Here is a 54,434-nt window from a genome sequence, read left to right as displayed (position 1 = left end):
CGCACAAAGGACGCTCTAACTCCTTGAATCTACGCATCAGGCTTTCCGAAAATCGATTCCGATTTTCGGGCCGATGCTGTAGCGCATACCAGCACCAAGCAGTCATCGCAACTAAACGACATCACAAGCTTGCTCTCGGCCGCCGTAGTCAACAGGCCGGATAGAGTAGCGAGAGATCCGGCGTCGGTCTCGTATGTCCGCCGGCCGGACCTCCCGGCATTCGCAGTGGGGTGCCTGCAAATGCCGGGCAATACCACCGGTCATGCCCGAGTCGATCCATTCACAGAGCCAAAGATGGTTTGCGCGCGGTTAATATCCACATGCCCTGTCCCGTGTTGGGATGGACGGAGCTGCCTCAAGGCCTGCGGCAATTTGGAGATCCGGCCGACTGCGCTCAGCGCAAAAAGGTGATTGGCAATCACCCCTTTGCGGCGCTAGGAACATCGCTCAGACTGCTGCCGGAGAGAATGCGTGTCGATTGCCGATATTTCCCTTTGGAGCGCGCTGCTTGCCGGAGCGCTTTCCTTCCTGTCGCCTTGCGTGCTTCCACTCGTTCCGCCTTATCTCTGTTATATGGCGGGCATTTCGGTCGAGCAGTTCCGCGGCGGCGGCACGGTTGCTGCGGCACCGGATGTGCGGCGCGGCGTGCTTTTCTCGGCGCTTTTCTTCACGCTTGGCTTTGCGACCGTCTTCGTGGCGCTCGGCGCCGGTGCCTCAACCATCGGCATGGTGCTGCGCCAGCACCTCGATCTGCTCTCCAAGATCGGCGGCCTGATCATCATCGTTATGGGGCTGAATTTTCTCGGGCTTTTCCGAATCGGCCTGCTGGCGCGGGAAGCGCGCTTTCAAGGCAACGGCAAGCCGGCGACGCTGACGGGCGCCTATATCATGGGACTTGCCTTCGCGTTCGGCTGGACGCCCTGCATCGGGCCGGTGCTCGGGGCAATCCTCGGCGTTGCCGCATCGCGTGAAACGGTCGGCTCAGGTGCGGGTCTGCTTGCCGTCTATTCGCTCGGCCTTGCCGTGCCCTTCTGGATCGCTGCCGGCTTTTCCGGGGCCTTCATGCGCTTCCTGTCGCGCTTCCGCCGGCATCTCGGCACAGTGGAGAAGATCATGGGCGTCTTCCTTGTGCTGACGGGGCTTGCCTTCCTGCTTGGCTGGGTCAGCAATGTCGCGATCTGGTTCCAGCAGACCTTTCCGATCCTTATGCAAATCGGCTGAGCGCCAGGCTCAGCCGATTTATTGCAACAAATCAGGCTTTCTTCCGGCTCAGCCGTTCCTTGATCGCATCCGGAATATCGCGGAGGCCGCGCCCCGGTTCGATGCCTTCGCGCATGACGATATTGCGCAGCGGCGGAATGGCTGAGAGGACATGCAGGCCTGCGGCGCGTAGAACCTGTACCGGCAAGAAATCGGAGAGCAGCGAACGATTCAGAAGATCGACGCTTGCGGTGCGCGTCATGATATCGGCGCGGCGCTTGCGGTCGAAGCTTGTGCCGGCATCGGCGGCGACAGGCAATTCCGCGCGCGCGCAGAGAAGATCGGTCAGCGCCATGATATCGCGAAGGCTGAGGTTCAGGCCTTGGGCGCCGATCGGCGGGAAGACGTGTGCGGCCTCGCCGATCAGTGCGATCCGGTCTTTGCCAAAGCGATGCGCCATCATGCCCGACAGCGGCCAGATCTGCACGCCCTCCTCGACAATGACTTTGCCGAGCAGGGACTGCATGCGCTCTTCCACGACATTGCCGAGTTCGGCGAGCGACAGTTCGACGCGGGCTGCGGCATCCGAGGGATTTTGTACCCAAACGAGGCTGGAGCGGTTGCCCGGCAGCGGTACCTGGGTGAAGGGGCCGTGCTCGGTGTGGAACTCTGTGGAGATGTTCTGGTGCGGCAGCGTGTGGGCGAAGTTCAGCACCATGGCCGATTGTGGGTAAGACCAAGTGCGCACATCGATGCCGGCCGTCTCCCGCAGCTTCGATTTGCGGCCATCAGCGCCAATGGCGAAATCGGCAGTAATCTCTTCGCCGCCTGCGAGTGTGATCGTGACAGATTCCGGAGCGATACCGATCGTCTCGGCCATGTCGGTGAAACGGGTGATATTGCCCTCAGCGGCCACGGCAGCTTCGAGCACATCCATCAATGCCTTGTTGGGGAAATTATAGCCGAAGGAATCCAGCCCGACTTCGGCGGAGCGGAAGGTCGTCGTCGGCGCACGCAGCAGGCGGTTGGTGCCGTCGATGATGCGCATGCAGGTGAGTGGTGCGGCTGCCGGGCGAAGCCTTTCCCAAAGTGTCAGGCGATCCAGAAAGCGAATCGACTGGTCCATCAACGCCGTCGTGCGGCGATCTTCCCTAGGGGATGGAGGGGCGACCAGCGCCACGTTGCGACCGCCGCGCGCCAAGGCGACTGCGGCGATCATGCCGGCGAGACCGCCGCCGATCACCGCCACTTCGAATTTGCTCATGCTATCGTTCCGTCATCAAAAAGACGGCAGATCCGGCAGCCTCAGGCGGCCGGCTTTGCCTGACGGCGCCAACTATAGCCCTTGCCGGCTTCGGCGTCACGCACCGCCGGCTGATAATGATGCGGAATGGACGGCAGGCGCTTTTCCGACAGGCGGCGGATCGCCGTCTCATTGGTGACCGCAAAACTGTCGATGCCGACGCGCAGCATCAGCGGCACCTGATCGATCAAAACGTCACCAACGGCGCGCAGCTCGTTGGTGTAACCGAGGCGCTGACGCAGCAGCGAGGCATGGCTAAAAGCACGGCCATCGTTAAAGGCCGGGAATGCGACAGCCACGATCTCCAGACGATAAAGATAGGGCTCGAGCTTCAAGACATCGTCCGCCGGCCTGATGACCACGCCCAAGCCGACATCATTGCTCTCATCCGCCTTGGCGATCAGCTCGTCGAGCGTCAGCAGCGGCTTCTGATCGCCCGTCGCCTTCACCTCGTCGGTCTCGATCACCCAGGGATCATTCTCGATAAAACCGGTTTCTCTCCAGATCTTCGTCATCATCCCCTCCTTATGCCGCTTCCGCTGCCGAGCCGTAGAGCGCTTCCTTGAAAGGCTGCGGGCCGACGCGGCGGTAGGCGGCGAGGAAGATTTCCGAGGGATCGAGACGCAGGCGCAGATAGGTGTCGACGATCGTTTCGATCGCATCCGTCACCTTGTCCGGCTCGAAGCCGCGGCCGATGATTTCGCCGATTGAGGTGTGCTCGTCGCCGGAACCGCCCAGCGTGATCTGGTAGAGTTCGGCACCCTTCTTTTCCACGCCCAGAAGGCCGATGTGGCCGACATGGTGGTGGCCGCAGGCATTGATGCAGCCGGAGATCTTGATCTTCAGCTCGCCGATCTCAGCCTGACGCGCCGCATCGCCGAAGCGGCGGGAGATTTCCTGGGCGAGCGGAATGGAGCGCGCATTGGCGAGCGCGCAATAGTCCAGCCCCGGACAGGCAATGATATCGGTGATCAGGCCGGCATTGGCTTCCGCCAGATTAATCGCCACGAGCCCACGATAGACGGCTTCGAGGTCGGCGAGAGCGACATGCGGCAGGATGAGGTTCTGCTCGTGGCTGACGCGGATCTCGTCGAAGGCATATTCTTCGGCGATATCGGCGATCGCATCCATCTGCGAGTCCGACGCATCACCCGGAATGCCACCGATCGGCTTCAGCGAGATCGTCACCATGCCGTAATCGGGGTTCTTATGCGGCTGGACATTCTGCTGCACCCAACGCGAGAAGGCTGAATCGGCCTTCTTCCACCGGGCAAGGTTTTCCCAGCCCTCGGCACGTTCCGGCAGGGCCGGCGGCGCGAAGTAGGCGGTGATTGCCTGCACGTCCTGTTCCGGCAACTTCAGTTCGGAATCCTTCAGCTGCGCGAATTCGACCTCCACCTGACGGGCGAGCTCTTCGGCACCGGTCTCGTGGACCAGGATCTTGATGCGGGCCTTGTACTTGTTATCGCGGCGGCCATGCAGGTTATACACGCGCATGACGGCGGTCGTGTAGGACAGAAGATCTTCTTCCGGCAGGAAGTCGCGGATCAGCTTGGCAACCATCGGCGTGCGGCCCTGACCGCCGCCGACATAGACGGCAAAGCCGATCTCGCCCCTGTCGTTTTTCTTCAGATGCAGACCGATATCGTGGACCTGGATGGCGGCGCGGTCGCGCTCGGCGCCGGTCACGGCAATCTTGAACTTGCGCGGCAGGAAGGAGAATTCCGGGTGGACGGAAGACCACTGGCGCAGGATTTCGGCATAGGGACGCGGATCGGCAACCTCATCGGCAGCAGCACCGGCGAAATGGTCAGCCGTCACGTTGCGGATGCAGTTGCCCGAGGTCTGCATGGCGTGCATCTCGACCGTTGCCAATTCGGCAAGCACATCCGGCATGTCCGACAGCTTCGGCCAGTTGAACTGCAGGTTCTGGCGCGTGGTAAAGTGGCCATAGCCGCGGTCATAGGTGCGGGCAATATGAGCGAGCATGCGCAGCTGGCGTGAGCTCAGCGTGCCGTAGGGAATAGCGATGCGCAGCATGTAGGCATGAAGCTGGAGATAAACACCATTCATCAGGCGCAGCGGCTTGAATGCGTCCTCGGCCAGCTCGCCGGAAAGGCGGCGCTGAACCTGATCGCGGAACTGCTCGACGCGCTCAGCGACAAAGGCGTGGTCAAATTCGTCGTAACGGTACATCGTCTTCCTCAGACTGCAATGAATTCTGGATCGGCCGGCTTGTAGCCAGGCGCATATTCCATGGTCGGGCCTTGGGCGCGAATGCGCTCGCGCAGACGCAGCGGCCAGAGCTGGCCGTTGGTTTCCTGAACTTCGACGACAGCAACGTCAACGACCTTGTTGTCGGCATAGGATTTCTTGCCGATCTCCTCGAGGGCAGCGACGGCTTCGGCATGGCGGGCGACGAGCGCCTCCTGCAACGAGGTCACCCATTCGCCATTTGCGTTCAGCCAGACGGCAACGCCGTCCGTCAGGCGGTTGGCGGTCAGAACCTTGTCTACCATGTCAGCTCCTTGCAAGTTCATCGAACCGGATGCGTTCACGCACCAGCGGTTCGGACAGTTCGAAATTGGCGCCTGCGACCGCATCGCCGATAATGACCATGACCGGTCCCGTCAACTCGTTACGATGCTGCAGGTCTGGAAGATCGCGCAGGATTCCGTGCAACAGGCGGCGGTCGGCGCGGCTGGCATTTTCGATGACAGCGACTGTGGTTTCCGACGGAATGCCGGCCTGCATCAGACGTTCGGCAACAGAGGCCGCGACGGTACGGCCCATATAGACAGCGATCGTGGCGCCCGACACGGCAAGGCTCGCCCAATCCGGCAGAACGTCGCCGGTCAGATCATGTCCGGTTGTAAAGACCAGCGATGAGGCAACGCCGCGCAGCGTCAGCGGCAACTCGAAATCGGCAGCGGCGGCAAAGGCGGAGGTGATGCCGGGCACGATCTCATAGGAAATGCCGGCGGCGCGTAGCGCTGCCATCTCTTCCCCTGCCCGGCCATAGACCAGGGGATCGCCGCTCTTCAGGCGCACGACGCGTTTTCCCTGGCGGCCGAGATCGACCAAGAGATCGTTGATCTCCTCCTGAGACTTCGAATGGCAGCCCTTGCGCTTGCCGACCGAAAGACGCTCGGCATCGCGGCGGCCCATATCGACGATTGCCTGCGGCACGAGCGCGTCATAGACGATGACATCGGCCTCCATCATCACGCGCTGGGCGCGCAAGGTCAGGAGATCTTCGGCACCGGGACCGGCGCCGACCAGCCAAACATGGCCTTCAACGCGATCCAGCGAGCGCAACAGACCATTGGCGGCGCGGCGAGCCTGCGGCAGGTTGCCGTTAGCGACAGCATCGGCGACTGGGCCGGAAAAGAAACTGCGCCAGAAGATGCGGCGGGAAACGCCACGGGGAACGATGTGTTCGACGGCCTTGCGATAGCTGGTCGCCAGCGCCGCCAGACGGCCAAGCGAGGGTGACAGGAGCTGATCGATCTGGGCGCGCATCATCTGCGCGAGCACCGGCCCTGCCCCTTCGGTGCCGATCGCAACGGCAACGGGCGCACGATTGACGAGAGCCGGCGTGTAGAAATCGCAATAATCGGGCTGGTCGACGGCATTGGCCGGGATCTTCGCGGCCCGGGCTGCGTCAACTATACGGCGATCCTGTTCGGCGTCACCGGTTGCCGCAAACACCAGTACGGCACCCTCGACCTGTTCGGGCGCAAAAGCTTCGCGAACAGTCTCGATGCGATTGGCAATCAGAAAAGCGTGGTAATCGGCTTCCGGGTGATCGGCATGCGCGATAATGCGCGCCTGCGTGTTCAAAAGCAGGCGGACCTTGGCGAACGCTTCATCGCCATTGCCGAAAACGGCCGCAGTCCGACCTTCCACGCGAAAGAAGGCGGGAAATACCGAAAGCTGTTCAGTCCTGGGAGGCATTCTCAATCCACTTCGAAGTTCTCCGAATATGCATTCTCCGGACAGGCGAATGAAGAAACAGAATTCCAAAGGCCGGCCAGTCGCGTATTCTTTTACCCGGTTGATCAATGATTTGAGAAAACTGACCCGTGCGGCGCAAAAACCACATATCTTGAGCCGTTATCGCAGCTTTTTGCCCAAAGGATGAAGCGATAAAGCTTGTGGCAAAGTCCCCGGCGCTGGACTTATGCGTTCCGCTTCATTCCGTCGGGCGATAAGATAGGTGAAACAGGAGAATTTCATGCAGGAAAAGACAATCACCTCCCGCCTTCTGCAGGTCATGGAGGATAACATCCTGCCGATGACTGAACTTGGGGTCGCTTCTGGCAACAAGGTGTTCGGGGCAGCGATCCTGCGCAAATCCGATCTTGCGCTTGTCGTCGCAGAAACCAATAACGAGCTCGAAAACCCGCTCTGGCACGGCGAAGTGCATACGCTGAAGCGCTTCTACGAGCTCAACGACAAGCCGGCGACGAAAGACCTGATCTTTCTCTCCACGCATGAACCCTGCACCATGTGCATGTCGGCGATCACCTGGGCCGGCTTCGATAATTTCTATTATTTCTTCAGCCACGAAGATTCGCGCGACAGCTTTGCGATCCCGCACGATCTGAAGATTCTGAAGGAAGTCTTCGGGCTCGAGCCCGGCGGCTACAGGCGGCAGAACGTCTTCTGGAAGAGCTTTGCGATCGCCGATCTCGTCGAGACCGAGGATGCTGCGCTGAAGGCTGAACTCAAGGCGCAGACAGCGCGGATCAAGTCGCGCTATGCCGCGCTCTCCGATACCTATCAGGCCACCAAGAGCGCCAATGACATTCCGCTGAGCTGAGAGACCATGGAACCTTCGAAAGACATTTCGCGGCTGATCGAGATCATGGCCGCGCTTCGCGATCCCGAGACCGGCTGCCCGTGGGACATCGAGCAGAATTTCGAGACCATCAAGCCCTATACGGTCGAGGAAGCCTACGAGGTTGCCGACGCGATCGAGCGCAAGGATATGGACGATCTCTGCGATGAACTCGGCGACCTGCTGCTGCAAGTGGTCTTTCATGCACGCATGGCCGAAGAAGCCGGCGAGTTTTCCTTCGGCGATGTGGTGGAAGCCATTACCCGCAAGATGATCCGTCGCCATCCGCATGTCTTTGCCCGTTCGGATGCGGATACGCCCGACGCCGTGAAGAAGCAGTGGGACGAGATCAAGCAGGCAGAAAAGCGCGAGCGCATGGAGCGCCGAGCGCTACGTGGCATCACGGAAGATTTCAAGACGGGCTTCCTCGGCTCGGTGCAACGCAGCTTTCCGGCGCTGACAGAAGCGTTGAAGCTTCAGGAACGTGCCGCCAAGGTCGGCTTCGACTGGTCAGCACCCGAACCGATTCTCGACAAGATCGAGGAAGAGGTCGACGAGCTGCGTATTGCGCTGCGTGAGGGCGATAAATCAAAGGTCAGCGACGAACTCGGCGACCTAATCTTCGCCGTCGTCAATATCGGCAGGCATGTGAAGGCCGATCCGGAGCAGGCGCTTCGTGGTACGAATACGAAGTTCCGGCGCCGATTCAATCATATCGAGACGGTTCTTGATGCAGAAGGTGAGAGCCTGGAGGCAGCTAGTCTGGAACGGATGGAAGAGATCTGGCAGGCGGCCAAGGCGATCGAGCGGGCTGTCGTAGCCGGGGCGGAGTGAAACTCCGCCCGAACGGGATTACCGCTCCCAGTCTTCCTTTGCAGGCTTCGGACCATTGCCGATCCGGCGCTCGAGCTCGGTAGCCTCCGTCTCAGATAGACGCAGGTCCAATGTCACGGAGCCATCCTCATTATCCTCGCGGCTGCCGACGACGGCATGGTCGTAGAGCCAGGGCAGCAGCGCCAGCTTGTCGACCGGCAGTGTGACAGTCGTTTCCGTCATGACGCCGGACAAACGGCGGCTGATTTCATCCATCAGCCTGTCCACGCCCTCGCCGCTGATGGCGGAAACGGCAATGACATTCTTCATGCCGGAGGACTTCTGCACCATGGCGTCATGGGCTTCGGGTTCCAGCCGGTCGATCTTGTTCCAGACTTCGAGAATGCGGCGCTCGCCTTCGGCCTCATCGATGCCGAGATCGTTGAGGATGCGCAGCACGTCGGCGCTCTGGGCCTGATTGTCCACATCAGACATGTCGCGGACATGCAGGACAAGATCGGCTTCCAGCACCTCTTCCAAGGTCGCGCGGAAGGCGGCGACCAGATGGGTCGGCAGGTCGGAGATGAAACCGACGGTATCGGACAGGATGACGGTGCGGCCATGCGGCAGCTTCATTCGGCGCAGTGTCGGATCCAGCGTCGCGAAGAGCATGTCTTCGGCCAGAACCCCTGCCCCGGTGATGCGGTTGAACAGCGTCGATTTGCCGGCGTTGGTATAGCCGACGAGCGCCACGATCGGATGCGGCACCTTCCTGCGCTTGGCGCGGTGCAGTTGGCGAGTGCGCACCACCTGCTCCAACTCGCGCTCGAGCTTGATGATGCGGTCCTGCAGCAGGCGTCGGTCGGCTTCGATCTGGGTTTCACCCGGACCACCCATGAAGCCGCCACCGCCGCGCTGGCGTTCAAGGTGGGTCCAGCTCCGGACCAGCCGGCCCTTCTGATAGTTCAGATGCGCAAGATCGACCTGCAGCGTGCCTTCCTTGGTCGAGGCGCGGCGGCCGAAGATTTCGAGGATCAGGCCCGTCCGGTCGATGACCTTGGCGTTCCATTCCTTTTCGAGATTGCGCTGTTGCACCGGCGTAAGCGGATGGTCGACAATGACCAGTCCGGAATCGCGCTCGTCAAGCAGATGCTTGATTTCCTCGATCTTGCCGGTGCCGAGCAAAGTTGCCGGGCGCGGATCGCTGACCGACACGATGGAAGCGTTGACGACATCGAGGTCGATCGCCTGGGCGAGGCCCGTCGCTTCGTCGAGACGGCTTTCGGGAGTGCGGGTCGATGTCGATTCGGTCTGCCCACCACGCGAGCGCGACTTGAGCACGGGGACGACGACGGTCGCGCGCATATCATCCCTGTGCTTGGCTGCCTCAGGGATGATGGAATCGTTCTTTGTATCGCGTGTCGAAATGACGGCTGGCCTTGGTTAGGAAGCTGCTTCTTCGCTTTCGAACATCTGCATTGGCTGACCAGGCATGATGGTCGAGATCGCGTGTTTATACACGAGCTGCGAATGGCCGTCACGGCGAAGCAAAACACAGAAATTGTCAAAGGAAGTGACAACGCCCGTGAGTTTGACGCCGTTAATCAGAAAGATTGTCAGGGAAATCTTTTGCTTGCGTACAGTATTGAGAAATAAGTCCTGCAGATTCTGAGAACGTTCCGCCATCGCGCCGCTTCTTTCTTTATTGCCGACCTGATCAAGCCGGTAGAATATCAATCAACCTCACCAGCAAGGCAGGCGGCACCCTCATTCCACCTGTCCAGCAAATCTTGGTATCAAATCGTAATCTTTTCCGCAACGTCGAAAAAGGCTTCCCGAATATTCTGCGAGAGGCTTCCGGGATGACCATTCGCAATTGCGTGTCCATCAATGGAAACCACTGGAAAACAAATGCTTGTGGCTGCGGTAATGAAGACCTCGCGAGCGGCCATCATCTCCGAAACGGAGAATTTCCGCTCGACGATATCAACCCCCAATTTGGCCGCGACATCGATCAGAGTCGTGCGAGTGATGCCACGCAGGATGCCGTGTTCGGCAGGCCGCGTTACCAGCGTACCGTTGGCATCGACGATCCAGACATTGGTCGCAGCCCCTTCCTTCACCATGCCATCGGCATCGACGTAAATCGCTTCCTGGGCACCGGCTTCCTTAGCCTGCTGGCGCGCAAGCGCATTCGACAGCAGCCCGACCGTCTTGATGTCGACGCGATCCCAGCGATTGTCGGGAACGGTGATCGCCTTGATGCCAGTGGCATTCTTCTTGGCAATGACAGACGGATCGGTGCTCTTGGCCGTCACGACGATCGATGGCGGCGTGCTTTCGGCGGGGAACACATGATCCCGGCGGGCAACGCCGCGCGTCACCTGCAGGTAGAAAAGGCCGTTGCGGACGTGGTTGCGGCGCAGCGTCTCGCGAATCACCTGCGTCAGCGCCGCACGGCTCATCGGCCAGGCGATCCGCAGTTCACTGAGCGAACGGTCAAGACGGTTCAGATGCCGGGTCAGGTCAACGATCAGGCCGTGACGGACCTCACAAACCTCATAGACGCCATCCGCGAACTGATAGCCACGATCCTCTATATGCACCATGGCGTTGGAATGCGGCACGTAGCGTCCATTCACATAGGCAATTCTTGGCATCGAAAACCTGCTTGGGAAAACCTGCTTGGGGCAAAAGGAGGGAACCGGCGCGACTTGAGCCCGCGCCGGATAAAAATCAGACGCCGAGCGACTTCAGTTTGCGGTGCAGTGCGGAGCGCTCCATGCCGACGAATTCGGCCGTGCGTGAGATGTTGCCGCCGAAGCGGTTGATCTGGGCGATCAGGTAATCTTTCTCGAACATCTCGCGGGCTTCGCGCAGCGGCAGCGTCATGATGTGGTAGTCATTCTTGGCCGAGACCTTCGGCAGCATGTCACCGAGATCGGTCGGCAGCATATCCGCGGTGATCGGCGCGTCCGGGCCGTCGGTGCGGGCAAGGATCATCAGCCGCTCGATATTGTTGCGCAGCTGGCGGATATTGCCCGGCCAGTCATGGGCCTGCAACACGGCCATGGCGTCGTCGCCGATGCGGCGCGGCCGGATACCGGCCTGTTCGGAAATCTGGCGCATGAGCTGGTCGACGAGGAATGGAATGTCCTCGCGGCGCTCGGCAAGCTGCGGCACGCGCACCGGCACCACGGCCAGGCGATGATAGAGATCCTCGCGAAACCAGCCCTCGGCGATGCGGCTTTCCAGATTGTAGGCGGTCGAGGAAATGATGCGCACATCGACCTTCACGCGCTTGGAGCCGCCGACACGCTCGAACTGCTGATCGACCAGCACGCGCAGGATCTTGTTCTGCGTTTCGCGCGGCATTTCGCCGACTTCGTCGAGATAGAGAATGCCGCGATGAGCCTCTTCCAGCGCGCCGATCTTGCGCGCCTGCCCCGGCGCGCCCTCGGTGCCGAACAGCGCCACTTCCATGCGGTCCGGCGTAATGTTGGCGGCGTTGAGCGCCACGAAGGGGCCGTTGGCGCGCGTCGACTTCTTGTGGATCATGCGCGCCACCAATTCCTTGCCGGAACCGGATGCGCCGAAGATCATGATACGGCTATTGGTGGGCGCGACCTTTTCGATCGTCTGGCGCAGCTGCGAAACGGCGACCGAGGTGCCGATCAGCTCCAGTGCATCACCGGCGCGGCGCTTCAGCTCGACGTTTTCGCGCTTCAGCTTGGAATTTTCCAGCGCGCGCTCGGCGATCAGGATCAGGCGGTCGGCCTTGAACGGCTTCTCGATGAAGTCGAAGGCGCCGCGCTTAATGGCGGAGACAGCCGTCTCGATATTGCCGTGGCCGGAAATCATCACCACGGGAAGCTCGGGATGGCGCGTCCTGATCTCGTCGAGAAGCGAGAGACCGTCGAGCTTGCTGCCCTGCATCCAGATATCGAGGAAGACGAGACGCGGCACGCGATCGGAAATTGCCGCCAGCGCGCTGTCGCTGTCATGCGCCATGCGGGTTTCGTGACCCTCATCCGACAGGATACCGGCAACGATCTCGCGGATGTCATGCTCATCGTCGACGACGAGAATATCAGAGGCCATAAACGCTTTCCTTGTCACTGGCTGACGGGGCAGCGGCCACATCCCGGCGTGGCAGATGCACGCGGATCATGGCCCCTCTTCCCTGGTCAAAATCTGCGGGTGCATCGTGCAGTTCGAGCTGCCCGCCATGTTCTTCGATGATCTTTTTGACGATGGCGAGGCCGAGGCCGGTGCCCTTCTCGCGCATCGTCATATAGGGCTCCAGAATGCTGTGGCGGTTCTCGACAGGCAGGCCGCGGCCATTGTCGATGATATCGACGGTGAAGCGGTCGCGCGCTTCATCCAGAGAGGCGCGGACGAGGATCTTGCGCGCTTCGCGTTCCTCGCTCGGCACGGCCTCGATCGCTTCCACAGCGTTCTTGATGAGATTACCGAAGGCCTGACCCAGCATGCGGCTGTCGAACATGCCTTCCAGCCGCTCCTCGCCGAGTTCCTGCTGGAAGGCGATGTGGTTGTTGCCCATCTCGCGCAGGAAAATCGCATCGTGAAGAATAGCGCGCAGATCGCTCGGTTCCTTGGTCGGCTTCGGCATGCGGGCAAAGGCGGAGAATTCATCGACCATACGACCGATATCGCCGACCTGGCGGATGATCGTGTCCGTGCACTGGTCGAAAATGGCGCGATCATTCTCGTCGATCTGCTTGCCGTAACGACGTTGGATACGCTCGGCCGACAGCTGGATCGGCGTCAGCGGATTTTTGATTTCGTGAGCGATGCGGCGGGCGACATCGCCCCAGGCGGTGGAGCGTTGGGCGATGACGAGATCGGTGATGTCATCGAGCGTGATGACGTAGGATTCACTCAGATCGCGCACTTCCTCGCGCGTCACCTGAACGCTCAGCGTGCGCACTGTACCGCCGCGCACCAGCGCGATCTGCTTGCGGAAATCGCCACGATAGCGAGAAGCGGCTTCCGTCAGCACCTGATCCACTTCGGGTGCTACTTCCGACAGCTGCTTGCCAAGCAATTCATCAGCATGCAGCGCCATCAGCGCCTCGGCTGAACTATTGACGATGGTAATGCGCCGGTCCTGTTCGACACCGATGACGGCCGCAGTGACACCCGACAGCACCGCCTCGATGAAGCGGCGACGATCGTCCACCTCGTCCTTCGCTTCGAGGATCTCGTCGCGCTGGGTGCGGATCTCCGAGATCATCTTGTTGAAGGTGCGCGACAGGCTGGCAACGTCGCCATCGACAGCGTGGACAGGCACGACGATATCCATATTGCCGGACGCGACGCTATCGGCGGCGGTAATGAGCAGGCGGATCGGCCGCACGATGCGGTCGGCCACTGCAATTGCGGTCCAGATCGCCGCGAGCAGCACGATCAGAGCAAAGCCGATGTAGAGCACTGCAAAGGCGATCTGCAGGGAAACGCGGCCAGCTTCCATCGAACGGTATTCGGTGGCGTTCTCCTCCATCATGCGCATGGCATTCATGACCTTGGGGTCAACTGCGCGCACCGTGTAGAGGAAGGTTCCGGAGATCGACTCGAGCCGGATGATGGCGCCGACAAGATTGGTGACGCCGGGCGGGATCAGCGTCGGCTGGCCGGCGGCCGCCTTTTCCAGCGCATCCTGCGGGATGGCGGGCAGCGGCTTTTCCGTGGTGATATCGGCCTGGACGATGACCGAGCCATCGCGCTCGACAAGGAAGGCGCCGAGCAGGCCGCGGCCCCTTGCCTGACGGGTCATCAACTCGCCGAAGCCGGTCTTGTCCAGGCTGTAGAGCGCGCGGTTACGCTCGAGATCGTTTGCCATCGAAACCGTCTGGCCCTGCAGATAGCTGGCGTTTTCCAGCATGTAGGCCTGGCCGATATTGCGGGACGAGCTGACGATCGCCTGGGTTCTCAGAGCAAACCAGCGGTCGAGGCCGGCATTCAGCGTGATACTGGCAAAGATCGCAACAAGGATCGCCGGCGTGATCGCGACGATCGAGAAGAGCACGACGATCCGGATATGCAGGCGTGCAGCGGCGCGGCCGCGCGTGCGCGCCTTGAAAAGCCGCGCAACTTCGCGACCGATCAGCGCGATCAGGCCGAGGACGAAAAAGGAATTGATGACGACGGAGCCGATGACGACATGTGAGGTCGGCGCAATCGGCGTCACGCCGAGCAGCACGAAGAGCGTGACGGTTGCGCACACCAACGCACCGCCGGCAAGCACCAGACCGGGTACGGCAAACAGGGCACGACGATCGGTCACCGTAGTCACCGCCTCGTTCGCCGTTTCCGGCGATGCCCCTTCTTCGTCCATTCAGCCTCTCTTCGGACGGCAGTGCCGTCGCGCCCAACGAGAAGCCCAACCAACGCCGGTTTGCGAAAAACCGGCGTTCAAACGACTCGATCGTGGGCGAATGTCCAAACCCTATGCGTGACCTTTAAGCAACGCATTGTGGCGAAAATGCAACGCACTTTGCCACAATGTCAAGTTCGAAGGTCAGGCGGTACGCGAGCTTCTGTAGACGGAAACGCCGAGTTCACGGATCTTTTTGCGAAGCGTATTGCGGTTTAGCCCCAGCAAATCGGCAGCCTTGATCTGGTTGCCGCGGGTAGCCGTCAATGCCGCAAGTATTAACGGATATTCCATTTCCGTCAGTACGCGGTCATACAGGCCGGGCGGCGGCAGGTTTTCGCCGAAACTGGCGAAATAGCTGCGCATATTCTCTTCGACCGCCTGGGCAATCGTCATCGAACCGCTGCGGATCGGACCCTTGTCGATCGGGCTATCGGGAACATCGGAGCGAAGCTCGGCGTCGATGATTTCGCGGGTGATGACATCCTGTGGATAAAGCGCCATCAGGCGACGGATGAGGTTTTCCAGCTCGCGCACGTTGCCGGGCCAGGCATAGGCCTTCATCAGTTCCAGCGCTTCCTGATCGAAACGCTTGGAGCCGAGGCCTTCCTTTTCGGCCTGCTGGACGAAATGGCGGACGAGATCGGGAATATCCTCCGCACGGTCGCGCAGCGGCGGCAGGCGCAGCGGCACGACATTGAGGCGGTAGTAGAGGTCTTCGCGGAAGAGGCCCTGATTGATCGCCTGCTTCAGATCCTTGTTGGTCGCAGCAACGATTCGCACATCGGTGCGGATCGGCGTGCGGCCGCCGACGGTCGTATATTCGCCCTGCTGCAGAACGCGCAGAAGACGCGTCTGGGCATCCATCGGCATGTCACCGATTTCATCGAGGAAAAGCGTGCCGCCTTCGGCCTGTTCGAAACGTCCGGTAGAGCGGGTCTGTGCGCCAGTGAAGGCGCCCTTCTCGTGGCCGAAGAGCTCGGACTCGATAAGGTCACGCGGAATGGCCGCCATGTTGATGGCCACGAAGGGGCCGTTGCGGCGCTTGCCGTAATCATGCAGCGCGCGAGCGACGAGCTCCTTGCCGGTACCGGATTCGCCGGTGATCATCAGCGTCAGGTCCGTCAGCATGAGACGAGCGAGAACGCGGTAGATTTCCTGCATCGCCGCCGAGCGGCCGACGAGCGGCATGCCGTCCTGTGTGTCGTCGTCGAGCTTGGCCGGCTTTCTCTTCGGTTCGGCGAGCGCCCGGCTGATGATACCGATCAGTTCCGTCAGGTCGAAGGGCTTGGGCAGGTAGTCATAAGCGCCCTTTTCCGACGCCTTGATCGCCGTCATGAAGGTGTTCTGCGCGCTCATGACGAGAACCGGCAGGTCCGGTCGCGCCTTCTTGATGCGGGGCAGAAGATCGAAGGCATTCTCATCCGGCATGACGACGTCGGTCACGACGAGATCGCCCTCACCGGCCGAAACCCAGCGCCACAGCGTCGCGGCATTAGAAGTAATGCGCACATCATAACCGGCGCGGCTCAAGGCCTGATTGAGCACCGTGCGGATGGCCGCATCATCATCGGCAACGAGGATCGTGGCTGTCATCGATTGGGTCCTGTCGAGCTTGCAATAGCGGCGTCATCAAGCGAGGCATCCTTTGAGGCCGGCATGAGGACGCGGAAAATCGTGCGGTTGTTCTGGGTGTCGCATTCGATGATGCCGCCATGATCGCCGATGATCTTGGCAACCAGGGCGAGGCCGAGACCGCTGCCATTCGGCTTGGTGGTGATGAAGGGATCGAAGAGATGCGGCAAGAGGTCCGTCGGCACGCCGGGACCATTGTCGATGACGCAGAATTCCAGCGGCAGCGAGATTTTCTCACGCGTGCCGGCGACCGAAAGACGGATACCGGGGCGATAGGCCGTGGTCAGGATGATCTCGCCATCCGGCCGGTCGCCGACCGCTTCGGCAGCGTTCTTCACCAGGTTGAGGAAGACCTGCACGAGCTGGTCGCGATTGGCGTAGACGGCCGGCAGCGACGGGTCGTAATTCTCGGTCACGCGGATATTGCGGGCGAAGCCTGCCTTGGCAACGGCCTTCACATGATCGAGCACGGAATGGATATTGACCGGTACGCGGTCAACAGGGCGCTCGTCGGAAAAAACTTCCATGCGGTCGACCAGCGAGACGATGCGATCCGTCTCGTCGCAGATCAGCCGCGTCAAGGCACGGTCGTCATCGATGACGGACTGTTCGAGAAGCTGGGCAGCGCCGCGGATACCGGAGAGTGGGTTCTTGATCTCATGTGCGAGCATGGAGGCAAGACCCGTGACCGAGCGGGCGGCCGCGCGATGTGTCAGCTGCCGGTCGATCTTGTCTGCCATCGACCGCTCCTGGAAGACGACAACGACCGAGCCCGGCTCCGCAATGACAGGCGCAACATAGAGATCGACGAGCTTGTCCTGGCCGAGGCGCGGCGAGCTCAAATCGACGCGGTATTCGTTGACCGGCGCCTTGCGTTCGCGCACCTGATCGATCAGCGCCAGAAGCGGGCTGCCGAAGGGAATAAAGGTCGAGATGCGGTAGCGGGAGAGATGCGCAGCGCTGGCGCCAAAGAAGGCCTCGGCTTCCCAGTTCGCAAAAGCGATGAAACCGCCCTCATCCACCATGACGACGGGGTTCTGGATGGCGTTCAGCACCGCCATTGCCATAGCGTTGACTGGATTCTCGGAAGAAGCTGTGCCGTCCGTGCTCATGCCGCCTCCCGCCGCTCTACTGCACCTGCCGCTATCGCATCGCCGAAGCGGGCAATCACATCATCAGGATCGCGCGATGTCATGATCGCAGCCTTTTGCTCGCCCGGAAGACCCGGCGCAAAGCGCTCCAGATACCATCCGAGATGTTTGCGGGCGTGCCTGACGGCAACGGCCTCGCCATAAAATTCCAGCATCATGCGATAGTGCTCGACGGCAATGGCAGCGATCTCCTCACGCGCGGGTTCGCGAGCACCTGCCAGAACACCGGCGTGCCACGGCCTGCCCTGGCTGCCGCGGCCGATCATGACAGCATCGGCGCCCGAGCGGCGCAGGATCTCCTGCGCATCCTCAGCCGTTTCAACATCGCCATTGGCGATCAGCGGCACGGAGATGACATCGCGCACGGGACGGATGGCATCCCAATCCGCCCTGCCTTCATAGAACTGCATGCGGGTGCGGCCGTGGATGGTGATGAGCTGAATGCCAGTCTCTTCGGCGCGCTTGGCGATATGTGGTGCGTTGATGGAATTCTCGTCCCAGCCGAGGCGCATCTTCAGCGTGACGGGGATATCGACTGCCTTGACGGTCGCCTCGATGAGTTCAAGCGCATGATCCGGATCGCGCATCAGCGCCGAACCGGAATAACCGCCGATGACCTTCTTGGCCGGGCAGCCCATGTTGATGTCGATGATATCGGCGCCATGATCGGCCGCGATCTTGGATGCTTCAGCCATCCAGTGCGCCTCACGACCGGCGAGCTGCACCATATGCGGACGGAAACCGGCGGCCCGCAGGCGCGCCCAGGATTCGGCGGTATCATTCACCAGTTCCCGGCTTGCTACCATTTCGGTGACAACGAGGCCTGCGCCATGGCGCCAGGCAAGTTCGCGGAACGGCATGTCCGTGACACCCGACATCGGCGCAAGCACAACGCGGTTCCGCACGGACACGGGTCCGATTCGGAAAGGCGCTGCGAGGTCCTTGGAAATCAAATGATTATCTTTCAGGCACACCATGTAACTGCATTATTTTTAGCCATAGTTCTACGGCTTGCCAAGAGGGTCGAGACCGAATTGATATTTTTTGGGCAAATGCTGGAAAAGGTCCGAGCAAGACGATAGAGCAACTGACATCCATTCCGCATATTTCAGGGATTTATGCTGCAAATGCATACTAAGCAACCGATATCGGCTGGAATTGTCGTCGTTGCGGCGGGCCGCGGTGAACGCGCCGGATCACACGAGGAAGGCCCCAAGCAGTACCGGATGGTCGGCGGCAAGCCGGTTATCGTTCATACGCTTGAAAACTTCATGACATGGGAAGCGGCAACGCACATCGTCGTCGTCATCCACCCCGATGACGAAGCGCTTTTTGCCAGAGCATCCCGACACGTCATCTCCGCAACGCCGATCGAGACGGTTCATGGTGGCGCGACCCGACAGCAGTCGGTGCTGGCGGGCCTGCGACATCTTAGGGATAAGGGCATCAGCCACGTGCTGATCCACGACGCGGTGCGCCCTTTCGTCGATCACCAGCTTCTCGACCGGATCGCCGATACGCTTTCGGCCGGCGCGCCCGCGGTTCTTCCAGCAACGCCGGTCGCTGACACGCTGAAGCAGGCCGGCAGCGACGGGATCGTGGTCAAGACCATCCCGCGCGATCAGCTCTATGCGGCCCAGACGCCGCAATCCTTCGATTTCGCCACCATTCTCGAGGCGCATGAGAAGGCAGCCGCCAGCGGCAGGACGGATTTCACCGACGACGCATCAATTGCCGAGTGGCTCGATATTCCTGTAACCATCGTCGAGGGCGCACCGACCAACGTCAAGCTGACAGTCAGAAGCGATATAGCCATGGCCGACGACAAGCTCTCAAACGCCCGTATCCCGGATGTGCGCACTGGCAACGGTTATGACGTGCATCAGCTCGAGCCCGGCGACGGTGTAACGCTCTGCGGCGTCTTCATTCCGCATGACCAGAAGCTCAAGGGCCATTCGGATGCCGATGTGGCGCTGCATGCCCTGACGGATGCGCTGCTTGCCACCTGCGGCGCCGGCGATATCGGCGATCATTTCCCTCCATCCGATCCGCAATGGAAAGGTGCCCCTTCCCGCATCTTCATCGAACATGCAGCAAAGATCGTGCGCGATCATGGCGGTACCATCACCAATGCAGACGTCTCGCTGATTGCGGAGGCGCCGAAGGTCGGTCCGCATCGCGAAGCCATGCGCGCCAATCTTTCGGAATTCCTCGGTATCGACATCGAGCGCTGCTCGGTGAAAGCCACCACCAACGAGACGATCGGTTTCGTCGGCCGCCGCGAGGGGATCGCCGCTATCGCAACGGCAACCGTCGTCTATGGAGGCAGGAAGCGATGAGCCTGTTTCCCGCAGATATCACTTCGATGGCGGAAAACATCATCCACAATTTCACGGCTGCGGGTCTGATGGTATCGACGGCAGAGTCCTGCACCGGCGGACTGATTGCCGGCGCGCTCACGGAAATTTCGGGATCGTCTGCTGTCGTCGACCGTGGCTTCGTGACCTATACGAACGTGGCCAAGATGCAGATGCTCGGCGTGCAGGAAGAGACGCTCATCCGTTTCGGCGCGGTTTCAGAGGAGACGGCCCGGCAGATGGTGCATGGCGCCCTCTTTCGCTCGCGCGCCGACCTTGCGGTCGCTGTGACAGGCATCGCCGGCCCTGGCGGCGGATCGCCGGAAAAGCCCGTCGGGCTGGTGCATCTTGCGGCGAAATCACGTTCGGGTAAGCTCGTCCATCGTAAGATGCTTTACGGCGACATTGGCCGCACGGAAATCCGCCTGGCAACAATCCGGACGGCACTTCAAATGGTTATTGAAATTGCGTGATACTGAGTGAAGGAACAAAACGCAGGAATTTCAGTTTCTGCCGCGTGTAGGCAAAAACCGGTTTTGAAGGAACGGTCAAATGAGATACTTGGCATGCATCGGTGTCGTCTTGAGCCTCGCCTGCGTTTCGGCGGCTGAAGCACCGTCCAACTATCAGGTTTATGGTGGCGTGCGGGTGGATTCCGATCCCATTCTGCTGCGCAAATACGACCATGCGCTCCGCCGCTGCCAGCCGGAAGCGCTGGGCTATCGCGGATCGCCTGATACCACCAGCCTGATCTACAACGCGGCGCTCAGGGGCTGCCTCTATCGCTACAGCTTCATCGACCGTGGCTCCTACGCCTATCCCGCGACACAGATCTTCGACCATTTCTTCGATCGCTGACCAAGAGCCTTTCCTGGTTAGATTGAAGCATTCTGCCGGAGCAGGTTTTCGTCAGGATCAGAAGCGGGCGAAGGGCATACCTCGTGGTACGTCCGAGCCGGTCGCTTCTGATCCTGGCGGAAAGATGCCCGGCCCTTGCTGGTTTGCAGGCAAACCACCGGGGTTGGCTGAAACGGGCCGCCTGATCGACCGGCCGACTCCGTTTGAGCCAACAGAATGCTTCAATCTAACCAGGAAAGGCTCTATCAGCCGTAGATCGTTGCTGCCCGTTTTTCGAAGGCGTCCGTGAACATGCGGAAGGCCCTGTCGAACATTGACCCCATGAGCGCGCCGAGAATGCGGCTCTTGAACTCATAGTCGATGAAAAAATCGACCGTACAGCCGCCGCCTTCCGCCTCGACGAACCGCCAGCGGTTGTCGAGGTAGCGGAACGGGCCGTCGATATATTTGACGTCGATGACGCGCTCGGCCCTGTTGAGCAGGACCTGGGTCGTGAAGGTTTCGCGGATCGCCTTGTAACCGACCGTCATGTCGGCGATCAGCAGTTCCTTGCCGTCGCGCTCCTTGCGGTTCTTCACCGACAGGGCTTCGCAGAGCGGCAGAAATTCCGGATAATGTTCGACATCTGACACCAGGTCGAACATCTGGTCGGGCGTGTGCGGGACAGGGCGATGCGTTTCGAATTGCGGCATGAAGCGCAGTTAAGCCGGGACACCGAGAAGATCAAGAAGCGCTCGCATCTGGCGGCGGGATTTCACCTGCAAAACGGGCACATGCGGTCCGTGGGCCGCAATGGCTGATGTCACGCGCGGCGAGAATTTCTTCTCGAAGGTCCAGATGAACTCCAGAAACTGCCAATCGACCTTCTCGATGCAGCCGGGTGCCATTTCCGGGCGTGTGCGGCCGATGTGCTTCAGCCAGCGGGTCACGACTCCCCAGACGCAAAGCAGGCGCGGCATCCGCACCCAGATGACGATATCGGTGCGCGGCAAGCGGATATCGAAAGTGGACGGATTGGTGCCATCCATGATCCAGCGCTCGCCGGCAATCCTTTCGACGATCCGCTGGCGCTGTTCTTCCTTGCCGCGTTCCACCCAGCCTGGCAGCCAGAGGATATCACTGTCGATCGACAGATAGGTCAGGTCGAAATGGCGCGCCAGTTTCTGAGCAAGCGTCGACTTGCCGCCGCCCGAGCAGCCGATGACCAAGATGCGTCTCGCGTCACGAATCTGCCCGGCGGCAAAGGCGTCGACATAGTTGATCGTTGCGTCGGTCTGCCGCTCCATCCCTCCGCTCCTCTAGTCGTTTCCAGCCGGCAACAGGGAAAGAAGTTCATCGCTCTCCTGAAAAGACCTGAGTGTCAGCACCGGGATGCCGCGGCCGTGGCTTGCCAGTATCGCCTCGAATTGCGGAGCCTCCCGCTTTTCGAAGGTCCAGATATATTGCAGGAATTTCAGGTCGATCTTCTCAGGGCATCCCGGCGCCATTTCCGGCCGGGTCTGGCCGTAATATTTCCACCAGCGCCGGAGCACACTGCTGACGGCGACGCTGCGCGGCGGACGGCGCCAAAGCACGATATCGGTACGCGCCAAGCGAATAGGCAGTGTGCCGGGGCTGTTGCCGTCCATGATCCAGCGTTCGCCGGCAACGGCATCGCGGATGCGCTGGACAAATTCTTCGCGCGGACGCAGCTTCCAGCCGGGCAGCCAGAAGATATCACGGTCCATGGATACATAAGTGAGGTGAAAACGGCGCGCGAGCGCCTGGGCAAGTGTCGACTTGCCGGTACCGGAGCAGCCGAAAATCAGAATGCGCTCGGCATTGGGAATTATATCGGCTGCCTCCGCAACAGAGACCGCGCGAATGGGTTCAGGCGACGTCGTCACTTGATGCATGGCAGACTCGCTTTCGAAAGAACGCCTTCGCGGACAGGTGTACGTGCGAAGAGCGGCGTGCTGGCTAACTGCTTCGTGTGACCTGATGATGACAGCGAACCGCACAAAGAAAAACCGCGGCGAAAATCGCCGCGGTCCCATCAAAAACAAGGGGTAAGCTCTTACTCCGCTGCCATCAGCAGCTTCTTCTCGCGCGCAGCCTTGAGTCGGGCGAAGTCGTCGCCGGCATGGTGCGAGGAGCGGGTCAGCGGGCTCGAAGCCACCATCAGGAAGCCTTTGGTGTAGGCGACCGTCTCATAGGACTTGAATTCTTCCGGCGTGACGAAGCTCATGACCGCGTGATGCTTGCGGGTCGGCTGCAGATACTGGCCGATTGTCAGGAAGTCGACATCCGCGGTCCGCAGGTCGTCCATCAGCTGAAGCACTTCATTGCGCTCCTCGCCGAGCCCGACCATGATGCCCGACTTGGTGAACATGGTGGGGTCCAGTTCCTTCACGCGCTGCAGCAGGCGGATGGAATGGAAGTAACGGGCACCCGGGCGAACCGTCAGATAGTTGCCGGCGACCGTTTCCATATTGTGGTTGAAAACGTCGGGCTTGGCAGCGACGACCCGCTCCAGGGCACCGGGCTTCTTCAGGAAGTCGGGTGTCAGGATCTCGATCGTCGTCAGCGGCGAAGCGGCGCGAATTGCCCAGATGACCTTTTCGAAATGCTCGGCGCCGCCATCTTCCAGATCGTCACGGTCGACCGAGGTAATGACGACGTGGCTGAGGCCCATCTGCTTGACTGCCTTCGCGACGTTTTCCGGCTCGGCCATGTCGAGTGCGTTCGGCTTGCCGGTCGCGACGTTGCAGAAGGCGCAGGCGCGCGTACAGATCTCGCCCATGATCATGAAGGTAGCGTGCTTCTTGTCCCAGCACTCACCGATATTGGGGCAGCCCGCCTCTTCGCAGACGGTGACGAGCTTGTGCTCCTTCACGATCGAGCGGGTCTCGGCGTAGCCCTTCGAGTTCGGCGCCTTCACACGAATCCATTCAGGCTTGCGCAGAACCTCCGTATCCGGGCGATGCGCCTTTTCCGGATGCCGTACGCGCTTTGCGTCTGGATTGATCGTGTCGAGAATGGTCACCATGTCAGTTCAACTTTCCGCCGCCCATGCGGCCCGGATTGTCATATTGCGCATCATTCCTTTGTTCAAATCTTTCGATCTCAACGTGATGCGCTCTATCTTCGCGCTTTATCTTCGTACCAGACGCGCGAGGAATATCAGCAGGCAGGCGCCGATAAAACCCGTCACGAAATAGCCGAGCCTGCCGCCGACAACCTCGATATGGAACTGCGCCAGGACGGCGGTCGCGACAACCGAGCCGACAATGCCGAGCACGATGTTCAGCAGGATGCCATAACGCGCCTCCATCAGCTTTCCCGCGAGCCAGCCCGCAAGTCCGCCGATGATGATTGCCGAAATCCAGCCGATGCTTTCCATCCGTCCGTTACCCTACGCTATCGCCCTTGCGATCAGCACCACGACAATGGCGCCGACAGTGGCGTGGATGATTTGAACCACCAATGCATTTTCAATGCCCAGAGAAATCCCCAATGCATTGAACAAAAACCCGCCCACGAACGCGCCGATGATGCCGCTGAGCAGGCACCGTATCAACCCACCACCGCCGACGACCAGGCTTGCGAGAAAGCCCGCGACCAGGCCGATCAGCAGAAAGATGAGAAGCGACTGCGTACCCATAGACATGATGATTTCCTTTCGTTTTTTCCACCCCGGAGCAGGTTGGATTTTTCACTCCGGGGATAGAGGGCGCACCAGGAAATTATCAAGCGTTCAGAACGCGGCCGTAAGCATCGAGCACGCTTTCCTTCATCGTCTCCGAAATGGTCGGATGCGGGAAGATCGTGTGCATCAGTTCTTCTTCCGTCGTCTCCAGGTTCATGGCGACGACGAAGCCCTGAATGAGTTCGGTGACTTCAGCGCCGACCATGTGGGCGCCGAGCAGTTCGCCGGTCTTCTTGTCGAAGATCGTCTTGACCAGCCCCTGGTCTTCGCCGAGCGCCACGGCTTTGCCGTTGGCACTGAAGGGGAAGCGACCGACGCGGATATCGCGGCCCTGCTCCTTGGCCTTTGCTTCTGTGAGACCAACAGATGCGACCTGCGGGTTGCAATAGGTGCAGCCCGGGATCTTAAGCTTGTCCATCGGATGAACGTTCGGCAGGCCGGCAATCTTTTCGACACAGACGACGCCTTCATGCTCAGCCTTGTGGGCCAGCAGCGGCGGGCCGGCAACGTCGCCGATCGCGTAGATGCCGGGCACGTTGGTCTTGCCGTAGCCATCGATGGCGATGAAGCCGCGATCGGTCTTCACACCGATAGCCTCTAGGCCGATGCCTTCGACATTGGCCTGCACGCCGACGGCCGAAATCATACGGTCTGCGGTGATCGTTTCCGTCGTGCCATCCTTCTTCTCGATGGTGGCAGTGATCGAGTTTGCGCCCTTCTCCACCTTGGTGACCTTGGCCTCCAGATGGATCTTCATGCCCTGACGCTCGAACTGCTTCTTGGCGAGAGCGGAGATTTCCGCATCCTCGACCGGCATGACCTGGCTCATGATTTCGACGACGGTGACGTCGACGCCCAGGGTGCGGTAGAAGCTTGCAAATTCGATGCCGATGGCGCCCGAGCCCATGACGAGCAGGGACTTCGGCAATTCATCGGCCTTCATCGCTTCGAAATATGTCCAGATCAGCTTGCCATCCGGCTCGATGCCCGGCAGCGCACGCGGACGGGCGCCGGTCGCAACGATGATGTGCTTGGCCGTATAGGTGCCTTCGCCGAGCGCATTCTTCGGCACCGGGCCCATCGGCTCCATCGGCTTCTTCGTCGTCTTGGAAACCACGATCTCGCCGGGTTTGGTGATCTTTGCCTCACCCCAGATGACATCGACCTTGTTCTTCTTGAACAGGAAGCCGACGCCGTTGTTCATGCGATGCGCAATACCACGCGAACGGGTGACGATCGCCTTGATATCGGGCTTGATCGTGCCTTCAAGCACCAGGCCGTAATCCTTGCCGTGCTGGGCGGTATGCAGGACGTCAGCCGAGCGCAGTAGCGCCTTGGTCGGAATGCAACCCCAGTTGGAGCAAATGCCGGCGAGATGTTCGCGCTCGACGCAGGCGACCTTGAGGCCGAGCTGTGCGGCGCGGATGGCGGCAATATAACCGCCGGGACCGGAACCGATGACGATGACGTCGTAGGATTGAGCCATTGCTTTCCTGCCTTTGTTACGCTCCCGCACGGGTCATGAGAACCCATGCGTGCTTTTTGCTGTTATCGAAGAGCGGCACGGCATTCATGCGCACCTCTTCCGAAAATCCGTTTCTTCCGTAAAGCGACAGAGCCGCTTCGTTACTATCCGACGTGATCAGGCTGACCGGCAGCCCGTCTGCCCTCGCGAGCTGATCTTCCAGCAGCCTCTTGCCGATGCCGATACCGCGCATATGGCGATAGACCGCGAGACTGCCAATGAACCAGTTTCCGATCACCGATCTCTGCATCGCCAGCATCGGCTCTATGGCCGGATGCCGCGCTTCGAGATCGCGTATACCTTCATCCACTTCGTAACCGATCGCCATTCCGGCGATCTCGTCATAGGCCTCGCCGATGACGGCGTTCTTCCAGCCGCCGAGCGCCTCGTCGCTCATCTTCAGCCGGCCCCGCTCCAGCGGTGTATCGCTCATGCCGCTTGCGACATCGGCAAACCAGAGCCATGAGGCAAAGCCGTGAGAAGCAATATCCGCCAGGATCGCCAGTTCCGAAGCATCCCGGCGGGAGGCCTGTCGGAGAGCGAGAAAGGCAGTCATCGTCAGAGGCCCAGCATCATCCGCACGATGGGCTCAAGGCCACGACCGAGCGCACGCGTATTCTCCGCATCGAGGTGAATACCGTCGATCGGCGTCGTCTTGGCGACGGAATTGCCGTCGAAGAAGCCGCAGCCGAGTTCATCAGCGAGATCACGGTAAAGCGTCGGAAGCTTTGCCGATTCCTCGATACCACCGGGGAACGATGCCGCGAAGGGCACGTTGCCCGTCGCGCAGATTGCCGGCGGCGCCACGATCAGGATCTCCGGGCCATCGAATTCGAAGGGCCAGGCATGATTGCGGATCAGCCGCACCAGGCGACCGATGCCCTGGCATGCCGCAAAGGCCGAGCCGGCAACAACCGGCTTCATGTCATTGGTGCCGAGCAGTAGGATAACGAGGTCGAGCGGCGCATGCGTCTGCAGAACAGTCGGCAGAATGCGTGCGCCGTTGCGATCGCAATCGGCAAGATGGTCGTCAAAGGCGGTGGTGCGGCCGTTCAGGCCTTCCGCGATGACGCGCGCGCCGCTTCCGAGCGTTGCCTGAAGCACGCTCGGCCAGCGGTTCTCATAGGCATGACGGCCGATCGTGTCGGCGTCATAGCCCCAGGTCAGCGAGTCACCATAGCAAAGAACAGTCTTCGTCATGTTCGCCCTCCCGCGTCCTGCTTAGACCAGCATGCCCATCGGATTTTCGATGTAGCCCTTGAAGGCCTGCAGCAGTTCAGCACCGAGAGCACCGTCAACGCAGCGATGGTCAGTCGAGAGCGTCACGGTCATGACCGTCGCAATCGCCATTTCGCCCTTCTTGACGATGACGCGCTGTTCACCCGCGCCGACAGCGAGGATCGTCGCATGCGGCGGGTTGATGACGGCTGCGAAATTCTTCACGCCCATCATGCCCATGTTGGAGACCGATGTCGTACCGCCCTGATATTCCTCAGGCTTCAGCTTGCGGTCCTTGGCACGCTTGCCGAGATCGCGCATCTCGGTGGAGATGGTCGACAGCGTCTTCTCCTCGGCCTTGCGGACGATCGGGGTGATCAGGCCGCCAGGGATCGAGACAGCCACGCCGACATCGGCGTGCTTGTGCTTAACCATGGCATTTTCGGTCCAGGAGACGTTGGCATCCGGAATGTCGCGCAGCGCCAAAGCCATAGCCTTGATGACCATGTCGTTGACCGAAAGCTTGTAGGCCGGAGCGCCGTCCTTGCGGGGGGCCGCGTCGTTCAGCTGGGCACGCAGCGCCATCAACGCGTCGAGTTCGCAATCGACCGAAACGTAGAAATGCGGAACGGTCTGCTTGGATTCGACGAGGCGACGGGCAATCGTCTTGCGCATGCCATCATGCGGCACGAGCTCGTAGGAGCCCGGCTCGAAGAGCTTGAGCACGGCTTCGTCCGAAGCGCCCTTCGGAGCGGCAGCGGCCGGAGCCGGTGCAGCAGCCTGCGGGGCAGCTGCAGCAGCAGCCGGGGCCGCCTTGGCGCCACCACCTGCAGCGGCAGCCTCAATATCGCTCTTGACGACACGGCCATGCGGACCGGTGCCGGCAACGGCGGAAATATCGATACCGGCTTCCTTCGCAAGACGGCGGGCAAGCGGAGAGGAGAAGGTGCGTGCGCCGTTCGAAGAGACTGCAGCCGACGCCGGAGCCGACGGTGCCGGAGCAGGTGCGGCCTCAGCCTTTGTTTCGGCCTGCGCCGGAGCAGCGGCAGCCTTCGGTGCCGGAGCGGCAGAGCCGGCGCCGCTTGCAGCAGCGGCGACATCTTCGCCATCAGCGGCGAGAACGGCGATCAGGGCATTGACCTTGACGCCTTCGGTGCCGGCCGCGACGACGATCTTGGCGACCGTTCCTTCGTCGACGGCTTCGACTTCCATCGTCGCCTTGTCGGTTTCGATCTCGGCGATCACATCGCCGGACTTGACCTTATCGCCTTCCTTGACCAGCCATTTGGCCAGATTGCCTTCTTCCATGGTCGGAGAGAGGGCGGGCATCGTGATATTGATCGGCATCGAAAGGCCCTCCCCTTATTTGTAGCAAACGGCTTTCACCGCATCGACCACTTCGCCGACATTCGGAAGCGCGAGCTTCTCGAGGTTGGCAGCGTAAGGCATCGGTACGTCCTTGCCGGCAATCGTCAGGATCGGCGCATCGAGGTAATCGAAGGCCTGCTGCATGACGCGCGTGGCGATTTCCGTGCCGACGGAGTTCTGCGGGTAACCTTCCTCGACGGTGACCAGACGACCGGTCTTCTTGACCGATTCGATGACCGTCGGAAGATCCATCGGACGAAGGGTGCGCAGGTCGATCAGTTCGACATCGATACCGATCTTTTCGAGTTCGGCAACCGCCTTCGTGGCATAGGTCATGCCGATACCGAAGGAGACGACCGTGACATCCTTGCCCGGACGGTGGATGCGGGCCTTGCCGATCGGCAGCACGAAATTGTCGAGCTTCGGCACATCGAAGTGCTGGCCGTAGAGAATTTCGTTTTCGAGGAAGACAACCGGGTTCGGATCGCGGATCGCGGCCTTCAGCAGGCCCTTGGCGTCGGATGCCGTGTAGGGCATGACGACTTTGAGGCCGGGGATCGCGCTGTACCAGGCGGCATAATCCTGGCTGTGCTGGGCGCCGACGCGAGCAGCAGCGCCGTTCGGGCCGCGGAAGACGATCGGAGCGCCCATCTGGCCGCCCGACATATAGAGCGTCTTGGCAGCCGAGTTGATGATCTGGTCGATCGCCTGCATGGCGAAGTTGAAGGTCATGAACTCGACGATCGGCTTCAGGCCCGACATGGCGGCACCGACGCCGACACCGGCAAAGCCGTGCTCGGTGATCGGGGTGTCGATAACGCGGCGAGCGCCGAATTCCTGCAGAAGGCCCTGGGTAACCTTGTAGGCACCCTGGTATTCAGCAACTTCCTCGCCCATGACGAAGACGCTGTCATCGGCCCGCATTTCTTCGGCCATGGCGTCACGAAGGGCTTCGCGCACCGTCATCGACACCATCTCGGTACCGGCGGGAATTTCCGGATCGTTCGGCACGAAAGCCTTGGGCTCGGCCGGGACCGGAGCAGCAGCCGGCTTTTCTTCCTGGGCAACGGGTGCCGCAGCGGCCGGAGCCGGCTGAGCGGCAACCGGAGCGGCGGAAATCGCGTCGGCGGATTCGCCGTCCTGAAGCAGGATAGCGATCTTGGCATTCACCTTGACGTTTTCGGTGCCGGCCGGAACGAGCAGCTTGCCGATGACGCCTTCATCGACGGCTTCGACTTCCATCGTCGCCTTGTCGGTTTCGATTTCGGCAATGACGTCACCGGACGTGACCTTGTCGCCTTCGTTCTTGAGCCACTTGGACAGCGTGCCTTCTTCCATCGTCGGAGAAAGGGCGGGCATGAGGATATCGATAGGCATGGGTTCCCTCCCCGATTAGAGCAGAATGTCGGTGTAGAGCTCGGATGCATCCGGCTCCGGATCGGCCTGGGCGAAATCGGCGCTGTCGGCAACGATATCGCGGACTTCCTTGTCGATCGCCTTCAGATCGTCTTCGGTCGCCCAGCCCTTCTCCATCACGCGCAGACGGACCTGCTCGATCGGGTCCTGCTCGGAGCGCATCTTCTGCACTTCTTCCTTGGTGCGGTACTTCGCCGGGTCGGACATGGAGTGACCACGATAGCGATAGGTCAGCATTTCCAGGATGATCGGACCCTTGCCCGAGCGGCAGTGCTCGAGCGCCTCATCGGCGGCTGCCTTGACGGCGCGAACATCCATGCCGTCAACCTGCATGCCGGGAATGCCGAAGCCGAAGCCGCGGAGCGAATAGTTCGACTGCGCGGTAGCACGGGCCGTCGAGGTGCCCATGGCGTAGCGGTTGTTTTCGACGATGTAGATGATCGGCAGTTTCCAGAGAGCAGCCATGTTGAAACTCTCGTAGACCTGGCCCTGGTTGGCGGCGCCGTCACCGAAATAGGCGATCGAGACGCTGTCATTGCCGCGGTAGCGGTTTGCAAAAGCAAGGCCCGTTCCCAACGAAACCTGTGCGCCGACGATGCCGTGACCGCCGTAGAAATGCTTCTCCTTGGAGAACATGTGCATCGAACCGCCCTTCCCGTGGGAATAGCCGTTGCGGCGGCCGGTCAACTCGGCCATGACGCCGCGTGCTTCCATGCCCGTAGCCAGCATATGACCGTGGTCGCGATAGGCGGTGATGACCTGATCGCCTTCCTTCTGCGCCATCTGCATGCCGACGACGACAGCTTCCTGGCCGATATAAAGGTGACAGAAACCACCAATGAAGCCCATGCCATATAGCTGGCCCGCCTTTTCCTCGAAACGACGGATGAGCAGCATCTCGCGATAAGCCTTCAGCTCCTCGTCGCGATCGAAATCGGCGATCGGACCGCCATTCGATGCCTTGGCTGCGGATTTCGCACTGTTTTTGCGGCTGGAAACGGTCGCGGTTTTGCGCAACGCCATTCAACCCTCCCTATGGGTTTATCGGTTCTCAGGTGGCGCGTACCATAGGGAAGAAAAATGACCACAGCAATGCCATAATTGCATGGCTCATATTCGCAGGTAAATTATTGATAAAAAACAGGAATTTTTGATTAACCTAGATTCGGTTAATTGCGGTAGTGATTGTAAATGACAATCTCATCCGCGCGCGACATATTGAGCTGATATCGCGCCTTTTCGTCGAGCATATCCTTGTCCAGCGAACCATCACTCAAGAGCGCTACCTGCGCCTCCAGATGCTCGCGCTTGACCTTCAGCACGGCCAATTCCTTCTCACGCGCGACACGCTGGCGCTCGAACGCCTCCGTCGCACGCAGACCATAGTCACCGTGAATGCAATGATAACCGAAATAGGAGAGGAAGGCGACCGTCATGGCCGGAATGACGAAGCGGCCGGTCTTTCTCTTCTTATGATGCTTTGTCCACATACACGCATGCTCTAACGCATTACCAATCGTTTCAATTTAGCGCGCAGAGATTAACCGTTCGTTGACTCAAAACCCTTCCTGGGCAGACTCAACAAAAAACCCGCGCCGAAGCGCGGGTTCCAAATGCCTGATTTATCAGTTCGTATTAGCCGCGAATGATAGAGCGGCCGGCATACTGAGCCTGCGGGCCGAGACCTTCTTCGATGCGGATCAGCTGGTTGTATTTGGCAAGGCGATCCGAGCGCGACAGCGAGCCGGTCTTGATCTGGCCGCAGTTGGTGGCAACTGCGAGATCGGCGATCGTGGAATCTTCCGTTTCGCCCGAGCGGTGCGACATGACGGCGGTGTAGGCTGCCTTGTGCGCGGTGTTGACGGCATCGAGCGTTTCCGTCAGCGAGCCGATCTGGTTGACCTTGACGAGGATCGAGTTGGCGACGCCCATGCGGATACCGTCGCGCAGGCGAGCCGAGTTGGTGACGAACAGGTCGTCGCCGACGAGCTGGCACTTCTTGCCGACGAGATCGGTCAGCGTCTTCCAGCCTTGCCAATCGTCTTCTGCCATGCCGTCTTCGACGGAAATGATTGGATACTTGCCGACGAGTTCGGCGAGGTATTCGGCCATTGCGCCCGGTTCGAGCGTGCGGCCTTCGCCTTCCATCACATACTTGCCGTCCTTGAAGAATTCCGTCGAGGCGCAATCGAGGCCGAGATAGATGTCCTCGCCCGGCTTGTAGCCGGCTTTCTCAACCGACTTCATGATGAAATCGAGGGCTTCCGGAGCGCTCTTCAGGCCCGGTGCAAAACCGCCTTCGTCGCCGACGTTGGTGTTGTGCCCCTGGGCGGCGAGTTCCTTGCGCAGCGTATGGAAGACTTCCGAGCCCATGCGGACGGCTTCACGGATCGAGTCTGCACCAACCGGCAGGATCATGAATTCCTGAAAATCGATCGGGTTGTCGGCATGTGCGCCACCGTTGATGATGTTCATCATCGGAACCGGCAGCAGGCTGGCCGAAGCGCCACCGACATAGCGGTAGAGCGGCAGGCCGGAAGCCTCCGCGGCAGCCTTGGCAACAGCGAGCGAAACGCCGAGGATGGCATTGGCCCCGAGGCGCGACTTGTTCGGCGTACCGTCGAGCTCGATCATGATCTTGTCGATCTGGATCTGATTTTCAGCATCGATGCCGCCGATGGCGTCGAAGATTTCGGTGTTGGCGGCTTCGACGGCCTTTTCAACACCCTTGCCGAGATAGCGCTTGCCACCATCGCGCAGTTCGACGGCTTCATGCGCGCCGGTAGAAGCACCCGAGGGAACAGCCGCACGGCCCATGCTGCCGTCTTCGAGATAGACATCGACTTCGACGGTGGGGTTACCACGGCTATCGAGAATCTCGCGGGCGATGATATCGGTAATTGCAGTCATGGTTTTTTCCTGCTCGGTGGGTGGATAAATCGTTTGAAACCGTCTTAATCGAAGGTGCGCAAATTACAATGCCGCAATTTTGCACACTCAGGCAGCGCATCAGACGTGGCCTATAGCACAATCATGTCAGGGTTTTGAAGGGAACGGCAGTCAATCGACGGTCAGCATATCCCACCCATCGAAAAACGATAAACTGTTTATCCGGGCAGAATGTTGGCAAGCCGCCGCCGTCGGCAGCAACCCACGGCTGAAAATTCCTGCAACAGCCCCAATTTTGGACGGCTTCCCGCCCTTTGATTTCAGCCTTCGGTAACCATCCTCACTTAATTTTAGATGCTTGGGCGAGACCCTCAAAGTCAGTCGTTCCGGCCGCTCAGGAAAATGAGTAACGGCTGAGACGAACAACTGCGGTTTCCCTCAAAAAACAACCATTACGGGATTTTATCGACTCTCTTGGCGGCATCTCATATGAGGCACAGATGAAACTCAATATTGCACGCAGCCTTGCCATCTTCGGTGCCGTTGTCATCCTCGGACTGGTGACCTCCATCGGCTTGCAGAATTACGCGTTCAACCTGCTTCGCGTGAACGGACTGATGTATAAACAGATCATCTATGGCAAGGATCTCGTCGCCGATATTCTCCCGCCGCCGCTCTATGTCATCGAACCCTACATGCTCGCGCTCGAAGCCGTCGAGCAACCGGCCTCGGCAACGGCCAATATCGAACGCATCCGAACGGTTCTGAAGCCGGCTTATGAAGACCGCCGCAAATACTGGTCAGAAACGCCGCTCAGCGCCGATCTCAAGCGCAAGCTTCTCGGTGATGTTCTCGTCAAGGGCGATGCCTTCTGGCAAGTCATGGATGAGGAGGCGGTGCCCGCAATCCTCAAGGGCGACAAGGCCGCCGTCGAACCGGCGCTCCTCAAGCTTGCGACGAATTTTCATGTTCACGAAAAGGCCGTGAACGAACTCGTGGCGATGGCAAACGCCTTCCAGGCGGATGCCGAAAAGCAGGCTGCCGAACAGACGGAACTGCTCTCCACCGTTACACTATCCGCCGCCGCGCTTTCCTTCGTGCTCATCGTTGCCGGGCTCTACACGTTCCGCCGGCGCGCGATCGTGCCGCTATCGGCGATGCGCGACTACATGGCGGTCCTCGCAAACGGCGACTATTCCCGCGAAGTTCCCTATGTCAGACGATCCGACGAAATCGGAGAAATGGCGCGTGCAGTCACGGTCTTTCGCGAATCGGCGGAAGAACGGAACGCCATCCGCGCGCACCAGGACGAGGAACGGCAGGCACAGATGCGCCGCGATGCCGAACTCGACGCATCGAAGAGCGTGGAGAATGCCACGCGTCAGCGCGTCATCGAGAGCCTGAGCGCCGGCCTGGAGCGTCTTTCACGCGGCGACCTGACCGTGCGTCTCGACGAGCAGTTCGCCAACACTTATGAAAAGCTTCGCGAGACCTTCAATACCAGTATCATCATTCTTTCCGATGCCATGAAGGACATTTATGCCGCCACGAATACGGTCGGCGACAGTTCGCGCGAAATCGCACTCAGCACCAATGATCTGGCACAGCGCACCGAGAGCCAGGCTACCTCACTCGAGCAGGCGGCTTCGGCGCTGGATCAGATCACGGTCACGGTGAAAAACTCCTCGGAGCGTGCCCAGGAAGCCAATGCGATGATGTCGGCCACGAAGGAGAGTGCGGCGCATTCCGCCGAGATCGTTCGCGAAGCGGTTACCGCGATGGAGAAAATCGAGGAATCAGCGGTCAGGATCGGCGATATTATCAACGCCATCGATGAGATCGCCTTTCAGACCAATCTTTTGGCGCTCAACGCAGGCGTCGAGGCAGCACGCGCCGGAGACGCCGGGAAAGGCTTTGCCGTCGTCGCTCAGGAAGTCCGCGAGCTCGCTGGCCGCTCCGCCAATCTCGCCAAGGAGATCAAGCTTCTCGTCGAGACGTCGTCGCGGCAGGTTTCCGCGGGCGTGGCACTTGTCAACCGCACCGGCGAGGCACTCGGCGATATAGACCGCCAGGTGCTGCAGGTGACGGCGCTGATCGAAGCGATCGTGCGCTCGTCTTCGGAACAGTCGGTCGCGCTCGTCGAGGTCAACGCTGCCGTCAACCGTATGGATCAGGTGACACAGCAGAATGCGGCGATGGCCGAGGAGACGAACGCCGCCTGCCAGGATCTCGGCAACGAGGCGTCCCATCTCGGGCGCATGCTCTCCCGCTTCGCACTGGAGGAAAGGCGCCAGTCCCGCGCGGCAGCCTGATGCTGCCTGCCGTTCAGGCGGCCTTGGCGATCGCGTCGAAGGCGAGAAGCTTCTCGAGAAGCCGTGGCATATCCTTGAGATAGACCATGTTCGGCCCGTCACAGGGCGCGTTATCCGGGTCCTGATGGGTTTCGATAAAGACACCGGCGACGCCGACAGCCACGGCTGCACGGGCCAGCGTCTCCACGAACTGCCGCTCTCCGCCGGAGGTTTCCCCCTGCCCACCAGGCTGCTGGACTGAATGCGTGGCGTCGAAAATGACGGGTGCGCCCGTTGCTGCCATGATCGGCAGGGAACGCATGTCGGAGACCAGCGTATTGTAACCGAAGGAAGCGCCGCGCTCGCACAGCAAGATGTTCGGATTGCCGCTCTGGTTGAGCTTGCCGAGCACGTTCTTCATATCCCAAGGCGCCAGGAACTGGCCCTTCTTGACGTTGATAACGCGGCCGGTCTTTGCCGCAGCCACCAGGAGATCCGTCTGACGAGACAGGAAGGCCGGTATCTGCAGGATGTCGACGACCTTGCCCACTTCGGCGCATTGTTCTTCAGTGTGGATGTCGGTCAGAACCGGAATGCCGAGTTCCTTCTTGAGATCGGCAAAAACCTCCAGCCCCTTTTCAAGGCCGACACCGCGTTTGCTCGACAAGGAAGAGCGGTTCGCCTTGTCGAAGGAGGTCTTATAGACGAGCCCGATGCCGAGCTTGGTGCACAGTTCCTTCAACGTGCCGGCAACCATGAACGCATGGTCGCGGCTTTCCATTTCGCAAGCGCCGGCAATCAGCGACAGGCGTGCGGCATTGGAGAAGGTGACCTTGCCGGCGCCCTCGCCGACCGTCACAACGGAATTGGTAGTGGAGCTCATGATGTTTCCTCGAAAGCGAAGAGCACGCCCTGGCCGGGCGCGGGCTTCACCAGAATACGGTTGCCCTTGCGTGTGTAGGTCACCCCGTTAGCAGCCAAATGCGCTTCTGTCACGGCCAGATCGCCAACCGCAAAGAGGATTGCCCGGCCGCGCAGGCCGCGATCGATATCCGGCGTCGCCAGATCGAAATAGGCCTCCAGCCCCTGCGGGGTCATCAGGCTGATCTTTGCGTTCCCGGTGGGCACGTCCAGCCCGAAACTCGTGACATCAGCAGAAGCTGCTTTTACCGCCGAGCGAAGGAACTCGCCGAAGGCTGTCGGCTCGGAGGCTGCGAGCGCGATCTCGGCAATACCTGTCACGCCATTGGCGTGGGCCTCCAGCACGCCGCGATCGGCGGGAAGCGGGTTGATGCGTTCGACAGCGAAGAGAAAGAAATCCGGTGCCCGGAGGTCGGCAGCGAAGGCAAGCCGGAAGCCGGCAATGCTCTCCGTGCCATCCGGCATTTTCACAGGGCGTTCGAACTGCAGCACAGAACCGGCACTGATGCTGCCCTTCACGAATCGAGCATGTTCGTGCTTTGCATCCGCTGTGGCGAAGGCGATGGCGGACAGCCCCTCGCTGCCGCAGCGGAAGCGGAAAGCCTGATCGCGGGCCGTGAAGACATTGCCCTCACGTGCCGTCACCTCGCTCTCCTCGACGCTCGCAACACCGAGCGGCTCAAGATAGGTTTTGTCGGCAAAGAAAACGCAGGCATTCTCCGTGCCGAAGGGATGGCGGGCATCGGGCGCGACGGTAAAGCCCAGCTTGCCCAGCCTTTCGCGGGCTAGGTCGATATCGGTAACCGGCAAAACGAGATGATCGATCGGAAGCGTGTCTTGGCTCATCGGTTCTTCTCCCAGCAGTGACAAGGAGATGTGCTTCAGCAAGTCTCATGAAACAAGGCCAGACAGGCATAAGGGCGATAAAAATCAAATTCTCGACAGATTGAACAGAAGTTTTACGAAAATTTAGCTACTTGCGGAACACATATGGAACATATAGTGTCCGTTCTGGATTTGTTTCAAGACTGGGGAGACGCCATGCTCACGCGCAAACAACAGGAACTCCTTCTTTTCATTCATGAAAGGATGAAGGAGTCGGGCGTTCCACCGTCTTTCGACGAGATGAAGGACGCACTGGATCTGGCCTCGAAATCCGGTATCCACCGGCTGATCACGGCGCTCGAAGAACGCGGCTTCATTCGCCGGCTTCCGAACCGGGCGCGCGCGCTCGAAGTCATCAAACTGCCGGAAGCCTACAGCCCGAGCCTGCAGCCTCGGCGCGGCTTTTCGCCGAGCGTCATCGAGGGCAGCCTCGGCAAGCCCCAGCCCGTGGCACCTCCCGCCTCGGCAAAGCCGGCACCTGCTGCCGATAACGGCAATGCGGTCTCCGTTCCCGTCATGGGCCGCATCGCCGCTGGTGTTCCGATCTCGGCAATCCAGAACAATACGCATGACATCACCGTTCCCGCCGATATGCTCGGCTCCGGTGAACATTATGCGCTGGAAGTTCGCGGCGACTCGATGATCGAAGCCGGAATCTTCGATGGCGACACGGTCATCATCCGCAATGGCAGCACGGCCAATCCAGGCGATATTGTCGTCGCGCTCGTCGATGACGAGGAAGCAACGCTCAAGCGTTTCCGCCGCAAGGGCGCATCGATTGCGCTCGAGGCTGCAAACCCCGCTTACGAGACCCGCATCTTCCCGCCGGATCGCGTCAAGGTCCAAGGCAAGCTCGTCGGTCTTATTCGCCGCTATCACTGACCGGCGACAGATTAGCGTCTGCGAATGTGTTGCTGCGCCAATCATAGGCGCGGTGGCGTATCCAGGGTCGCCCCAATGTGTCGAATGCGGTTGCGACCTCAACTCCCTTATCGGTGAATCGAAGTTCGACAGAACCTGTCTTGCGCAGCGTCTCGCCGGTAAAGAGCAGCGCGCCGGAATGACAACGGTCGAAGCGCAATCGGACAGGGGTCACGACAATATCAGCCGTATCACAGGCTGGCCCGAGATAGGCAGCATTGTCGATGACGGTCAGTTTCTTTCCATTGCCGAGCAAGGTGGTGCACCAGGCGCCCTTCAGGCAGGAGAAACGTGACGACGGGCTAGTGGCGACTGCCTGTCTCATTGCCTCTCTGGCTTCATTCCGTTGATCGGGTGACAGTTGCAGTCTTTTGCCGTCAGGCGCAGTGGGCGCCTTGGCAGCCTGGAGCATAACCGGCTTCTGATGCTCTTCGACGGCAAGTGCCCTCTGCCATTGTTCGAAGATGAAGGCGGGCGGCTTTTCACGGTTCGAAGCCATCGCCTCTCCATCGATTATAGCGACCAGGCCGCCATCTTCAGAGATGGCGATGTCGGGCATCGCCTCCGACGGAAGCAGCACAACAGCGAGCGTTGAGACCGCGACAATTGCCGTTCCCATGTGCCGCAGCCGGGTTCTGAGGAGGGTCAGCAGCAGAAATCCGAAAACGGCGGTCGGGAAATACCAACCGGGCAAGCGACCTATATCTATGTTGCCACCCCATCCCGCTACTGCCTTTGCGATTGTGATCACCAGATCGAGCCCGAAGCCTGCCACCTGCCATAGCCAGCCGTCCAGACCAAAAGGCATCAGGAGCATTGCCAGCATCCCGGCCGGCATGACGATGAAGGAAATGACCGGCATGGCCGCGAGATTTGCCGGAAGGCCATAGGCCGTCAGCCGGTGGAAATGCTCGATCGAAAACAATGCCGTCGAGAAACCACCGATGAGCGACGTCAGGAAAACGCCACCGAAGAATCCGCCGACCATGACGAAGGGCTTCATGATCGGAAGTTTGGCAAAGGCATTCTCACGCATCGGCCGCCCTTTCCAAAGGTCGTATCCGGCGACCAGGGCAAGTGTTGCGGCGAAGGACATCTGGAAACTCGGCCCCAGCACCTCCGATGGCGAGACTGCGAGGATCACGAGAGCGGACAGCGCCACGTTTCTGAGGCTGATCGACGGACGGTCGAAGAAGACGGCAACCAGCATAATCGCCATCATGATGAAGGCACGTTCGGCAGAGACGGCAAAACCCGAGATCAGATAGTAGGCTGTCACCGCAGCAAGCGCACCCGCCGCCGCGATCTTCTTGGTTGGCCACGCCTGGGCAATGCCGGGAAAGAGACTGAGAATGACTCGCAGCCCGACAAAGAAGATGCCAGCTGAAAGCGCCATGTTGAGGCCGGAGATCGCGATGATGTGGGCAAGGCCGGATTGCCGCAACGCCTCCGTCGTTTCATCCGAGATCGCCCGTCTCTCGTCGGTGACAAGGGAAGCGGCAAAGGCGCCGGTGTCGCCGGGTAGTGTGGAGCGGATCCGATCGCCGATGCCGCTTCTCAGGCGGTAGAGCGACTCCAGGATGGTCCCATCGACCGAACTCGCTCGTTCCGGCTGTTCTGCAACCCTCTTCGGTGCTCCATAGAAGAAGCCGTTGGCACCAATGCCGTCAAAATAGGCGCTGAAGGCAAAATCATTAAGGTGGGGGAGCGCCGGTCCCGCCGGAGGCGTGAGACGTGCCCTGCCCTCGATGACGTCGCCGAGTTCGAACGGCTGGGTGGCTCCGCGGACGAGCACGGAGATGCGGTCGGGCGGACGCTTGATCTCAGGAGCATCCGTTCCGGTGACGTCAAGAATATAACGCCAGCGCCCTTGGCCATCGCCTTCTCGGCGCTCGATCCGGCCGGTCACCGTTGTCGTTACGGCTGAATCGAGGATCAGGGTCTTTGCCCGCCATGTTTCGATCTGCGCAGAGAGCATTCCACCGGCAAAAAGAAGCAGAGCAAGCAGCGTCGCCCGCAGTCTCGTCCGGGCATAACCGCAGAGCGCAACGGCAATGAGGAGAACAAGCAGGCAGAGACCGAGCGACACGGCCGGAAAGTCCGAGGCCGCTAGAAACCAGGTCGCGGCACCCGCACCAAGGAAGACCGGCGAGAAGAGGATGAGGCGACCGTGGCCAGCCTCTTCCGCGGCCATCCGCATCGACGACCCGACGTATCGTTTCGCAACAGTCACCAATCGCCATCGAAATGGGATCGCAACCTGGGTCCGAGCCGATTGCGTCACAATGGCGTGCGGGGCAACGCCAGCAAAATCCATCTTTTCATCAATGGATTGCTCTTGTCGTTCTCTTGTCTCCAACCCCGCCATAATCGCCTGGACCCGCCCCCGGATACCGGCAGAATGCAACCTGAAATCAAAACGAGCAAACAATAATCGATTGAAATAAGAGGAAAATTCGCGGGAGCAAAAAAACCAGTCAAATCATGGTGTTCTGATATGCATTTAGCTCATCGCTGCACTGCCTAAAAGATGATGCCGCGATGCACAAAATGGCATCACGGTAACTTGGCATTAGCTTCGCGATCATATAGCTATCGCTTAGGACGCTTAACCCTTATGGCGCTTTTGCGGCGCCACCGCCACCCCGGAGGATCAGCATGACGGATCAAAGCGCTACAATCAAAATCGGTGACAAATCAGTCGATCTCGCCGTGCGAAAAGGCACGGTTGGACCCGACGTCATCGACATCGGTGCCCTCTACAAGAACACGGCTTCCTTCACCTACGATCCCGGGTTTACGTCGACCGCATCCTGTGAATCGAAGATCACCTATATCGACGGCGACGAAGGCGTTCTCCTGCATCGCGGCTACCCGATCGAGCAGCTTGCCGAACACGGCGACTTCCTCGAAGCCTGCTATCTGCTGCTCTACGGCGAGCTGCCGACCGCCGCCCAGAAGAAGGACTTCGACTATCGCGTCACGCATCACACCATGGTGCATGAGCAAATGAGCCGCTTCTTCACCGGCTTCCGTCGCGACGCCCATCCGATGGCCGTCATGTGCGGCTGCGTCGGCGCGCTTTCGGCCTTCTATCACGACTCCACCGATATCACCGATCCGCATCAGCGCATGGTCGCCAGCCTGCGCATGATCGCCAAGATGCCGACGCTCGCTGCGATGGCCTATAAGTACCATATCGGCCAGCCCTTCGTTTACCCGAAGAACGATCTGGATTACGCGTCCAACTTCCTGCGCATGTGCTTTGCCGTTCCCTGCGAGGAATATGTCGTCAATCCGGTGCTCGCACGCGCCATGGACCGTATCTTCATCCTCCATGCCGATCACGAGCAGAACGCCTCGACCTCGACGGTTCGTCTCGCCGGCTCCTCGGGTGCGAACCCATTCGCCTGCATCGCCGCCGGCATCGCCTGCCTCTGGGGGCCGGCTCACGGCGGCGCCAACGAAGCAGCCCTCAACATGCTGACGGAAATTGGCACTGTCGACCGCATTCCGGAATATATCGCCCGCGCCAAGGACAAGAACGATCCGTTCCGCCTGATGGGCTTTGGTCACCGCGTCTACAAGAACTACGATCCGCGCGCCAAGATCATGCAGAAGACGACGCATGAAGTTCTCGGCGAACTTGGCATCAAGGACGATCCGCTTCTCGAAGTTGCGATGGAACTGGAGCGCATCGCTCTGACCGACTCCTACTTCATCGAGAAGAAGCTCTACCCGAATATCGACTTCTACTCCGGCATCACGCTGAAGGCCCTGGGCTTCCCCACGACCATGTTCACCGTGCTCTTCGCTCTGGCTCGTACCGTCGGCTGGATCGCACAGTGGAACGAAATGATCGAAGATCCGGAACAGCGCATCGGCCGTCCGCGCCAGCTCTATATCGGCGAACCGAAGCGCGATTACGTGCCGGTTTCCAAGCGTTAAACGCTGACTTCGAAGCAAAAAGAAAACCCGGTCAGGAATGGCCGGGTTTTTTGTTGGCGAGTACATCGAGCAATATCTGTGCTGCATGCTCTCCAGGCGGCTTTTCTGTCTGCATGCGCTGCCAGATGAGCTCGTAGCCTTCCTTCATCGCCTTCAGCTGATAGGTGTCGGCTGACAGCCTCTCTATCCAGCGCGCGAGGCTTGCGCCGCGAACGATATCGTTCAGATATTCCGGCACGACTGCGTAGTCGGCGATCAGATTGGGCAGTGCACCGCTCCAGGTCTTGATACCTGACGTCAGCATGCGCATGATCCAATCGACCTTGTAGGCGGAAACGACCGGGACATCGGCAAGCGCCAACTCAAGGATGACGGTTCCGGAAGCTGCCATGGCCGCATCGGCTTCCGCGAAGGCTTTCCACTTCGCCTCAGCACCGACGACGATCTCGGGCTTGATTGCCCAGCCCGCTGTCATCTCGCGCACGAAGGCTTCCTTGTGTGTCACCGTGGGCAGAATGAAGCGCTTTGCACCATCGCGGGCGACAAGCTCACTCGCCGCGGCCTCGAAATAGGGCAACAGCTTCTTGATCTCGGACGAACGTGAACCGGGGAGGAGCAGGATTGCACCATTGCCGGGCCGCCGGTCGGCGCGCAGCCGACGCGTCTCCAGCAATGCGGGATCGGCAACCAGGCGATGCCCGACATAGGTGGTCGTCGGTCCATCAAGGCGCTGCATCGCGGCCGGTTCGAACGGAAGCACAGCCAGCACATGATCGACATAGGCGAGCATGCGCTGGGCGCGATATTCCTTCCAGGCCCAGACACTCGGACAGACATAATTGACGACCGGCAAGTCGGGCAGCGCCGTGCGCACCCGCTTGGCGACGCGATGGGTGAAATCCGGGCTGTCGATGATGAGAAGAATATCGGGCTTTGCCGCAACAATCGCCGCGGTGGTCTGTCGGATAAGAGACCAGAGCTTCGGCAGCTTGGCCAGCACCTGGGTGATGCCCATGATGGAAAGCTCGGAAAAATCGAAAAGTGATTTCAGCCCCTCGGCCTGCAATCCCTCGCCGCCGACGCCGACGAGTTCGATCGGCCCGGAATGGATCTTCCTGAGCCCGGCAATGAGATCGGCACCTAAGAGATCGCCGGAGACTTCGCCGGCTATGACGGCAATCTTCAGCGGTCTGTCGCTCATTGAAGCCCCCATCCCGGTAAACCCTTGTCGATACCGCAGACAAAAAGGCCGTTTTCGTCTGCCGCCTTGATGAGCGCGCCGCGATCAAGCACCAGCGCCCGGCCGGCTTCGACGGCCACTCCTGCAAGCCCGGCGGCTTTGGCGTTGAGCACGGTGGACACACCGATCGCCGGCAGGTCGGCGCGAATATCCTGCTGCGGCTTGCTGAGCTTGACCAGCACACCGCGCCGGCGCGGCGATATACGGCCTGCCGCTCTCAGGTTCGCCACACGGTCAAGCATGCCGTCCGTGCCCTCAACGCCCTCAACAGCGACGACGCGCCCGCCGATCGAGACGGCGCCCTGCCCGATATCCAGACTGCCAAGCACATCCGCGGCCTTGCCTGCACGCTCTATGTCACGACGATCCTCTTCATTGGGCGAAACAGCGCCCAGCGGACCTGCGGTTGCCAGCAGATCCGGTGCAATCTCATGGGCGCCGACGACGCGCAGACCTCGCCCTTCTATCAGCTTGATGACCATCTTCAGAACGGTATCGTCGCCCCCCGAAAGCAGCGTACGGATGGCGGCGGGTACCTTGGTCAGAATACGCAGCGTCGGCCGCACCTCGCGCCATTCCGGTCGCCGACGGACGCTGCCCGACATGACGACACGGCTCACTCCATACCGCTTGAAAAGCCGATCGAGCGAAGCGAAATCACCGATACCGATCGTGGCGTGGTCGAAACCGTCCCAACGACGGTCGCCCTCATCCTTCAGGATAACGATAACAGGATTTTCGCCAGCCGAACGTGCAGCTTCGGCAACATAGGACGGCAGAAGGCCGCCACCGGCAATGATCGCCAGCCGGCCTTCAGCGGTATCGCCGTCGGAAGCCACAGATCAGCCCTTCTGTCCCCGGCTCGGCGAAGACAGCGCGCGATCGCTTTCGGCCGCGATGAAATCGAGGATCTCGACCACCTGCTCGCAATCGGCATATTCGTCGCGGATTTGGGCTGCATTCTCGCGGATCGAGCCGGCACCCTCGAAGATCGCCTTATAGGCACGGCGAACCGTGTGAATGACGGCGCGATCGACGCCGGCGCGTGTCATGCCGACGACGTTGAGGCCGCTCAGAATGCCGGGATTGCCGTTCAGCATGCCGTAAGGAATGACGTCGTAACTCACGGCCGAGAGACCGCCGACAAAGGCATATTTGCCGACTCGGGTGAACTGGTGCACTGCCGCGCCGCCGCTGATGATTGCGTGATCGCCAATGGAGACGTGGCCAGCCAGCATGACATTGTTCGACATGATGACATGGTTGCCGACGCGGCAATCATGGGCGACATGCGAATAGGCGAGAAAAAGACTGTTATCACCGATTACCGTCGAACCGCCATGTTCGACGGTGCCGGTGTTCATCGTAACACCCTCGCGGATCGTGCAGTTGCGCCCGATGATCAGCGACGTGTCGACGGCACTGTGACGGGCGCTTTGCGAGTCGCCACCGATAACGGCCGAAGGAAATATACGCGTACCGGCGCCGACGGTCGTCAAACCGAGAACCACTACATGGCTGATCAGTTCGACATTGTCGTGAAGCGTGACCTTGGGGCCAACATGGCAAAACGGGCCGACCACCACGCCTTCACCGACCGTGGCACCGTCTTCGACCACGGCCATCGGATGGATTCTGGCGCTTTCGGCAATCATGCTCATGCTTTGTCCTTACGTACGATCATCGCGCCGATATCGGCCTCAGCGACGAGTGCACCGTCGACCTTTGCGTCGCAATGGAATTTCCAGATATTGCCGCGCTGCTTGATTTTCTGCACGTGATATTCAACGCGATCGCCCGGCACGACCGGCTTGCGGAAGCGGGCATTGTCGATCGTCATGAAATAGACGAGGTTGCCGGGCTGGCCTTCCTTCTTGGCGCAGATAGCGCCTGCGGTCTGCGCCATGCCTTCGACAAGCAATACGCCCGGCATGATCGGTGCTTCAGGGAAATGGCCGGTAAAATGCGGTTCGTTGACCGTTACATTCTTGATGCCCACGGCGGCATTGTCGCCATCGATATTGACGATCTTGTCGACCATCAAAAATGGATAGCGATGCGGCAGCAGCTTCATGATTTCCATGATGTCTGCCGAAGAAAGCGTGGCGGCTGTTGCTTCAGTCATTCTTGCCTCCCTTTTTTCCGCGCGCCCCTGATTTTGCCATGAGCTGTGCAACATATTTCAGATAGTCATTTAGAGGACGTGCCGGTATTCCGCCATAGCGGCCGCCAGCAGCAAGATCGGTCATGACACCACTTTTTGCAGCGATCTGCGCGCCATCGCCAATGGTGATATGTCCCTTTAAGCCAACCTGTCCACCAATCTGCACACCATCGCCGATGATGGTGCTGCCGGCCATGCCGACCTGCGAAACGACGGCGCAATGGCGACCGATACGGACGTTGTGGCCGATTTGCACCTGATTGTCGATCTTGGTTCCCTCGCCGATGACAGTGTCGTCCATGGCGCCGCGATCGATCGTTGTATTGGCGCCGATCTCCACGTTGTCCTGAATGATCACCCGACCGATCTGCACGATCTTGATCATGCCACGCGGACCCGGCGCATAGCCGAACCCATCCTGACCGATACGGACACCGTTATGAATGATGACACCATTGCCAAGGAGTGCACACAGAATGCTCACACCAGTTGCGATGGAGCAATTGCGACCAATCTTGACGTTGGGACCGATGATCGACTGAGCGCCAATGCGCGTGCCCTCGCCGATCTCCGCACCGGGGCCGATGATTGCCATCGGCTCGACAATCACGCCCTTCTCGAGCCGCGCGGTCGGATCAATAATAGCGCTCGCCGCGATCTCCGTCTCGCCGGACGAAAAGGTCACTGGCTTCAGCGCTGCGGGATAAAGATACCCGCCGGCCATCGCGAAGGCAGCATGCGGATTGGAGGAGATCACCACAGGGATATGCGGCGGCACCAGCTCAGCCAGCGCCTTGTCGCAAATCACGGCCGAAGCCGCGCAGGTCAGGAACTCGTCACGGTTACGGCGAGAGAGGATATAACAGATATCCCCCGCCTGCGCTCTAGCTATAGGAGAGACAGAGCGGATGATGACATCGCCATGAGCGGAATTGCCAAGTTCTGCCCCAAGAAATTGCGCTAACTCAGCAAGTCTCACGCCTTCATGGGGCAGAAAAAAAGTATTTTGCTCCATCGGCAAAACTCCAGAACGGAATTGAAATTTACAGTTCCGGACTGCCGATATCAGAATTGGTTGTTAATGCCAAACTTGAAGCGCTGGGTCTTGTCGAAGTCTTCCTTCACGACCGGGATCGCGTAGTCGACACGCAGTGCACCGAAGGGCGACTGCCAGATCAGGCCGAGGCCAACAGAAGCACGCAACTGCGCGTCCGTACCCTGCGCAGTATCCGAACCGAGAAGCTCGACATCGTTGCCAAACAGCGTGCCGGCATCTGCGAAGACTGCACCGCGCAGGTTAAAGTCACGCGGGAAGCCCGGCATCGGGAAAGTCGCTTCCGCAGAAGCAGTGAAGTAAGTCGTGCCACCAAGCGGGTCATCCGGGTTGGTGATGCGCGGGCCGATACCCTTGTTCTCGAAGCCGCGAATATCGGAATTGGTCAGCGTGAACTGGTCGAAGACGTTCAGATGATCACCGAAGCCGACAACATAACCTGCCGAAGCCGAGAGCGAGCCAATGATGTCGGCATCGTCAGCGAGCAGATGATAGTAACGGGCCTTACCGTAAATCTTGTAGTACTGGGAGTCGCCGCCGAGGCCGGCAATTTCCTGTGTCGCAGTAGCGTAAATGCCTTCACGCGGCAGGACGGTATCGTCAAGCGTGTTGTAGGTCAGCGTCTGCGATATGGAAGACCGCGTCCACGGGCTTTCGTTGACCAGGTTTTGATAGGTAGCGGACAGATCGGACAGACTGCTTCCGCTGGAATCGTACTTCATCTGCTTGTAATTATAGCGGAACGTCGTGGCCAGATCTTCCGTGATCGGCGCCGTTACGCGCAGAACACCGCTGGTTTCCTCGTAATCGTAGTTGTCGTTGCTCGACGTCTCGCTGTGATTGACGTCGAAACCGGCGGCAAGACGATAACCGAGGAAGTAGGGCTCGGTGAAGTTAATACCGTAAGCGCGCGAGCCTTCCTGACCGCCACCAGCCGAAATGCGGATATACTGGCCGCGGCCGAGGAAGTTCTTTTCTTCGATCGAAGCTTCGAGCAACAGACCGTCGCCGCCGGCCGCATAACCGGCACCGATACCGAACGAACCGGTTGACTGATCCTGCACGTCGACGACGATGACGACGCGGTCAGGCGAACTGCCAGGCTGGGTCGAAATGTTGACCGAGGAGAAGTAGCCGAGCGCTTCAAGACGGCGCTTCGCGCGGGTGATCATCTGCTGATTGAAAGCGTCGCCTTCGCTGAGATCGAACTCGCGGCGAATGACGTAATCGCGCGTGCGGCTGTTGCCGCGGATTTCGATACGCTCGACATAGGCGCGCTCGCCCTGGTCGACGAGGTATTCGACGCCGATCGTATTGTTGTTCAGGTCGCGGTTGCCGCGCGGCGTGACGCGCGCGAAGGGATAACCGGCCGAAGCAACCTGATCCGAAATCGCCTCGATGGACTTCTGGACTTCCTTGGCGTTGTAGACCTGACCTTCGCGAGTTCTGACCAGCCCCTGCAGCTGCTGGGCATCGACACCTTCGACGGTCGACTGAACGCTGACCGCGCCGAAGTCATAACGCGGGCCTTCTTCGATATTGAAGGTCAGCGTGTACTTGTTCGTCGCTTCATCGAAAGCGGCATCGGAAGAAACGATGCGCATGTCGGCATAACCGCGATTGTAATAAAACTGGCGCAGCGCGTCTTCATCAGCGTGCAGCTTGTCTTCGTTGTAGACGTCCTTGCGGGTCAGGAACGAGAGGAAGTTCGAACGCTTGGTCTGAATAACAGCGGCGAGACGGCCGGCGCTATAGGCCTGGTTGCCAACGAAATTGATGGCGTCGATCTTGGTGCGGTCGCCTTCATTGATGACGAAAGCGAGGTTGACGCGACCCTCGCCAAGCGGAACGACCTGCGTCGTCACTTCGACTTCGCTGCGGCCGGTAGCGGCATAGGCTTCCTTGATCGCCGCGATATCGGACTGGATCTGCGCATCGTTATAAGGACCAGCGGCATGCGTCTTGACGACGGCTGCGAGCTTGTCGTCCTTGACCTTGCGGTTGCCGTTGAAGACGACCTGGTTGACGAGCTGCGCTTCCTGAACGTTGACGACGAGGGTGCTGCCGGAAACCGAAATCTTGACGTCGGAGAAGTAACCGGTGCCGTAAAGCTGCTTTACGGAGTCGTCAATATCGGTGTTGGAGAAGCTCTTGCCGGGAGTAATGGTGATGTTCGACCGGACGGCCTCAGCACCGACGCGGCTTGCACCGTGTACATCGATCCGCTGAATGACAGCAGCTTCCGCAGCCGTAGCCGAAACGAAAGTCAAAGCACCTGCGCCAGAAGCAACAACACTAGCAGACAGCGCAATCGCCGATACTGCGTTCAAAAACCTTGAACCAGCCTTCATTTCACCCATTACCTTTTTTCCCTCGTCTCCGGCCCCAGGGGACCCCCCGATTCCGGCCACGTGTGTCGTTTTACCCGCTTTTGACATACAAGCAAGGGAGCTCGTTAATTTCTGTTTACTTCATTTCGAAGCGTGACCCATTCGCCACTACAGCTTTGAAACATCGTAAATAAACAGTAATTTTCCCTATCTTTTACGCGCTAGCCGATGAGCGCACTAATGTCATTCCAGGTGGCAAAAACCATTAATGTAAGCACCATGGCCAGGCCAATGCGAAACGCAATTTCCTGAGCCGAAGAACCCAGCGGTCTTCCCCTAACCGCTTCCACCGCATAGAACATCAGGTGGCCGCCATCAAGTACCGGAACCGGCATCAAATTCAGCAATCCAATCGAAACTGACAAAACCGCAGCAAGCTGCAGCAACGCGCCTATTCCAAGCGTAGCCATCTGGCCCGAAGCTTGCGCCACGCGGATCGGCCCACCCAATTGGTCGGCTTTCATCGATCCATTGAGCAAATTGCCAATATATTTGAAGGTGCCCGTCACGATATGCCACGTCTGCGTCACGCCTTCGTTCAGTGCCTGAAGCGGCGTATAGGTCTGCAGACGGAAGTGGCCAACCTCTTCGTTCGTAACGATCCCGATCAGGCCAACCTCGATCTTGTTGCCGAACTGGTCGGTGATATCGGTGCGCTGCGGCACCATCGGCAGGTCCATCTTCTCGCCGTTACGCTCGATGGTCACGACGATGTTCTGGTTTGGACGGATGCTGACATAACGCCGCACGTCGTCGAAGGTCTGAACCTTGGTGCCATCGATTGAGACGAGCAGGTCGCCCGGCAGTACGCCGGCTGCCGCGGCAGCACTGTCCGGCTTCACTTCGGCGACAACGGGATCGGACACCGTGCGGCCGTAGACCGCGAAAAGAACCGTGAAGATGGCAATGGCAAGGATGAAGTTGGCGATCGGACCGGCTGCGACGGTCGCGGCGCGCTTCCAAAGCTTTGCGCCGGCGAAGGAACGCTCGCGCTCCTCATCGGTCATCGCGGCAAGCCTGTCCGTATCCGGCTTGCTGGACGCATCCTCATCGCCGAAAAAGCGAACATAGCCGCCGAGCGGGATCGCCGATATCTTCCACCGCGTTCCGTAGCGATCGGTGAAACCGACGATCTCCGGGCCGAAGCCGACGGAAAAGGCGAGGATACGGATACCGCTCCAGCGCCCGACGAGATAGTGGCCCATCTCATGCACGAAGACGAGCAGCGACAGCACGATAACGAAGGGGATGATGTAGCCCGTCAAAAAACCGAATATGCCGGTCACCGCTTCCATGACTTCCTTCTTCTATCTGGCCGTAATGATCAAAGGCCGAACAATGCCGCACCGAGCGACGTCATTCCGCCGCCCTTTATCAGCGAAAAAAGGCCAGCAAGCAAGAACGCTGAAAAACAGGCAAAAATCAGTCCATCGACACGATCCATGACGCCGCCATGCCCCGGAATGAGACGACTGGAGTCCTTCACGCCGAATTTTCGCTTGATGAAGCTTTCGAAAAGATCACCTGACTGGCTGAAGATGGACAGGATGAGCGCGATCACCGCGGCTCGATCCAGGGCTTCCGGAATCAAAAAATGGACAATGACGGCTCCGGCGATGACGGCTGAAATGGCGCCACCGACTGCGCCCGACCAGGTCTTGCCGGGCGATATGCGCGGAGCAAGCTTCGGACCGCCAAGCGCGCGTCCAACGAAATAGGCGAGAATATCGGTCGCCCAGACCACGGCGAAGATGAAGAGCATAGCGTAGAGGCCAAGCGTTTCATCGCCGCGGATCGCGGCAAGCGCCAATCCGGTGCCGCCGGCATATAGAAGCCCCGGCGCGAACCAGCGGCTGGCACGATGCAGGAAGATCATGGCAATACCGACCGCAGTCAGGGCGATCAGCATTCCGAACGCATATTCGAACGCACCTGCCAGAACGAGCAGGGCGACTAGCGCCTCACCCACCCAGCCGAGCACGTTGGTCACCGGGTCGCGCACGATCCCTGTGATCGTCGACCATTCGTAATAGATCAGAAGCGCGATCGCCGCCGCCACGGTGCGGAAGATAAAGCCGCCATACCAGGTGGCGGCAAGAACGATGATCGCGAGAATCAGGCCTGAAACGATGCGGAGCTTCAGTTCCTGCTTCATCAGGTGTTCACTGCAGCGGCCTGCGCGGTAAGACCGCCGAAGCGGCGATCGCGCGAGGCAAATTTCTCAAGCGCCGACAGGAAGAGCTCGCGGCTGAAATCCGGCCAGTATTCCGGCAGGAAAACGAACTCCGAATAGGCGGCCTGCCACAACAGGAAATTGGACAGCCGCTCTTCGCCGCTGGTGCGGATGATGAGGTCAGGATCGGGGATGCCGGCTGTATCGAGCCGGGCGTCGATCAGCGCAGGGGTGATATCCTGCGATCTGAGGCGCCCCTCCTCCACATCCTTGGCGAGGCTCATCACGGCGCGAGCGATCTCGTCGCGAGAACCGTAGTTGAAGGCGATGACGAGTGTCAGCGCCGTATTGGCCCTGGTCGTCTCCTCTGCTTCCAGCAGAAGCTTGAGGATATCGCTGCGCAGGTTGACGCGGTCACCGATAACCCTGATACGCACATTCTGCCGATGAAGCTCGGCGAGATCGCTACGGATGAAAGCCTTCAGCAGGCCGAGGAGATCAGTGACCTCAGCCTCCGGGCGACGCCAGTTCTCCGAGGAGAAGGCAAAGAGCGTCAGGTATTTGATGCCAAGATCGCCGGCAGTGCGCACGGTCTGGCGAACGGTCTCGACCGCCCTGCGGTGTCCCATCGTTCGCGGCAGGCCGCGCTGCTTTGCCCAACGACCGTTGCCATCCATGATAATGGCAACATGTTCTGGCGCAGTCAAAAATGAGGTTTCCGACATTTTCCGTCCGGTCTTTCTTGGCAAGGACGCAAGTATACTAGACTTGCATGATTTCCTTTTCTTTCTCGCCAAGCAAGCGGTCGATTTCCAAAATCGTCTCGTCCGTCATTTTCTGAACGCGTTCCGACTGTGCCCGGCTTTCGTCCTGGCCGATTACGCCATCCTTTTCGGCTTTCTTAAGGCCGTCCATGCCGTCGCGGCGAACATGGCGAATCGCAACCTTGCTCTTTTCGGCATAGTCATGAGCGACCTTGACGAGAGACTTGCGGCGCTCTTCGTTGAGTTCCGGCAGCGGAATTCGAAGATTCTGGCCGTCGACGATCGGGTTCAGGCCGAGATTCGATTCGCGAATCGAACGATCCACGGCGCCGACCATGCTCTTGTCCCAGACGGATACCGTCAACATGCGCGGCTCCGGCACAGTGATGTTGGCGACCTGGTTCAGCGGCATGCGCGAACCATAGGCTTCAACCGTCACCGGGTCGAGAATGTTGGCCGAAGCGCGGCCCGTACGCAGCGATGCAATGTCGCTCTTGAACGCGGAAACTGCGCCATCCATGCGGCGCTTCAGTTCCTTGATGTCGATACCTTCACTCATACCTATTCTCCTGTCTCAGAAGATTTGCGCCGGTAACGGCGCAACTCCCTATCAGTTGTCGGACACGATGGTCTTGAGACCACCACCCGTCAAGATTTCAGCGAAACGTCCCTTCTCGTGGATCGAGAAAACGACGATCGGAATGGAATTCTCGCGTGCGAGCGCAACAGCAGCGACGTCCATAACGGCGAGGCCCCGGTCGAGAACCTCCTTGTGGGTCAGATGGTCGAAACGCGTCGCCTCCGGATCTTTCTTCGGATCGGCGGTATAGATCCCGTCCACCTGCGTGCCCTTGAAGATCGCCTGAGCGCCCATTTCGGCGGCGCGCAGCGCTGCAGCAGAATCGGTGGTGAAGAAGGGGTTGCCGGTACCGCCGGCAAAGATCACCACCCTGCCGAGCGACAGGTGATACAGCGTGGCGCGCTGAGAGAAACTTTCGCAAATTTCCGGCATGGAAATGGCCGACAGAACCACCGTGTCAATGTTGAGCTTGCGCAGCGAGGTCGCGAGCGCGAGCGCGTTGATGACGGTGCCGAGCATGCCCATGTGGTCGCCGGTGACACGGTCGCCGCCCTTGGACGCAACCGCCACGCCGCGGAAAATGTTACCCCCGCCAATGACGACACCGACCTCGACGCCCATCTGCCGTGCATCGGCAATGTCTGACGCGATGCGGTCCGCTACCGCAACATCGATCCCGAAGCCCTGGCTACCCATCATCGCTTCCCCGGAAGCCTTGAGTAGAACACGTTTATAGATTGGTTCCGACGTCATGTTGGCTCCTCGTATATTGCCGCAATTGCCCGATACACGAAGGGCATCGCGTTGTCACGCGATGCCCTTCGGTTTTCCCAAATATGGCAGCAAGATCAGCCCTTGGCGACAGCAGCAACCTCAGCTGCGAAGTCGGTAGCTTCCTTCTCGACGCCTTCGCCGAGGAGCAGGCGGGCCATGCCCACGACTTCGATCGCTGCGCCGGCTTCCTTTTCGGCTGCCTTGACCGCAGCGCCGACCGTCAGGTCAGGGTTGATAACGAAAGCCTGCGAGAGAAGAGCGACTTCCTCGAAGAACTTGCGCATGCGGCCTTCGACCATCTTTTCGATGATGGCTTCCGGCTTGCCGGATTCGCGGGACTGCTCGATGAAGACGTTGCGTTCGCGCTCGGCGACTGCGGCATCGACTTCTTCGGCGCGGATCGCCAGCGGGTTGGTCGCAGCGATGTGCATCGCAACCTGGCGGCCGAGCGACGTCAGGACGGCCTTGTCGCCGACCGACTTCAGCGCAACGAGAACACCGAGCTTGCCGATGCCATCGCCGGCAGCGTTGTGGATGTAGGTCGCAACAACGCCGTGCTCGACTTCGAGCTTGGCGGCACGACGCAGCGTCATGTTCTCGCCGATGGTTGCGATCGCGTCCTTGATGGTGTCAGCAACCGGCTTGCCGGATGCCGGATAGGTCGCAGCCGAAATGGCTTCGATCGTGCCGTCGGTGGAAAGCGCAACTTCGGCGATGCCGCGAGCGAGATCCTGGAAAGCATCGTTACGGGCAACGAAGTCGGTTTCGGAATTCAGCTCGATGACAACAGCCTTGTGACCGGCACCGGCAATGGCGACCAGACCTTCAGCGGCGGTGCGGCCGGACTTCTTGTCGGCCTTGGAGATGCCCTTGGCGCGCAGCCAGTCGATCGCGGCTTCGATATCGCCGTTGGTCTCGGTCAGCGCCTTCTTGCAGTCCATCATCCCTGCGCCAGACTTTTCGCGCAGTTCCTTCACCAGTGCAGCCGTAATCTCGGTCATAAGCTTCCTCTTGTCGGTTTATACGGTGGCCCGCAGCGCGCGGCGCGGCACCGGATTGAGGCACGAAATGTACCTGTATGTATGACAGCGTTATGAAGACGCGTCATAACAGAATTCATCGGGGCAAAAGCAGTCACAGCTTCCGCCTGAAAAGGGCAAGGCCGCCGAACTTCCAGGAGTCGCGAGCGGCCTTTCCCAATCTCTGCAAGCTCGGGCGGAATTTTTTGCTCCGCCTGCTTTTATCAGGCTTCGGTCGCCTCATCGAGCGCTGGCTCGAACGGAGCTTCCGCAGAAGCGCCGAGGTCGCGGCCCGATCCGCTCTGCTGACGGGCAATACCGTCAATGGCAGCGCGGGCGATCAGGTCGCAGTAGAGAGCGATGGCGCGCGAAGCGTCGTCGTTGCCCGGGATCGGATAATCGATCAGGTCCGGATCGCAGTTCGAGTCGATGATGGCGACGACCGGGATGCCGAGGCGCTTGGCTTCGTCGATCGCGATCTTTTCCTTGTTGGTATCGATGATGAACATCAGGTCCGGCGTGCCGCCCATGTCCTTGATACCGCCGAGGGCCTTGTCGAGCTTTTCGCGCTCACGTTCGAGGTTCAGGCGCTCCTTCTTGGAGTAGCCGGACTGCTCAGAAGACAGAATTTCGTCGAGCTTGCGCAGGC

Annotated in this window: 52 protein-coding genes; 9 read left to right on the top strand and 43 right to left on the bottom strand. The window is 59.9% G+C overall.

What is annotated here, in order from left to right; genetic code table 11:
- Positions 1-471 precede the first annotated feature (471 nt).
- A complete protein-coding gene (locus PMI11_RS24375) occupies positions 472-1,221 on the top strand; it encodes a cytochrome c biogenesis CcdA family protein (protein WP_007822496.1) in 750 nt (249 codons plus the stop codon).
- 31 nt (positions 1,222-1,252) lie between these two features.
- On the opposite strand, the gene PMI11_RS24370 is transcribed toward PMI11_RS24375, so the two are convergent.
- From PMI11_RS24370 to cysG, 5 genes are read right to left on the bottom strand one after another with little or no spacing between them, the layout of a single operon-like run.
- Positions 1,253-2,464 (bottom strand): UbiH/UbiF family hydroxylase, encoded by a 1,212-nt coding sequence (locus tag PMI11_RS24370; RefSeq protein ID WP_007822495.1) that lies wholly within the window; start codon positions 2,462-2,464, stop codon positions 1,253-1,255.
- 41 nt (positions 2,465-2,505) lie between these two features.
- Positions 2,506-3,018, bottom strand: a complete 513-nt coding sequence (locus tag PMI11_RS24365) for a DUF934 domain-containing protein (RefSeq protein ID WP_007822494.1) — start codon at positions 3,016-3,018, stop codon at positions 2,506-2,508.
- 10 nt (positions 3,019-3,028) lie between these two features.
- Positions 3,029-4,699 carry a nitrite/sulfite reductase gene (locus tag PMI11_RS24360; protein WP_007822493.1) on the bottom strand — a complete coding sequence of 557 codons (1,671 nt, stop codon included), beginning with the start codon at positions 4,697-4,699 and terminating at the stop codon, positions 3,029-3,031.
- An 8-nt stretch (positions 4,700-4,707) separates the two neighbouring features.
- Positions 4,708-5,022 carry a DUF2849 domain-containing protein gene (locus tag PMI11_RS24355; protein WP_007822491.1) on the bottom strand — a complete coding sequence of 105 codons (315 nt, stop codon included), beginning with the start codon at positions 5,020-5,022 and terminating at the stop codon, positions 4,708-4,710.
- A gap of 1 nt (position 5,023) precedes the next feature.
- Positions 5,024-6,460, bottom strand: coding sequence for a siroheme synthase CysG (gene cysG / locus PMI11_RS24350; protein WP_007822489.1), 1,437 nt, complete (start codon positions 6,458-6,460; stop codon positions 5,024-5,026).
- A gap of 280 nt (positions 6,461-6,740) precedes the next feature.
- Between cysG and PMI11_RS24345 the strand changes: the two genes are divergently transcribed.
- A complete protein-coding gene (locus PMI11_RS24345; protein ID WP_007822487.1) occupies positions 6,741-7,328 on the top strand; it encodes a nucleoside deaminase in 588 nt (195 codons plus the stop codon).
- Positions 7,329-7,334: 6 nt separating this feature from the next.
- Positions 7,335-8,180: a nucleoside triphosphate pyrophosphohydrolase gene (gene mazG, locus PMI11_RS24340; protein WP_007822485.1), complete on the top strand. Its 846-nt coding sequence runs from the start codon at positions 7,335-7,337 to the stop codon at positions 8,178-8,180.
- A gap of 18 nt (positions 8,181-8,198) precedes the next feature.
- Here the strand turns inward: mazG and hflX are convergent, their stop codons facing one another.
- From hflX to dusB, 8 genes are all read right to left on the bottom strand, one after another.
- Positions 8,199-9,524, bottom strand: a complete 1,326-nt coding sequence (gene hflX, locus PMI11_RS24335) for a GTPase HflX (RefSeq protein ID WP_007822483.1) — start codon at positions 9,522-9,524, stop codon at positions 8,199-8,201.
- Between the two features lie 78 nt (positions 9,525-9,602).
- On the bottom strand, positions 9,603-9,845 hold the full coding sequence (gene hfq, locus PMI11_RS24330; RefSeq protein ID WP_003539403.1) for an RNA chaperone Hfq: 243 nt from the start codon (positions 9,843-9,845) through the stop codon (positions 9,603-9,605).
- Positions 9,846-9,955: 110 nt separating this feature from the next.
- The gene (locus PMI11_RS24325) at positions 9,956-10,819 is read right to left on the bottom strand and encodes a D-amino-acid transaminase (protein ID WP_007822481.1); all 864 of its coding nucleotides are present in this window, start codon (positions 10,817-10,819) and stop codon (positions 9,956-9,958) included.
- Between the two features lie 76 nt (positions 10,820-10,895).
- Entirely contained in the window at positions 10,896-12,260 is a 1,365-nt protein-coding gene (locus PMI11_RS24320) for a nitrogen assimilation response regulator NtrX (RefSeq protein WP_007822479.1), read from the bottom strand.
- Complete coding sequence (locus PMI11_RS24315; RefSeq protein ID WP_007822477.1) at positions 12,250-14,517, bottom strand: sensor histidine kinase NtrY-like; 2,268 nt, start codon at positions 14,515-14,517, stop codon at positions 12,250-12,252. The genes PMI11_RS24320 and PMI11_RS24315 overlap by 11 nt, the downstream gene beginning before the upstream one ends.
- Before the next feature lie 183 nt (positions 14,518-14,700).
- Positions 14,701-16,152: a nitrogen regulation protein NR(I) gene (gene ntrC / locus PMI11_RS24310; RefSeq protein WP_007822475.1), complete on the bottom strand. Its 1,452-nt coding sequence runs from the start codon at positions 16,150-16,152 to the stop codon at positions 14,701-14,703.
- Positions 16,149-17,303 carry a two-component system sensor histidine kinase NtrB gene (locus tag PMI11_RS24305; protein ID WP_007822473.1) on the bottom strand — a complete coding sequence of 385 codons (1,155 nt, stop codon included), beginning with the start codon at positions 17,301-17,303 and terminating at the stop codon, positions 16,149-16,151. The genes ntrC and PMI11_RS24305 overlap by 4 nt, the downstream gene beginning before the upstream one ends.
- On the bottom strand, positions 17,300-18,319 hold the full coding sequence (gene dusB, locus PMI11_RS24300; protein ID WP_007822471.1) for a tRNA dihydrouridine synthase DusB: 1,020 nt from the start codon (positions 18,317-18,319) through the stop codon (positions 17,300-17,302). Before dusB ends, PMI11_RS24305 begins: the two co-directional genes overlap by 4 nt.
- Positions 18,320-18,460: 141 nt before the next feature.
- On the opposite strand from dusB, the gene PMI11_RS24295 reads away from it, so the two are divergent.
- The 3 genes from PMI11_RS24295 to PMI11_RS24285 all read left to right on the top strand — a co-directional run bounded on the left by PMI11_RS24295 (position 18,461) and on the right by PMI11_RS24285 (position 20,557).
- Positions 18,461-19,681, top strand: coding sequence for a bifunctional 2-C-methyl-D-erythritol 4-phosphate cytidylyltransferase/2-C-methyl-D-erythritol 2,4-cyclodiphosphate synthase (locus tag PMI11_RS24295; RefSeq protein ID WP_007822469.1), 1,221 nt, complete (start codon positions 18,461-18,463; stop codon positions 19,679-19,681).
- The gene (locus PMI11_RS24290) at positions 19,678-20,172 is read left to right on the top strand and encodes a CinA family protein (RefSeq protein ID WP_007822468.1); all 495 of its coding nucleotides are present in this window, start codon (positions 19,678-19,680) and stop codon (positions 20,170-20,172) included. The genes PMI11_RS24295 and PMI11_RS24290 overlap by 4 nt, the downstream gene beginning before the upstream one ends.
- A 79-nt stretch (positions 20,173-20,251) precedes the next feature.
- On the top strand, positions 20,252-20,557 hold the full coding sequence (locus tag PMI11_RS24285; protein WP_007822466.1) for a hypothetical protein: 306 nt from the start codon (positions 20,252-20,254) through the stop codon (positions 20,555-20,557).
- A gap of 245 nt (positions 20,558-20,802) precedes the next feature.
- Here the strand turns inward: PMI11_RS24285 and PMI11_RS24280 are convergent, their stop codons facing one another.
- The 14 genes from PMI11_RS24280 to eno all read right to left on the bottom strand — a co-directional run bounded on the left by PMI11_RS24280 (position 20,803) and on the right by eno (position 32,682).
- Entirely contained in the window at positions 20,803-21,249 is a 447-nt protein-coding gene (locus PMI11_RS24280) for a type II toxin-antitoxin system RatA family toxin (protein ID WP_007822465.1), read from the bottom strand.
- A gap of 9 nt (positions 21,250-21,258) precedes the next feature.
- Positions 21,259-21,843: a hypothetical protein gene (locus tag PMI11_RS24275; protein ID WP_007822464.1), complete on the bottom strand. Its 585-nt coding sequence runs from the start codon at positions 21,841-21,843 to the stop codon at positions 21,259-21,261.
- A 12-nt stretch (positions 21,844-21,855) separates the two neighbouring features.
- Complete coding sequence (locus PMI11_RS24270) at positions 21,856-22,452, bottom strand: hypothetical protein (protein ID WP_007822463.1); 597 nt, start codon at positions 22,450-22,452, stop codon at positions 21,856-21,858.
- A 161-nt stretch (positions 22,453-22,613) separates the two neighbouring features.
- The gene (gene lipA, locus PMI11_RS24265) at positions 22,614-23,585 is read right to left on the bottom strand and encodes a lipoyl synthase (protein ID WP_007822462.1); all 972 of its coding nucleotides are present in this window, start codon (positions 23,583-23,585) and stop codon (positions 22,614-22,616) included.
- Between the two features lie 105 nt (positions 23,586-23,690).
- The gene (locus PMI11_RS24260) at positions 23,691-23,939 is read right to left on the bottom strand and encodes a GlsB/YeaQ/YmgE family stress response membrane protein (protein WP_007822461.1); all 249 of its coding nucleotides are present in this window, start codon (positions 23,937-23,939) and stop codon (positions 23,691-23,693) included.
- A 12-nt stretch (positions 23,940-23,951) separates the two neighbouring features.
- A complete protein-coding gene (locus PMI11_RS24255) occupies positions 23,952-24,206 on the bottom strand; it encodes a GlsB/YeaQ/YmgE family stress response membrane protein (RefSeq protein ID WP_007822459.1) in 255 nt (84 codons plus the stop codon).
- A gap of 79 nt (positions 24,207-24,285) precedes the next feature.
- Positions 24,286-25,731, bottom strand: a complete 1,446-nt coding sequence (gene lpdA / locus PMI11_RS24250; protein ID WP_007822456.1) for a dihydrolipoyl dehydrogenase — start codon at positions 25,729-25,731, stop codon at positions 24,286-24,288.
- Between the two features lie 16 nt (positions 25,732-25,747).
- Positions 25,748-26,326, bottom strand: a complete 579-nt coding sequence (locus PMI11_RS24245) for a GNAT family N-acetyltransferase (protein ID WP_007822454.1) — start codon at positions 26,324-26,326, stop codon at positions 25,748-25,750.
- 2 nt (positions 26,327-26,328) lie between these two features.
- Positions 26,329-26,970: an SGNH/GDSL hydrolase family protein gene (locus PMI11_RS24240; protein WP_007822452.1), complete on the bottom strand. Its 642-nt coding sequence runs from the start codon at positions 26,968-26,970 to the stop codon at positions 26,329-26,331.
- Between the two features lie 21 nt (positions 26,971-26,991).
- A complete protein-coding gene (locus PMI11_RS24235; protein WP_007822450.1) occupies positions 26,992-28,335 on the bottom strand; it encodes a pyruvate dehydrogenase complex dihydrolipoamide acetyltransferase in 1,344 nt (447 codons plus the stop codon).
- A 15-nt stretch (positions 28,336-28,350) separates the two neighbouring features.
- Positions 28,351-29,733 (bottom strand): pyruvate dehydrogenase complex E1 component subunit beta, encoded by a 1,383-nt coding sequence (locus PMI11_RS24230; protein WP_007822447.1) that lies wholly within the window; start codon positions 29,731-29,733, stop codon positions 28,351-28,353.
- A gap of 15 nt (positions 29,734-29,748) precedes the next feature.
- A complete protein-coding gene (gene pdhA / locus PMI11_RS24225; RefSeq protein WP_007822445.1) occupies positions 29,749-30,795 on the bottom strand; it encodes a pyruvate dehydrogenase (acetyl-transferring) E1 component subunit alpha in 1,047 nt (348 codons plus the stop codon).
- Between the two features lie 146 nt (positions 30,796-30,941).
- Positions 30,942-31,262 carry an FtsB family cell division protein gene (locus PMI11_RS24220; RefSeq protein WP_007822443.1) on the bottom strand — a complete coding sequence of 107 codons (321 nt, stop codon included), beginning with the start codon at positions 31,260-31,262 and terminating at the stop codon, positions 30,942-30,944.
- A gap of 145 nt (positions 31,263-31,407) precedes the next feature.
- On the bottom strand, positions 31,408-32,682 hold the full coding sequence (gene eno / locus PMI11_RS24215; protein ID WP_007822437.1) for a phosphopyruvate hydratase: 1,275 nt from the start codon (positions 32,680-32,682) through the stop codon (positions 31,408-31,410).
- A gap of 479 nt (positions 32,683-33,161) precedes the next feature.
- Between eno and PMI11_RS24210 the strand changes: the two genes are divergently transcribed.
- The gene (locus tag PMI11_RS24210; protein ID WP_007822435.1) at positions 33,162-34,973 is read left to right on the top strand and encodes a methyl-accepting chemotaxis protein; all 1,812 of its coding nucleotides are present in this window, start codon (positions 33,162-33,164) and stop codon (positions 34,971-34,973) included.
- A 13-nt stretch (positions 34,974-34,986) separates the two neighbouring features.
- Here the strand turns inward: PMI11_RS24210 and kdsA are convergent, their stop codons facing one another.
- Together kdsA and PMI11_RS24200 are read right to left on the bottom strand one after the other, a co-directional pair.
- Positions 34,987-35,835 (bottom strand): 3-deoxy-8-phosphooctulonate synthase, encoded by an 849-nt coding sequence (gene kdsA / locus PMI11_RS24205; RefSeq protein WP_007822434.1) that lies wholly within the window; start codon positions 35,833-35,835, stop codon positions 34,987-34,989.
- Complete coding sequence (locus PMI11_RS24200; RefSeq protein WP_007822433.1) at positions 35,832-36,719, bottom strand: VOC family protein; 888 nt, start codon at positions 36,717-36,719, stop codon at positions 35,832-35,834. Before PMI11_RS24200 ends, kdsA begins: the two co-directional genes overlap by 4 nt.
- Before the next feature lie 195 nt (positions 36,720-36,914).
- On the opposite strand from PMI11_RS24200, the gene lexA reads away from it, so the two are divergent.
- Positions 36,915-37,640 carry a transcriptional repressor LexA gene (gene lexA / locus PMI11_RS24195; protein WP_007822432.1) on the top strand — a complete coding sequence of 242 codons (726 nt, stop codon included), beginning with the start codon at positions 36,915-36,917 and terminating at the stop codon, positions 37,638-37,640.
- Here the strand turns inward: lexA and PMI11_RS24190 are convergent.
- A complete protein-coding gene (locus tag PMI11_RS24190) occupies positions 37,621-39,996 on the bottom strand; it encodes a ComEC/Rec2 family competence protein (protein ID WP_244430674.1) in 2,376 nt (791 codons plus the stop codon). The two genes, lexA and PMI11_RS24190, sit on opposite strands and share 20 nt — an antisense overlap.
- 341 nt (positions 39,997-40,337) lie before the next feature.
- On the opposite strand from PMI11_RS24190, the gene gltA reads away from it, so the two are divergent.
- Positions 40,338-41,627, top strand: coding sequence for a citrate synthase (gene gltA / locus PMI11_RS24185; protein ID WP_007822430.1), 1,290 nt, complete (start codon positions 40,338-40,340; stop codon positions 41,625-41,627).
- 31 nt (positions 41,628-41,658) lie between these two features.
- Here gltA and lpxB read toward each other — a convergent pair whose 3' ends face one another.
- The 13 genes from lpxB to rpsB all read right to left on the bottom strand — a co-directional run.
- A complete protein-coding gene (gene lpxB / locus PMI11_RS24180; protein WP_037072012.1) occupies positions 41,659-42,828 on the bottom strand; it encodes a lipid-A-disaccharide synthase in 1,170 nt (389 codons plus the stop codon).
- A complete protein-coding gene (locus PMI11_RS24175; RefSeq protein ID WP_007822428.1) occupies positions 42,825-43,706 on the bottom strand; it encodes an LpxI family protein in 882 nt (293 codons plus the stop codon). Before PMI11_RS24175 ends, lpxB begins: the two co-directional genes overlap by 4 nt.
- A gap of 3 nt (positions 43,707-43,709) precedes the next feature.
- On the bottom strand, positions 43,710-44,528 hold the full coding sequence (lpxA, locus tag PMI11_RS24170; protein WP_007822427.1) for an acyl-ACP--UDP-N-acetylglucosamine O-acyltransferase: 819 nt from the start codon (positions 44,526-44,528) through the stop codon (positions 43,710-43,712).
- Positions 44,525-44,992: a 3-hydroxyacyl-ACP dehydratase FabZ gene (gene fabZ / locus PMI11_RS24165; protein WP_007822425.1), complete on the bottom strand. Its 468-nt coding sequence runs from the start codon at positions 44,990-44,992 to the stop codon at positions 44,525-44,527. Before fabZ ends, lpxA begins: the two co-directional genes overlap by 4 nt.
- A complete protein-coding gene (gene lpxD, locus PMI11_RS24160) occupies positions 44,985-46,046 on the bottom strand; it encodes a UDP-3-O-(3-hydroxymyristoyl)glucosamine N-acyltransferase (protein ID WP_007822417.1) in 1,062 nt (353 codons plus the stop codon). Before lpxD ends, fabZ begins: the two co-directional genes overlap by 8 nt.
- Before the next feature lie 50 nt (positions 46,047-46,096).
- A complete protein-coding gene (gene bamA / locus PMI11_RS24155) occupies positions 46,097-48,436 on the bottom strand; it encodes an outer membrane protein assembly factor BamA (protein ID WP_037072015.1) in 2,340 nt (779 codons plus the stop codon).
- A gap of 200 nt (positions 48,437-48,636) precedes the next feature.
- Positions 48,637-49,770 (bottom strand): RIP metalloprotease RseP, encoded by a 1,134-nt coding sequence (gene rseP, locus PMI11_RS24150; protein WP_007822415.1) that lies wholly within the window; start codon positions 49,768-49,770, stop codon positions 48,637-48,639.
- A 29-nt stretch (positions 49,771-49,799) separates the two neighbouring features.
- On the bottom strand, positions 49,800-50,630 hold the full coding sequence (locus PMI11_RS24145) for a phosphatidate cytidylyltransferase (RefSeq protein WP_007822414.1): 831 nt from the start codon (positions 50,628-50,630) through the stop codon (positions 49,800-49,802).
- Positions 50,630-51,373 (bottom strand): isoprenyl transferase, encoded by a 744-nt coding sequence (locus tag PMI11_RS24140; protein WP_007822413.1) that lies wholly within the window; start codon positions 51,371-51,373, stop codon positions 50,630-50,632. The genes PMI11_RS24145 and PMI11_RS24140 overlap by 1 nt, the downstream gene beginning before the upstream one ends.
- A 37-nt stretch (positions 51,374-51,410) precedes the next feature.
- Complete coding sequence (gene frr / locus PMI11_RS24135) at positions 51,411-51,971, bottom strand: ribosome recycling factor (protein WP_007822407.1); 561 nt, start codon at positions 51,969-51,971, stop codon at positions 51,411-51,413.
- A 51-nt stretch (positions 51,972-52,022) separates the two neighbouring features.
- Positions 52,023-52,745, bottom strand: coding sequence for a UMP kinase (gene pyrH / locus PMI11_RS24130; RefSeq protein WP_007822401.1), 723 nt, complete (start codon positions 52,743-52,745; stop codon positions 52,023-52,025).
- 95 nt (positions 52,746-52,840) lie between these two features.
- Positions 52,841-53,767: a translation elongation factor Ts gene (tsf, locus tag PMI11_RS24125; RefSeq protein ID WP_007822398.1), complete on the bottom strand. Its 927-nt coding sequence runs from the start codon at positions 53,765-53,767 to the stop codon at positions 52,841-52,843.
- A 242-nt stretch (positions 53,768-54,009) separates the two neighbouring features.
- Positions 54,010-54,434, bottom strand: a 425-nt coding sequence (rpsB, locus tag PMI11_RS24120; RefSeq protein WP_037072011.1) for a 30S ribosomal protein S2, incomplete at its 5' end; no start/stop codon positions are given.

Source organism: Rhizobium sp. CF142 (assembly GCF_000281145.1).
GTDB lineage: Bacteria > Pseudomonadota > Alphaproteobacteria > Rhizobiales > Rhizobiaceae > Rhizobium.
This window is presented reverse-complemented; position numbering and strand designations above follow the sequence as displayed.

Excerpts from the sequence above, each read along its gene's own strand:
- PMI11_RS24290 (WP_007822468.1), top strand. The coding sequence starts at position 19,678 with ATGAGCCTGTTTCCCGCAGATATCACTTCGATGGCGGAAAACATCATC.
- tsf (WP_007822398.1), bottom strand. The coding sequence starts at position 53,767 with ATGACCGAGATTACGGCTGCACTGGTGAAGGAACTGCGCGAAAAGTCT.
- eno (WP_007822437.1), bottom strand. The coding sequence starts at position 32,682 with ATGACTGCAATTACCGATATCATCGCCCGCGAGATTCTCGATAGCCGT.
- frr (WP_007822407.1), bottom strand. The coding sequence starts at position 51,971 with ATGAGTGAAGGTATCGACATCAAGGAACTGAAGCGCCGCATGGATGGC.
- lipA (WP_007822462.1), bottom strand. The coding sequence starts at position 23,585 with ATGGTGACCATTCTCGACACGATCAATCCAGACGCAAAGCGCGTACGG.
- PMI11_RS24355 (WP_007822491.1), bottom strand. The coding sequence starts at position 5,022 with ATGGTAGACAAGGTTCTGACCGCCAACCGCCTGACGGACGGCGTTGCC.
- PMI11_RS24345 (WP_007822487.1), top strand. The coding sequence starts at position 6,741 with ATGCAGGAAAAGACAATCACCTCCCGCCTTCTGCAGGTCATGGAGGAT.
- PMI11_RS24190 (WP_244430674.1), bottom strand. The coding sequence starts at position 39,996 with ATGGATTTTGCTGGCGTTGCCCCGCACGCCATTGTGACGCAATCGGCT.
- PMI11_RS24255 (WP_007822459.1), bottom strand. The coding sequence starts at position 24,206 with ATGTCTATGGGTACGCAGTCGCTTCTCATCTTTCTGCTGATCGGCCTG.
- lpxB (WP_037072012.1), bottom strand. The coding sequence starts at position 42,828 with ATGAGCGACAGACCGCTGAAGATTGCCGTCATAGCCGGCGAAGTCTCC.
- PMI11_RS24285 (WP_007822466.1), top strand. The coding sequence starts at position 20,252 with ATGAGATACTTGGCATGCATCGGTGTCGTCTTGAGCCTCGCCTGCGTT.
- PMI11_RS24210 (WP_007822435.1), top strand. The coding sequence starts at position 33,162 with ATGAAACTCAATATTGCACGCAGCCTTGCCATCTTCGGTGCCGTTGTC.
- fabZ (WP_007822425.1), bottom strand. The coding sequence starts at position 44,992 with ATGACTGAAGCAACAGCCGCCACGCTTTCTTCGGCAGACATCATGGAA.
- kdsA (WP_007822434.1), bottom strand. The coding sequence starts at position 35,835 with ATGAGCTCCACTACCAATTCCGTTGTGACGGTCGGCGAGGGCGCCGGC.
- PMI11_RS24315 (WP_007822477.1), bottom strand. The coding sequence starts at position 14,517 with ATGGACGAAGAAGGGGCATCGCCGGAAACGGCGAACGAGGCGGTGACT.
- PMI11_RS24230 (WP_007822447.1), bottom strand. The coding sequence starts at position 29,733 with ATGCCTATCGATATCCTCATGCCCGCCCTTTCTCCGACGATGGAAGAA.
- rseP (WP_007822415.1), bottom strand. The coding sequence starts at position 49,770 with ATGGAAGCGGTGACCGGCATATTCGGTTTTTTGACGGGCTACATCATC.
- PMI11_RS24240 (WP_007822452.1), bottom strand. The coding sequence starts at position 26,970 with ATGACGAAGACTGTTCTTTGCTATGGTGACTCGCTGACCTGGGGCTAT.
- PMI11_RS24145 (WP_007822414.1), bottom strand. The coding sequence starts at position 50,630 with ATGAAGCAGGAACTGAAGCTCCGCATCGTTTCAGGCCTGATTCTCGCG.
- PMI11_RS24280 (WP_007822465.1), bottom strand. The coding sequence starts at position 21,249 with ATGCCGCAATTCGAAACGCATCGCCCTGTCCCGCACACGCCCGACCAG.
- PMI11_RS24365 (WP_007822494.1), bottom strand. The coding sequence starts at position 3,018 with ATGACGAAGATCTGGAGAGAAACCGGTTTTATCGAGAATGATCCCTGG.
- gltA (WP_007822430.1), top strand. The coding sequence starts at position 40,338 with ATGACGGATCAAAGCGCTACAATCAAAATCGGTGACAAATCAGTCGAT.
- PMI11_RS24235 (WP_007822450.1), bottom strand. The coding sequence starts at position 28,335 with ATGCCGATCAATATCACGATGCCCGCCCTCTCTCCGACCATGGAAGAA.
- lexA (WP_007822432.1), top strand. The coding sequence starts at position 36,915 with ATGCTCACGCGCAAACAACAGGAACTCCTTCTTTTCATTCATGAAAGG.
- lpxD (WP_007822417.1), bottom strand. The coding sequence starts at position 46,046 with ATGGAGCAAAATACTTTTTTTCTGCCCCATGAAGGCGTGAGACTTGCT.
- pdhA (WP_007822445.1), bottom strand. The coding sequence starts at position 30,795 with ATGGCGTTGCGCAAAACCGCGACCGTTTCCAGCCGCAAAAACAGTGCG.
- bamA (WP_037072015.1), bottom strand. The coding sequence starts at position 48,436 with ATGAAGGCTGGTTCAAGGTTTTTGAACGCAGTATCGGCGATTGCGCTG.
- PMI11_RS24200 (WP_007822433.1), bottom strand. The coding sequence starts at position 36,719 with ATGAGCCAAGACACGCTTCCGATCGATCATCTCGTTTTGCCGGTTACC.
- hflX (WP_007822483.1), bottom strand. The coding sequence starts at position 9,524 with ATGCGCGCGACCGTCGTCGTCCCCGTGCTCAAGTCGCGCTCGCGTGGT.
- lpdA (WP_007822456.1), bottom strand. The coding sequence starts at position 25,731 with ATGGCTCAATCCTACGACGTCATCGTCATCGGTTCCGGTCCCGGCGGT.
- PMI11_RS24370 (WP_007822495.1), bottom strand. The coding sequence starts at position 2,464 with ATGAGCAAATTCGAAGTGGCGGTGATCGGCGGCGGTCTCGCCGGCATG.
- PMI11_RS24260 (WP_007822461.1), bottom strand. The coding sequence starts at position 23,939 with ATGGAAAGCATCGGCTGGATTTCGGCAATCATCATCGGCGGACTTGCG.
- cysG (WP_007822489.1), bottom strand. The coding sequence starts at position 6,460 with ATGCCTCCCAGGACTGAACAGCTTTCGGTATTTCCCGCCTTCTTTCGC.
- PMI11_RS24245 (WP_007822454.1), bottom strand. The coding sequence starts at position 26,326 with ATGACTGCCTTTCTCGCTCTCCGACAGGCCTCCCGCCGGGATGCTTCG.
- dusB (WP_007822471.1), bottom strand. The coding sequence starts at position 18,319 with ATGGTGTGCCTGAAAGATAATCATTTGATTTCCAAGGACCTCGCAGCG.
- PMI11_RS24270 (WP_007822463.1), bottom strand. The coding sequence starts at position 22,452 with ATGCATCAAGTGACGACGTCGCCTGAACCCATTCGCGCGGTCTCTGTT.
- PMI11_RS24320 (WP_007822479.1), bottom strand. The coding sequence starts at position 12,260 with ATGGCCTCTGATATTCTCGTCGTCGACGATGAGCATGACATCCGCGAG.
- PMI11_RS24305 (WP_007822473.1), bottom strand. The coding sequence starts at position 17,303 with ATGAGCACGGACGGCACAGCTTCTTCCGAGAATCCAGTCAACGCTATG.
- ntrC (WP_007822475.1), bottom strand. The coding sequence starts at position 16,152 with ATGACAGCCACGATCCTCGTTGCCGATGATGATGCGGCCATCCGCACG.
- lpxA (WP_007822427.1), bottom strand. The coding sequence starts at position 44,528 with ATGAGCATGATTGCCGAAAGCGCCAGAATCCATCCGATGGCCGTGGTC.
- mazG (WP_007822485.1), top strand. The coding sequence starts at position 7,335 with ATGGAACCTTCGAAAGACATTTCGCGGCTGATCGAGATCATGGCCGCG.
- hfq (WP_003539403.1), bottom strand. The coding sequence starts at position 9,845 with ATGGCGGAACGTTCTCAGAATCTGCAGGACTTATTTCTCAATACTGTA.
- PMI11_RS24325 (WP_007822481.1), bottom strand. The coding sequence starts at position 10,819 with ATGCCAAGAATTGCCTATGTGAATGGACGCTACGTGCCGCATTCCAAC.
- PMI11_RS24275 (WP_007822464.1), bottom strand. The coding sequence starts at position 21,843 with ATGGAGCGGCAGACCGACGCAACGATCAACTATGTCGACGCCTTTGCC.
- PMI11_RS24295 (WP_007822469.1), top strand. The coding sequence starts at position 18,461 with ATGCTGCAAATGCATACTAAGCAACCGATATCGGCTGGAATTGTCGTC.
- PMI11_RS24140 (WP_007822413.1), bottom strand. The coding sequence starts at position 51,373 with ATGTCGGAAACCTCATTTTTGACTGCGCCAGAACATGTTGCCATTATC.
- pyrH (WP_007822401.1), bottom strand. The coding sequence starts at position 52,745 with ATGACGTCGGAACCAATCTATAAACGTGTTCTACTCAAGGCTTCCGGG.
- PMI11_RS24220 (WP_007822443.1), bottom strand. The coding sequence starts at position 31,262 with ATGTGGACAAAGCATCATAAGAAGAGAAAGACCGGCCGCTTCGTCATT.
- PMI11_RS24360 (WP_007822493.1), bottom strand. The coding sequence starts at position 4,699 with ATGTACCGTTACGACGAATTTGACCACGCCTTTGTCGCTGAGCGCGTC.